The organism is Halomonas kalidii (assembly GCF_030010475.1).
GTDB lineage: Bacteria > Pseudomonadota > Gammaproteobacteria > Pseudomonadales > Halomonadaceae > Halomonas > Halomonas heilongjiangensis.
In genome coordinates this window covers 57,672-98,485 of the sequence record NZ_JASCQN010000011.1, presented here as the reverse complement: position 1 = coordinate 98,485, position 40,814 = coordinate 57,672, and the positions used below count along the sequence as shown (strand labels likewise).

Here is a 40,814-nt window from a genome sequence, read left to right as displayed (position 1 = left end):
CCGCCATGGGCGTTCATGTGATCGCCCCGGGTCAGGATGACATGATCGCCGGGCTCGGCAATGCCTTTCTCCACCAGCAGCGCCAGCGCCCGCTCGTTGACCTCGGTGGCGCTCATCTCGCTGGTGTCGAAGGGCAGCGAGACCACGCCGCGATAGAGCGCCATGCGCCGCTGGGCGATGGGGCTGTGGCCGAGGCCGACGATCGGCAGCCCCGAGCGGATCCGCGAGGCGATCAGCGGCGTGTAGCCGGAGGCGGTCATGCAGGCGATGGCGGCCACCCCGGCGAGGTGGTTGGCGGCGTACATCGCCGACAGGGCGATGGTCTCGTCGATCTGGGTGAAGCCCTCGTGGATGCGGTGCCCCGACTCCTGGGCGATCCGCTCGCGCTCGGCGCCCAGGCACACCCGGTCCATGGCCTCGATGGTCTCCACCGGGAAGTCGCCGGCGGCGGTCTCGGCCGAGAGCATCACCGCGTCGGTGCCGTCGAGCACGGCGTTGGCCACGTCGAACACCTCGGCGCGGGTCGGCAGCGGCGACTCGATCATCGATTCCATCATCTGGGTGGCGGTGATCACCGCGCGGTTGAGCGCCCGGGCGCGCTTGATGATGCGCTTCTGGATGCCGATCAGCTGGGCGTCGCCGATCTCCACGCCGAGGTCGCCGCGGGCCACCATCACCGCCTCGCTGGCCTCGATGATGCCGTCGAGGGTCGCCTCGTCGGCGACGGCCTCGGCGCGCTCGAGCTTGGCGACCAGGCCGATCTCCTTGCCCGCCTCGCCCAGTAACGCCCGGGCCTCGCGCATGTCGGCGGCGCTGCGCGGGAAGGACACCGCCAGGTAGTCGACGCCGATGTCGATGGCGGTCTCCAGGTCGGCGCGGTCCTTGTCGGTGAGCGCCGGGGCCGAGAGCCCGCCGCCCTGCTTGTTGATGCCCTTGTTGTTGGAGAGCCGGCCGCCGACCACCACCGAGGTGTGGATCAGGTGGTCGGCGACGCGGTTGACGTCGAGCACCAGGCGGCCGTCGTCGAGCAGCAGGCGGTCGCCGGGGACCACGTCGTCGGCCAGGGTCTTGTAGTCGCAGCCGACCCGGGTGGCGTCGCCGGCGTTGGCGTCGAGGGCCATGTCGAGGACGAAGGGTTGGCCCTCCTCGAGGTCCACGGCGCCGTCGCGGAAGCGGGCGATGCGGATCTTGGGCCCCTGCAGGTCGCCGAGTGCGGCGACGCTGCGGCCCAGGCGCGCGGCGATCTCGCGCACCGCGGTGAGGCGGCGGCGGTGGTCGTCGGCACTGCCGTGGGAGAAGTTGAGGCGCACCACGTCGACGCCGGCGGCGATCATCGCCTCCAGCACGCCGTCGCGGTCGCTGGCCGGGCCCAGGGTGGCGACGATCTTGGTGCGGCGGATGGGATCGTGGATCGGTGTGCTCGACATGGCGGGCTCCTCCGGTGGGGGCGGTGTTGTTGTCGGATTACGATAGCGCTTTTCTGGTAAGTTTACTACATAAAGACCGATTATGATGTCGCGCTGCTCCCCGAGTGTCAGGCAGGTGAATCGATGCATCAGGCTGAACTATCTCCGCCTGGCGCGCCATTCCGGTGAGATGTGCACCTTGGCCGCGGCAGAACCATATGTTGTAAAGTTACTAAAAAGTACTTGAGTCTTTCTGTCGGCTGGTCCACATTGAGGGGCAGATGAGCCGCAGGCCGTTACGCAGGGACGAGATCGACGCCGGTCGCCCAAGCCTGGATGCCCTCCGCCAATCGGCTCAGCCACGACCCACCAGACGCCACTGGAGCGAGAGGAAGAACGTCATGACGCTCAAGATCGCCATCAACGGCTTCGGCCGCATCGGCCGCAACGTGCTTCGCGCCCTGTACGAGAACGGCTACCGCCATCGCGTGCAGGTGGTCGCCATCAACGACCTGGGCGACCCCGCCCTCAATGCCCACCTGCTGCGTCACGACACCGTGCATGGCCACTTCCCCTTCAAGGTGGAGCACGACGAGGAGAGCCTGAGCGTGGATGGCGACCGCATCGCCATCCTGTCGCAGCGTGATCCCGCCGAGCTGCCCTGGAAGGCCATGGGCGTCGACCTGGTGATGGAGTGCACCGGGCTCTTCACCAAGCGCGAGGCGGCGGCGAAACATCTCTCTGCCGGTGCCGAACGGGTACTGATCTCCGCACCGAGCCCCGATGCCGATGCCACCGTGGTCTACGGCGTCAACGAGCAGGTGCTCGGGCCCGAGCACAAGGTGGTCTCCAACGCCTCCTGCACCACCAACTGCCTGGCCCCGATCGCCCAGGCCCTCAACGCGGCGGTGGGCATCGAGAACGGCCTGATGACCACGGTGCACGCCTACACCAACGACCAGAACCTCTCCGACGTCTACCACAGCGACCCCTACCGGGCCCGCAGCGCCACCCACTCGATGATCCCGACCAAGACCGGGGCGGCGGCGGCGGTGGGGCTGGTGCTGCCCGAACTGGCCGGCAAGTTCGACGGCCTGGCGGTGCGCGTGCCGGTGATCAACGTCTCGCTGGTGGACCTGACCTTCACCGCCAGCCGCGAGACCACCAAGGAAGAGATCAACGCCATCGTCGCCAAGGCCGCCGAGGCCTCCCCGGTGCTGGCGGTCAACGCTCAGCCGCTGGTCTCCATCGACTTCAACCACGACGCCAACTCCTCGACCTTCGATGCCAACCACACCCGGGTGAACGGTCGCCTGGTCAAGGTGATGGCCTGGTACGACAACGAGTGGGGCTTCTCCAACCGCATGCTCGATACCGCCCTGGCCATGCAGGCCGCGAGCAACGCCAAGCGCGATGCCGCCTGACAGGGTGACTTGACCGCGCAGGTCGGTATGATCGAACGCCGGGGCGGGCAACCGCTCCGGCGTTTTCGTGTTCGTCATGCCCGACTCCCCGCAAGGATGCCCGATGCTGCCCGACTACTCCTGGCTCGCCTGGACGCTGATCGTGATCTCCACCTACCTCACCGGCGTCTCCAAGGGCGGCTTCGCCGGGGGCTTCGGCACCCTTTCCGTGCCGCTGATGGCCCTGGCCATCGGCCCCATCGAGGCCGCCGGCCTGCTGCTGCCGCTGCTGCTGGTGATGGATGCCTTCACGGTCAGGGCCTGGTGGGGGCGCCACGACGGGGCCGAGGTGCGCCGCCTGGTGCCGGGGCTGGCGGTCGGCGTGGTCATCGGCACCCTGTTGGCCGGCACCCTCGACGAGGACGGCGTGCGCCTGCTGCTCGGCGTGCTCTCGCTGCTGTTCGCCGCCTATATGCTGCTCAGGCCGGCGGCCGGCCGGCCCATTGCCACGTTCTGGGCGCTGCCGGCGGGTACCGGCTGCGGCTTCACCAGCTTCCTGGCCCATGCCGGGGCGCCGCCGCTCAACCTCTACCTCATCCCCCGGCGGCTGCCCAAGGAGACCTTCATCGCCACCAGCGCCATCGCCTTCGCGGCGGTCAACCTGATGAAGCTGCCGCCCTACCTGTGGCTCGGCGAGATCAATATCACCAGCGCCTGGGGGTCACTGGTACTGGTGCCGGTGGCCTGGTTCGGCGTGCGCAGCGGCCTGTGGCTGCAGCACCGGGTCAGCGAGGGGCTCTTCTACCGGCTGGTGATCCTCGCCATGGCCATCGTCGGCGTGCAGCTGGTGGCCAAGGCGCTGGGGTGAAAAAGAACGCTGCCACACCGGGGGTGTGGCAGCGGAAGGTAACGCGACGATCGGTATCAGGCCGTCTTGTTGCGCTTGCGCTGGCGGTACTGGTCGACGATTACCGCGGCGACGATGATGGCGCCCTTGACGATGTCCTGGTAGTAGGCGTCGACACCCAGGAAGGTGAAGCCACTGAGCATCACGCCGAGGATCAGGGCACCGATCACGGTACCGGCGATGCGCCCGACACCGCCGGCGAGGCTGGTGCCACCGATGACCGCGGCGGCGATGGCATCGAGCTCATACATCAGCCCCATGCCTGCCTGACCGGTGCCGGCACGGGCAGACGCCACGACACCGGCCAGGCCGGCTAGCAGGCCACCGATGGTGTAGACCAGTACCAGGTGGCGACGTACGTTGATGCCCGACACGCGGGCTGCCTGGGGGTTGGCACCGATCGCATAGGTGTACTTGCCGTAGCGGGTGTACTTCAGGGCGATATGGAAGATCACGGCCACCGCAAGGAAGATGATCACCGGGTTGGCGCCGGAGCCGATCCAGGTGAACTCGTCGGTCAGCATGCTGACGGGTTGGCCATCGGTGTAGGCGCGCGCCACGCCACGGGCGCTGACCATCATGCCCAGGGTGGCGATGAACGGCGGAATCATCGCGAAGGAGATCAAGGCACCGTTGATCAACCCACACAGGGCGCCAACCAGAACACCGGCAATCAGTGGGATGATCCATGGCATATCGGTCAGTGCGGGGTAGACGGCACGCACGTAGTCGGACTGCTGGGCCAAGCTGGCCGTGACCATGGCCGTCAGGGCCAGTACCGAGCCCGACGAGAGGTCGATGCCGCCGGTGATGATGATCTGCGTCACCCCGATGGCAATGATGCCGATGATCGACATCTGCAGGATCATGATCAGCAGGCGCTGGGGATTCATCAGGAAAGAATCGCCGCGCACGATCCAGCCGAGGATCTCGAAGAGGATCGCGATGCCGATGAGGACGAGAAAGATGCTCACCTCGGTAGGTAGTTTCTTGCGGCGCTTGCGGACCACCTCCAGGTGGTCGGTGGCTTCCATTGTCTTGGTCATTGTCTTCTACCTCATTGGTACCCGTGGCTCGGGGGAATGATCAGTCTTCGACGACCGGCGGCTCCACCGGCGAGGAGGCGAGTTGCATGATGTTCACCTGGTTGGCTTCGCTGCGGTCGAGGAAGCCGGTGACCCTGCCCTCGTGCATCACCATGATGCGGTCGCTCATGCCTAGCACCTCGGGCAGCTCGGAAGAGATCATGATCACGGCCACGCCTTGCCGGACGAGTTCGGTGATCAGCTTGTGGATCTCGGCCTTGGCGCCGACGTCGATGCCGCGGGTGGGTTCGTCGAGAATCAGGATGCGAGGCTTGGTCATCAGCCAGCGACCGATCAGCACCTTCTGCTGGTTGCCTCCCGAGAGATTGCCGATACGCTCATCCATGGAGGGTGTCTTGACGCTCAACCGTTCCTTCATCGAATCGCACTCCTGATCGAGTCGATCCTGTTCGACGAAGGTGGCCCGGGTGTAACCGTCCCGCAGCACGGCCATTTCCATGTTCTCGATGACCGAGAGCCCCAGGAACAGGCCGGTTTCCTTGCGGTCCTCGGTGAGCAGCGCCAGGCCGCGCAGCATCGCCTGATGCGGCGAGCTGATGTTTTCTTCCTTACCATCGATGGCGATCCTGCCCGAGGTGGGTGGCGTCACGCCGAACAGCGTCTCGGCGACATTGGTGCGACCCGACCCCACCAGGCCGGCGAGGCCGAGGATCTCGCCGGCGCGGACCTCGAAGCTGATGTCCTCGAAGACACCTTCCAGGCTGAGGCTGTCCACCGACAGCACCACATCCCCGATCGGGACCTCCTCCTTGGGGAACATCTGAGTGACTTCGCGACCGACCATCAGCTTGATGATCTCGTCGGAGGTCATGTCGCTGGCCGCGGCGGAGTGAATGAACTGGCCATCGCGAAACACCGAGATGTCGTCGGCGATCTCGAACACCTCGTCCATCTTGTGGGTGATGTAGATGATCCCCTTGCCCTGGGCCCGCAGGTCGCTGATGATCCTGAAGAGGTGTTCCACCTCGCGGTCGGCCAGTGACGAGGTGGGCTCGTCCATGATCAACACATCGGATTCGTAGGAGACGGCCTTGGCGATCTCGATCATCTGGCGGCCGGCCACAGTGAGATGGCGAACCTCCATGTCTGGCTCCATGTCGATGCCCAGACGCTCGAACAGCGCCTCGGTCATCTGGTTCATCCTGTCGTGGTTCACCATGCCGAAGGCGTTGAGCGGCTCACGCCGGATCCAGATGTTCTCGGCGATGCTCATGTAGGGCATCAGGTTGAGTTCCTGATGGATCATGGCAATGCCGGCTTCCAGGGCGTCCAACGGGCCGTGCAACTGCAGCGGCCTGCCATTCAGGCGCACCTCGCCCTGGTCGGGAATGTAGATACCGGCGATGATCTTCATCAGGGTCGACTTGCCGGCGCCATTTTCGCCCATCAGGGCATGCACGGTGCCCGGGCGAACCTTGAGCTGGACATTGTCCAATGCCACCACACCGGGAAAGGTCTTGCGGACATCGGCCACCTCGAGAATGAACTCGGCGGTGTCGGGGGTCAGGTCTTCAGCAGTCATTGTCGCCATGCTGGGTCCTCCTGAGGCTTCGGGGCCGGCCCGCTGCCGGGCGGGCCGAACGCCTCATTGATCGGCAAGGAAGTCTTCGAGGGTCTCGGGGGTGACCAGTTGGAAGGGGACCAGGTTGATGTCGTCGACCTCTTCGCCTTCAGCCAGGGCAATGGCGGCCTTGACGGCGCCGCCTCCCTGGCCCACCGGGTCCTGGAAGACGGTGACGGCCAGTTCGCCACGCTGCATGGACTCGAGGGCATCGCGTGTGGCATCGATGCCACCCACCAGGATGTCCTGCGGTGAAATGCCCAACTGGCGCATGGCGTTGAGTGCGCCAATGGCCATCTCATCGTTGTTGGCGGCAACGGCATCGATCTGCTCACCACCAACTACCCAGTTGGTCATCAGGTCGATGGCTTCGGTGCGCTGGTAGTCAGCGGGTTGTTCCGCGACTATCTCGATGCCGGGATATTCGGCGGCGACTTCCTTGACCCCGTCAGTGCGCTTATGGGTAGCGCCAGATGCCAGGTTGCCTAGCATGATGGCGACCTTGCCTTCCCCGCCGAGCATCTCGGCTAGCGCCTCCATCTGCAGGGTACCGGCCCGCTTCTGGTCAGAACCCACGAAAACCACATTGTCGTGGTCGAGATCGCTGCCTTCAGGCTGACGGTTGACATAGACTAGTGGGATGCCCTGTTCCACGGCGACTTTGGTAATACTGCCAGTTGCGGCTGTGTCCACGGGGTTGATGATGATGGCATCAACGCCCTGTGAGACAAGATTCTGTGTCTGGCTGAGCTGGCGACCGATATCTTCCTGGGCGTCGAGGAACTGGATCTCGTATCCCTGGGCCTGGGCCTCGGCCTCCATGGCGTTTCGCATCGAGGTGAGGAAGTTGTCATCGAAGCGTGCGACGGAGACACCGATGGACTGGGCCATGGCGGAGGTGCAGGTAGCGAGGATGGCGGTGCCAAGCAGCAGGCGTTTCATGAGAATTCTCCTGAGGATCTGTCGTTGTGGTTGTTGCCAGCGTGGCTGGTGGAACGCAGGGTCTGTTCAAGCCCGTGCATGGAATTTAGATTCCATAGAGGGAAAATGCAAAAAGGAATGTTCTATACTTTGGTATATATGGAACGTGTATTTCGATATCACGCTGACGCCACCCGGTAGACAAGTTGCTTGCTCGGAAAGAAAAAACCCCCGCCGTGGCGGGGGAAGAGAGACGTCAGGACGTCACGGAAACCAGCTCGTCATCGAGAACTCACTGCTTGACGATCCACTCGTGAGCCGGGTCATTCTGGAATTTCCACTGGCGCTTGGGTCCGGCCATTACGTTCAGGTAGTAGAGCTCGTAGCCGTGGGGCGCGCCCACCGGATGGTAGCCCCTCGGCACCATCACGCAGCAGCCGTTCTCCACTGCCATGGTCTCGTCCAGGCTTCGGTCATCGGTGTAGACCCGCTGGAAGGCGAAACCCTGTGACGGGTTGATCCGGTGATAGTAGGTCTCCTCGAGGATCGACTCCTCCGGGAGGTTATCCACATCATGCTTGTGGGGCGGATAGCTGGACCAGTTGCCAGCAGGCGTGTAGACCTCTACCACCAGCAGGCTGTCGGCGGGTTCGGTCTCCGGCAGGATGTCCTGAATATGGCGGGTATTGGTACCGCTGCCGCGGGTGGCCTGTTTGACCTGGCCGGGGTCGATCAGCCTCGGTTCGTGGTTGCCATGGCCGGGAGCGCTACAGACCGCCAGTTCAAGATCGGTGGTGGCTTCCACCCTGTAGCTGACGCCATCGGGAAGATAGACGGCGTAGGGAGGAATCTTCTCGAAGATGTCCATCCGCTCGCCGATGTCCTCCCAACGGTGCTCACCGCTGGTGACAGTGGCGCGCCCGGAGAGCAGGACCAGGCACTGCTCGCGATCCTCGGTGGAGGCTTCGATGCTCTGGCCCTTGGCCAACCGATGGACGCGAAAGCCGACATGCTCCCAGCCTGCGGACTCGGGGGTGACTTCAAGCACCCTGCCCTGGGCGTCGGGTTCGTGGGGGCGTACCAGTAGTGACGGCATGGGTCGCTCCTGTCGTGTCATGGGGTGGAATTCTAGGATGAGTGCCGGAATCAGGCACGTTCGGCGCCATCGTCCTCGGCCTTGCGGTCGCGAGCCTTGTCCTGACGGACGCCCAGGGCGATGGCCAGCGTCTGGGTCAGGCAGAGCGAGGCGGTCAGGCCGCGGAAGCTCTTCACCTCGGCCTCGTGCACCACCAGTGTGACGTCCGCCAGGCGTGCCAGCGGGCTCAGGTTGGAGTCGGTGATCACCACCAGCGGGATACCGCGCCGGCGGGCCTCATCGGCCACGTCCCGAGATTCCTGGGCGTAGGGCGAGAAGCTCACCACCAGCAGGGCATCCTCGGCGTCGATGGCACGAACCTGCTCGCCATACATGCCACCCAGGCCGTTGACCAGAAAGGTGCGCTTGTCGATGTGGTGCAACGCATAGGTCATATAGCTGGCCACCACGAAGCTGCGGCGCGCGCCCATCACGTGGATGGCACGCGCCCGCTCGAAGATATCCAGGGCACGCTCCAGGAGGCGCGGGTCGGTGCGTCCCGGAAGCTGGTCCAGCACCTCGCGGTTGGCCTCGGCGAACTCCCACAGCAGCTGGGTGCTGTCGGGCGTCTCACCGGTGGCGCTGCGCACGGCACGAATGCGCTCGTTGTAGTTGGGCAGCTCATCGACCAGGCGTGCACGGAACAGCTGCTGCATCTCCGAGAAACCGGAGAAACCGAAGTGATTGGCGAAGCGGATCAGCGTGGAAGGAGTGACACCGGCCCGCTCGGCCAGCTTTGCCACCGTCGCGAACGCGATCTCCTGGGGATGATCCAGGAGGAAACGGGCCGTCTGCTGCAGCCGTCGGCTCAGCGACGGATAGTCGGCCGTGATGCGTTCTTCCAGTGTTGAGAAATCCTGCGGTGTCTGGCTCATGGGGTCCGCCTCGTGGGTGGCTTCTCGCAATGCATTGAATCCTGTTTCCCAGAGCATAGCCTTTTGGGAATAAAAATTCCATTAACACGTTAGTCTAGAATGCCGACTCTGGCAATGATGGTGCGTCCGAGGCCAGCTCGATCACGTCGAGTAGCTGCTGCTTTGGTCGAAGGCCTGCCCCTCGGCCAACGCCGTTACCTTGCTTCAATTTACTGATTCACATGGGAATTCGTCGCATGCCTCGGAAGTAGAGCGCATAAGATGGAATATTCTGTTTGTTGATAGGTTGGAATATGTATTCTAGCCTTCCTGCAACCCTGGACAGCGTACCCCTCTGCCAGCTGGGCGATACGGCCCCGCGATGGGTTACGACGACAACACCAAGTCACCTGGAGGCCGCCATGACACAACACGCCCTTAAGTTCTCTCTGAATCATATGGTCTGTCCCCGCTGGACCCCGCAGCAGCTGATCGAGACCGCCGCCGAGATGGGCGTCGGTGCCGTGGAGCTGCGCAATGATGTGGGCGAGAACAGCATCCTCGACCTCGAGGCCGCGCATGGTGCCGGTCGGCGCGCGAAGGAGCTGGGTATCGAGGTACTCAGTATCAACGCCCTCTATCCCTTCAATATCTGGAACGAGGAGCGCGCGGCCAAGGCGCAAGAGCTGGCGGAGCTGGTCGATGCCGCCGGCGGGCGTGGCCTGGTGCTCTGCCCGCTGGTGGATGCCGACTATTCCGCCAGCGCCGAGGAGAAACGCACGGGGCTGGAAAAGGCACTCATCGAGCTGGATGCCATCCTGGGCCGCCATGGCCTGCAGGGCTTCGTCGAGCCCCTGGGCTTCCCCATTTCCTCGCTTCGCACCAAGGCCGAGGCGGTGGAGGCGATCCGCTCGCTGGGCCTTCAGTCGCGCTTCGGCCTGGTCCACGACACCTTCCACCATCAGGGGGCCGGAGAGACCGCCTTCTTCGCCGAAGATACCGGGCTGGTGCACATCTCGGGACTCGAAGACCCGGCCATCGGTTTCGAGGAGATGCTCGACGAACATCGTCTGCTGGTCGGCGAGCAGGATCGCCTCGACAACATCGGCCAGCTGCAGCGACTGCTGGCCGACGGCTATGACGGCCATGTGTCATTCGAGCCCTTCGCCGCAGCGGTTCATGACCTGGCGGATCCCGTGCAGGCCCTGCGCCAGAGCATGGACCATATCCGCTCACGGCTGGCGATCTGATTTCCCCACAGGACAATAAACAGGAGTGACGCCATGAAAATCGCCCTCGATCCCCATATGCATCGTCATCTCTCCCTGCCGGAGACCTGCCGACTTACCAAGGAGCTGGGCTACGACTATGTCGAGCTGTCACCGCGCCCGGATTTCATGGTCTGGTGGACCCGGCCGCGCACCTATCCGGAAGCCGTGCGGTCCTTCAAGAAGGCCATGCAGGAGCATGACGTCGGCCTAGCCACCATGCAGCCCATGTACCGCTGGTCCAGCCCCTACCGCGACGAGTGGGAAATGGCCATGGATAACTGGAAGCGGATCATCGAGGTGGCCGTGGAGCTGGGATGCGACACTCTGATCTCCGAGTTCGGCCGTGGCGGCTCCGTGGAGCGCTCCCAGGCTGATCGCCAGGGGCTCCACACCCCCGAGGCCTGCGAGAACGCCTTCTGGCGCTCCATGGACGTGCTGGTACCAATCCTCGAGCGTGAGGGCCTGACTCTGAGCGTCGAGCCCCATCCCGAGGACTGGATCGAGACCATGGCGCCGGCGGTGGAGATCATCAAGACCATCAATTCTCCGGCGGTGAAGTGCTCCTACATCGCGCCACACAGCTTCTATTACGGTGACGACCTGGCCGACACTATCCGCGCCACCAAGGGAGAGCTGGTGCATGCCCGGGTTGCCGATACCTTCAACCACAAGGCCTCGTCCGAGTTGCGCTATATCGTCAACCCACCGGGGTCCACCGCTCGTGTCCACCAGCATCTGGACATCGGTCAGGGCGAGATCGACTGGGACGTCTTCTTCAAGACGCTCCACGAGATCGGCTTCGACGGGGTTCTCTCCAGCTGCGTCTTCGGTTGGGAAGAACGGGCCGTGGACTCCTCGCGCTTCATGCGCAACGAGATCCAGCGTTACGTCGACAAGTACTGGAAATAAACCGGAGACAACAACATGACAGTCAGAATCGGAGTCATCGGCACCGGGATGATCGGCGAGGAGCACTCCCGCCGCATCTCCCAGCAACTCACCGGCGGCGAGATCGTCGCCGTCACCGACGTCAACCTGGACCAGGCGCGAGCCGTGGTCGACCGCCTGGGGCTCGAGGCTCGCGTCTTCGATGACGGCCAGTCGCTGATCCAGTCCAGCGACGTGAATGCCGTGCTGGTCACCTCCTGGGGGCCGACCCATGAGGAGTACGTACTAGCAGCCATCGCTGCCGGCAAACCGGTGTTCTGCGAGAAGCCCCTGGCGACCACCGCCGAGGGCTGCCGCAACATCATCGATGCCGAGATCAAGGCGGGCCGCCGCCTGGTGCAGGTCGGCTTCATGCGTCGTTACGACAGTGGCTACAACCTGATGAAGGAGGCCATCGACGACAATCGCCTGGGTGAGCCGCTGATCATCCATGCCGCCCACCGCAACCCGGAGGTGCCGGAGCGCTACGTCACGCCGATGGCGATCCACGACACCCTGATCCACGAGCTGGACACCTTCCGCTGGCTGCTGGACGACGACTACAAGAGCGCCCAGGTGCTCTTCCCGCGCAAGACCCGCCATGCCCACAGCAAGGTCGAGGACCCGCAGATCGTGCTGCTGGAGACGGTCAAGGGCGTGCGCATCGACGTCGAGGTGTTCGTCAACTGCCAGTACGGCTACGACATCCAGTGCGACGTGGTCGGCGAGGAGGGCATCGCCCGCCTGCCCGAGCCCCAGAGCCTGCAGTTCCGCCAGGCCGGTCAGCGCTCCAACGAGATCCTCCAGGACTGGAAGAAACGTTTCAGTGAGGCGTTCGATGTCGAGCTCCAGTCGTTCATCGACGGAGTGGCGGCCGGCGAGATAGGTGGACCCTCCTCCTGGGACGGCTATGCGGCGGCCATCGCCGGCGATGTCTGCGTCAAGGCCCAGGAGAGTGGCGGCATCGAGCCCATCGAGATGCCCGAACGGCCGGCCTTCTACGCCTGAGGCCTGCCTCTCGGCCGTCCTTGAGCGGCCCCGGTCCTGTCCAGGGGCCGGGGCCGCTTCTTTTGTCGATCGCCTCGCGTCATGCCGACCTTCGCTGCTCGTCGATCATCGTCACCCCAATGCGACCAAAGCACTACGAATCATCTTTTCCATTTATTGATTGGATGGAATCTTCGTTCTAAACTGATCTTCAATGAAACACACAAATTGAACGCGAACCCCGTTTCCAACAAACCGACCGGCCGAGCCGCGGAGCTGTGACATCCGCGCAGAGGGCTCGCGACTGGCCAAGCGTAGGATGTGATCCCATGAACGACACCAAGACACTGGACCTGATCTGCCTGGGGCGTGCCGCCGTCGACCTCTACGGTGAGCAGATCGGCAGCCGCCTGGAGGACATGAGCGGCTTCGCCAAGTACCTGGGCGGTTCGTCCGGCAACATCGCCTATGGCACCGCCCGCATGGGACTGAAGTCGGCGATGCTCACCCGGGTTGGCGACGAGCACATGGGCCGCTTCGTACGTGAGGAGCTGGCGCGGGCCGGCGTCGACACCAGCCACGTGGTGACCGACGCCGAGCGTCTCACCGGCCTGGTGATCCTGGGCATCAAGGACCGCGATACCTTCCCGCTGATCTTCTACCGCAACGACTGCGCCGACATGGCGGTCGACAGCGCTGACTTCGATCCGGCGTTCATCGCCTCCAGCCGCGCGCTGCTGATCACCGGCACCCACTTCTCCACCGAGCAGACCTACCAGACCAGCAAGACCGCCATCGAGTACGCCAAGGCGGCCGGCACCAAGGTGATCCTGGACATCGACTATCGGCCGGTGCTGTGGGGCCTGACCACCCTGGGCGATGGCGAGACCCGCTTCGTCTCCAACGAGGGTGTCAGCCGCCACCTGCAGACCATCCTGCCCGACCTGGACCTGGTAGTGGGGACCGAGGAGGAGGTGCATATCGCCGGCGGCAGCACCGATACCATCACCGCCCTGAAGACGATCCGGGAGCTGACCGATGCCACCATCGTGCTCAAGCTCGGCGCCCAGGGTTGCACGGTGCTCGATGGTCAGATTCCCGATAGCGAGGCCGACTTCGAGGTGCACACCGGGGTTCGCGTCGACGTGCTCAATGTGCTGGGGGCCGGCGACGCCTTCATGAGCGGCTTCCTGCGCGGCTGGTTGCGCGGCGAGTCCCATGCCCAGAGCTGCGCCTACGCCAATGCCTGTGGCGCACTGGTGGTCTCGCGCCATGGCTGCGCCCCGGCCATCCCCAGTGCCGAGGAGCTCGATGACTACCTGGCGCGTGCCGAGTCGATCCCGCGCCCCGACCTGGACACACGGCTCAACCACCTTCACCGGGTCACCACCCAGCGCCTGCCGACCCAGTGGAAGGACCTCTGCATCCTGGCCTTCGACCACCGCAAGCAGCTCTTCGACATGGCCCGCGAGGAAGGCGCCGACCCGGCCCGCATCAACACTCTCAAGCGATTGTTGGTCCAGGCCACCGAGCGCGGCAGCGAGCACCTGGGCGACAGCCAGGTCGGCGTGCTGATCGATGACACCTACGGTCTGGACGCCCTCAACGATGTCACCGGCCGCGGCTGGTGGATCGGCCGCCCCGTGGAGCTGCCCAGTTCACGCCCCATCGAGCTGGAGGGCGGTCGCAGCATCGGCTCGCGGCTCAAGACCTGGCCGCGCGAGCATATCGTCAAGTGCCTGGTGTTCTACCATCCCGAGGATCAGGGGGAACTGCGCCGCGCCCAGGAGCGCCAGGTGATCGAGCTCTATCGCGCCTGCTGCGAGTCCGGCAACGAGCTGCTGCTGGAGATCATTCCGCCACGCGACCTGGCCAAGGATGACGACACCTACCTCAATGCCATGCAGCGCTTCTACAACCTGGGCGTACAGCCCGACTGGTGGAAGCTGCCCCCCCAGACCCCGGACGCCTGGCGGCGCATCGGCGACCTGCTCGCCGAGCGGGCGCCCCACTGTCGCGGTGTGGTCATGCTGGGTCTGGACGCGCCGGCCGCAGAACTCAAGAAGGGCATCATGGACAGCGCGGGCACCGAGGTGTGCAAGGGCTTCGCGGTGGGGCGCACCATCTTCGGCGAACCGAGCCGGAAGTGGCTGCGCGGCGACTACGACGACGAGCAGCTGATCGAGGCCGTGAAGGCCAACTATCTCGAGCTGGTGGAAACCTGGCAGGCGCGCCAGCGCGCCTGATCCCGAAGATCCTGTTGAAGGGTTACTGATATGAAGACTATACGACTCACCATGGCCCAGGCCGTCGTCCGCTACATGATGGCCCAGAAGGTCGACGTCAACGGCGAGATCAAGCCGCTGTTTCCCGGGGTCTGGGCGATCTTCGGCCACGGCAACGTCGCCGGCCTCGGCGAGGCGCTCTACCAGGCCCGGGAGAGCCTGCCTACCTACCGGGCCCATAACGAGCAGGGCATGGCCCATGCCGCCATCGCCTATACCAAGACCCTCAATCGCCGCCAGGTGATGGCCTGTACCGCGTCGGCGGGGCCAGGCTCCACCAACATGGTCACCGCCGCCGCGGTGGCCCACGTCAATCGCCTGCCGGTACTTTTCCTGCCGGGTGACACCTTCGCCACCCGCATGCCCGACCCAGTGCTGCAGCAGGTGGAGAACTTCCACGACCACACCCTGACCACCAACGACTGCTTCAAGCCAGTGAGCCGCTTCTTCGACCGCATCACCCGCCCCGAGCAGCTGCTCACCTCGCTGCCCCAGGCGGTGCGGGTACTCACCGATCCGGTGGAGTGCGGTCCGGTCACCCTGGCGCTGCCCCAGGACATCCAGACCTTCGCCTTCGACTACCCCGAGCACTTCTTCGTCGAGAAGGTGCACCGCCTGCGTCGCCAGGCCGCCGACCGCCAGGAACTTGCCGACGCCATCGCCCTGATCCGCCAGGCGAAGAAGCCGCTGGTGATCGCCGGGGGCGGGGCCCACTACTCCGGCGCCCTGGCCGAGCTCGACGCCTTCGTCTCCCGCCACCACCTACCGGTGGGCGAGACCCAGGCCGGCAAGGGCGCCCTGCCCTGGGATCATGAGCAGAACCTGGGGACCATCGGTGTCACCGGCGGTGCGGCCGCCAACGCCCTGGCCGCCGAGGCCGATCTGATCATCGCCGTGGGCACCCGGCTGGGCGACTTCGCCTCCGGCTCCCGCGCCATGATCAACCCCGAAGCCAAGCTCCTGAGCGTGAATGTCGCCTCCTTCGATGCCGTCAAGCACAAGGGCCAGGCGCTGGTGGGCGATGCCAAGCTCACCCTGCCGGAGCTGACCGCGGGCCTGGAGGACTGGCAACCCGAGGGTGGCTGGATCGAGCAGGCCGCCACGCTGCGCGCTGACTGGAACCAGACCGTCGAGAAGGTCACCGCCGACCGCGGCACCGACCTGCCCTGCGACGCCGAGGTGGTGGGGGCGGTGAACCGTGCCGCCGGCGAGCGCGACATCGTGGTATGTGCCGCCGGCGGCCTGCCCGGCGAACTGCAGAAGCTGTGGCGCACCCGCTTCGACCGCGGCTACCACATGGAGTATGGCTACTCCTGCATGGGCTACGAGCTGGCCGGCGGCCTGGGGGCCAAGATGGCCCTGCCCGACTCCGAGGTCTTCGTCATGGTGGGCGATGGTTCCTACCTGATGCTCAACTCCGAGATCGCCACTTCGGTGATGCTCGGCCACAAGATCATCGCCGTGGTACTCGACAACCGTGGCTACGGCTGCATCCACCGCCTGCAGCAGTTCTGTGGCGGCCCCGGCTTCAACAACATGCTCGACGACTGCCTGAGCGTTGAGGGTGGCGCCCCCAAGACCGATTTCGCCGCTCACGCGACCTCGCTGGGTGCCAAGGCCGAGCAGGTGGGCAATATCGGCGAGCTCGAGCAGGCACTTGAGCGTGCCAAGGCTTCCGACACCAGCTACGTGATCGCCATCGATACCGATGCGCTGGCCGACACCCAGGATGGCGGCAGCTGGTGGGACGTGGCGGTGCCCGAGGTCTCCCCGCGCGCCGAGGTTCAGGAGGCCCGTGAGCGCTACGAAGCGTACAAGGCTCGCCAATTCAAGAATCTCTAATTCTCGATCACGACGACCGATCTCAGGAGTTTGCCATGAGTGTAAGACTGGGCATCAACCCGCTGACCTGGACCAACGACGATATGCCGTCTCTCGGTGGTGAAACGCCTCTCGAGGTGTGTCTCTCCGAGGGCAGACAGGCCGGTTTCTCCGGCTTCGAGCTGGGCCACAAGTTCCCCCGCGACCCCGAGGTGCTGGGGCCGATCCTCGACAAACACGGCCTCTCCCTGGTCTCCGGCTGGTACAGCAGCGAGCTCTTGACCCGCAGCGCCGAGGAGGAGATCGAGGCGCTCAAGCCGCACCTGCACCTGCTCAAGTCGCTGGGCGCCACGGCGATGGTGTTCTGCGAGGTGACACACTGTATCCATGGGCAGCGTGAGACGCCGCTGTCCCACTCGCCACGGATGAGTGAAGAGGGCTGGAAGACGCTGATTCCGCGACTGAACCAGGTGGCCGACTACTGCCTGGAGCAAGGCGTGCAGATCGCCTACCACCATCACCTGGGCACGGTGATCGAGACGCCCGCGGAGATCGAGCGGCTGATGGCCGAGACCAAGCCCTCCGTCGGCCTGCTGCTGGACTCCGGCCACCTGGTGGGCGCCGGGGGCGACCCTGTCGCCGCCCAGCAGCAGTATGCCGAGCGCATCGTTCACGTGCACTGCAAGGACATCCGCAAGGAGGTGCTCGCGGACGTGCGCAACCGTGACCTCAGCTTCCTGGATGGCGTGCTGAACGGCATGTTCACCGTACCGGGCGACGGTTACATCGACTATGTCCCCCTGTTCAAGGGGCTGCGCGAGAGCGGCTACGAGGGCTGGATGGTGGTCGAGGCCGAGCAGGACCCCGCCGTGGCGCATCCGCTGACCTATGCGCGCCTGGGGCATGACAACCTTCAGCGCTTCTGTGCCGAGGCCGGGCTCCCGGTCACCGAATAACCCGACTGACGATCAAGAGGACATTCCCGTATGAGCATTCTGGGCAACTTCATCAACGGCCAGGTCGTGGCCAGCCAGAGTGGCCGCACCGCGCCGGTCTACAACCCCGCCACCGGCCAGCAGAGCCTGCAGGTGGCGCTCTCCTCCGCCGACGAGACCCGCGAGGCGGTGCGCCTCGCCCACGAGGCCTTCACCAGTTGGTCGAAGGTCACGCCACTGAAGCGCTCGCGCATCCTGTTCAAGTTCAAGGCGCTGGTCGAGGAGCATGCCGACGAGCTGGCGCGACTGATCGCCAGCGAGCACGGCAAGGTGTTCTCCGACGCCAAGGGCGAGGTGACACGCGGCCTCGAAGTCGTCGAGTTCGCCTGCGGCATTCCGCACCTGCAGAAGGGCGAGCACTCCATGAACGTGGGCACCGGGGTGGACAGCTACTCCATGATGCAGCCCCTGGGCGTCTGTGCGGGCATCTCGCCGTTCAACTTCCCGGCCATGGTGCCGATGTGGATGTTCCCCATCGCACTCGCCTGCGGCAACACCTTCGTGATGAAGCCCTCCGAGAAGGATCCGTCCACCTCCATACGCCTCGCCGAGCTGCTCCAGGAGGCCGGCCTGCCCGACGGCGTCTTCAACGTGGTCAACGGTGACAAGGAGTCGGTGGACGTGCTGCTCACCGATGAGCGCGTCCAGGCGGTGAGCTTCGTCGGCTCTACCCCTATCGCCGAATACATCTATGCCACGGCCTCCGCCCACGGCAAGCGCGTCCAGGCCCTGGGCGGCGCCAAGAACCACATGGTGATCATGCCGGATGCTGACCTGGACCAGGCCGTCGGGGCGCTGATGGGGGCCGCCTACGGCTCCGCCGGCGAGCGCTGCATGGCCATTTCCGTGGCCGTGCCGGTGGGCGAGGAGACCGCGAGTCGCCTGCGCGAGAAGCTGGTGGCCGAGCTCGGCAAGCTGCGTGTCGGCCCGGGTATCGTCGATGGTCCCGACAACGACATGGGCCCGCTGATCACTCGCGAGCACCTGGAGAAGGTCAAGGGCTATATCCAGGCCGGTGTGGATGAGGGCGCCGAGCTGGTGGTGGACGGCCGCGAAGCAAGCATCGAGGGCGACGGCTTCTTCCTCGGCGGGTCGCTGTTCGATCACGTCAAGCCGGGCATGCGTATTCACAGCGAGGAGATCTTCGGTCCCGTGCTGGCCATCGCCCGGGCGGCAAGCTTCGATGACGCGGTCAAGATGATCAACGACCACGAGTTCGGCAACGGCACCGCCATCTTCACCCGCGACGGCGACGCCGCCCGCCAGTACTGCGAGCAGATCCAGGTGGGCATGGTCGGCGTCAACGTGCCGATCCCGGTACCCATGGCCTTCCACAGCTTCGGCGGCTGGAAGCGCTCGCTGTTCGGTCCGCTGCACATGCACGGCCCGGATGGCGTGCGCTTCAACACCCGCATGAAGACCATCACCCAGCGCTGGCCCAGCGGCATCCGCGAGGAGACCAACCACTTCACCATGCCGACGCACTGAGCCTCACCCGCCAAGCGGGATACCAGTGACTGCAAAACGCCGGGGCCCCAGGCTCCGGCGTTTTGGTTGGCAACGCTTTATCCGGTTTGACGGTGTAGTGCTTCTTCGCTGTGCCGAGCCCCTCCCACGACACAACAAGCACGGGATCTTAGCGGGGCTCGGTGCCTTACGCCTTCTCAATCCGTCTCTATCCCAGCCTGGCAATGTTCGGAATATAAATTCCATGGCACTCACCTCAGAGATGAGCGCGAGCCCTCTTCAAGTATAGCCATAAAATGGCTTTATTATCAGTATATTGGCTTAAAATATCACATAGAATCAGCGTTCTATTTATACTAAAGTATAGAATGTATGGTTTGATTAAATGGTTAATGGAATATATATTTCATGTAGTGAACGACAACCACGAATCCATGCCTCTGGATCCATGCCCCTTCCTGTCCATGGCTCCCACCACGGAACCAACGAGCAGAGCAAGGGCAGCGTCCAGACCGAAGAAAGACAACATTCAGGCAGTAGCATTAGGAGAGCTCGATATGGACAGCTCCAAGTACAATATAAGATACCTGCTGACGATCTGCGGCGTTGCGGCCCTTGGCGGCCTGTTGTTCGGCTACGACACTGCGGTGATTTCCGGTGCCATCGGCCCGATTCAGCGCCATTTCGACCTCAGCTCACTCGAGACCGGCTGGGCGGTCTCCAACGTCGCCATCGGCTGCATCATCGGCGCCTTCGCATCAGGCGCCGTCGCCGCCCGACTGGGGCGAAAGAAGACACTGATCATCGCCGCCCTGCTCTTCACGATCTCGGCCGTCGGCGCCGCCGTGGCCACGAGCTTCTCCTGGTTCATCATCTACCGCTTTATTGGCGGCATCGCCGTCGGCATTGCCTCGGCGGTTTCGCCCATGTACATGAGCGAAGTCTCGCCCAAGAACCTCCGTGGCCGCGCGCTCAGCATGCAGAACATCGCGATCGTGTTCGGCCAAGTGGTGATCTTCGTGGTCAACTACCTGATCGCCAGGGGCGCGACGGACGCCTGGCTCGCCGATGTGGGCTGGCGCGTGATGATCGGCTCCGAGGTCCTGCCCTGCATCCTGTTCTGCCTGGTCGTGTTCTTCATCCCGGAATCCCCGCGCTGGCTGGTAATGGTCGGGCGCGATCAGGATGCCCAGAGAACCCTGGGCCGTATCGGAGGTGCGGAGTACGGCGAGCGCGTACTGGCCGACATTCGCGAGTCGCTGGCCAGTGATCGGTTACGTCGTCAGCAGGCGGACCGCAAGGGCGAGCTGCTCCGGGATCAGCGATTCTGGTTCATCGCCTCCATCGCCTGCCTGATCGCCTTCTTCCAGCAGGCCAGTGGCGTCAATGTGATGATGTACTTCGCCCCGGTGGTGCTGGGGAATGTTACCGGCAACACCGAGGTGGCCATGTTCCTGACCATCTGGATCGGCGTCGTCCAGCTGCTCGGTAACCTGCTCGGCATGATGCTGATGGACAAGGTGGGCCGCGTACCGCTGTTCAAGGTTGGCACCGTCGGATGCGTGGTCGGTCTGCTGATGACCTCCTTCTTCCTGTATCGCTCAGGCGGCCTCAGCGGTGACGCCGCCGTCCTCCAAGGTTACCTGACGCTGGCCGGCATGCTGGTGTTCATGCTGTTCTTCGCCTTCTCCTGGGCGCTGGGTGCCTGGATCATCGTGTCGGAGATATTCCCGAACCGCATGCGGGCCTTCGGCATGTCGCTGTCGGTCACCACGCTGTGGATCAGCAACTTCCTGATCGGCCTGGGCTTCCCGATACTGAACCAGAACCCCTGGCTCACTGAACAGTTCAATGGCGCCTTCCCGATGTGGCTGTTCGCGGCGCTGATGGCGCTGGCCTTCCTGTTCATCCGCCATTTCCTGCCGGAAACCAACGGGGTCGCCCTGGAGGAGATGGAAGACAACGTCCTGGCCAAGTACCCGGGTGGCACTGCCAAGCGCCGGGGCGCCACCGGGGAACTCGTAGGGGCCACACGCTGATCCACCAGCAGTCGGGGGGCCAACACGCCCCCCGCTTCATCCGCGGAGTGACGGTAGCTCAGCGCCGGCGATGGGAGTCGCGGAGAATTAACTCTCCCGGCAACAGGTGGCGACGGGGGACTTCTTCCTCGAGGCCGATTCGCCGAACTGCCTCACCCACCAGCCGTTCCAGGGGTTGTCGATAGGTCGTCAAGGCGTAGCACGGTGACGCCGCCTGCTCGATATCGTCGAAACCGATGATCCCCATGCTACCGGCCTCCCCTCTCTCGTGAAGGGCATCGAGGGCTCCGATGGCAAGGATATCGTTCTCGCAGAACAGGGCCTCTACCCGGTCGTTGGCAGGCCTCGACGCCAGGTACTGGCTCAATGCGTTAAAGCCAGCACCTCGCTGGTAATGACCAGCCTCCACGACCTCCTCTACCGCCAAGCCGTGCTCGGCCAAGCCATCACGGAATCCTTCGAGACGCCTCAATTGCGTCGACTCGCTGAGCGGGCCGGCCATGTACCCGATCCGCTGGTAACCCTGTTCGACCAGTGCGTCAGCGATCTCGCGTCCCGCACGATGGCCGTCGGTCGACACGACCTGGATATGGGGAATATCACTGTTGCGATAGAGAACGATCAGCGGGATATGGTGGATCTGCTGGGCCAGGTGCACCAGCTCATCGGTCAGCACGGTGCCGAGGAAGATCAAGCCATCGACCTGGAATTGATCGGCGAGTGAGATGGCGGCTCCCTCCCTGTCCTCCTCGCTGATGTTGAGCAGCATGGAAAGATAGCCCCGCCGCTGCAGCTGCAGGCTGGTTTCCTTCATCAGGCCCAGCAGATTGGGGTTATCCATCTCGTCCACGACCAGACCCACGATGCGCGTCTGACGCTTGGTCAGGCCACGGGCCAGCAGATTGGGGCGATAGCCCAGTTCCGCCGCTGCCTGCAAGACCTTCTCGCGAGCCTTGGGAGAAATGGAGGCGCCCTCGGTAAAGGCCCGCGAGACGGTCCACTTGGAGACGCCGGCCCGTCGGGCCACATCGCTGGCGGTCACCTTGTGGGTGCCGCCCGCCGCCTCCATGCCTTTAGACTTTTTGCTCATTATTTCACCTTGACGGAATTTTTGTTCCATTCTAGTCTTTATGCAACCGGGTGCAAATCAGTTTCGATACTAGCAGATGGAGCCTCGCCTTACGCTGGTGGCATGAAGCCACCAAATTTTTTGCCGCAACTTGCACCCGGTTGCAAATTGTTGCGAGCAAGCGAGAAGGCGGTTGGAAGTAGCCAAGTCAAAACGATTCACAAGAGGAGCATTGCCATGCTGAACGGCGAGAAGACGATCGAACGCCCCCTGCGTTGGGGCATGGTGGGCGGCGGCCGCACCGGCCAGGTTGGCTACAAGCACCGCACCGGCGCCCTGCGCGACAATACGGCCTACCAGCTGGTGGCCGGCGCCTTCGACCTGGACGCCGAACGCGGACGCGACTTCGGCACCCAACTGGGTGTCGTCAAGGATCGCTGCTACGCGACCTATCAGGATCTCATCACCGGTGAAGCCGCGCGTGACGACGGCGTCGAGGTGGTGTCGATCGCCACCCCCAACTTCACCCACTACGAGATCACCAAGGCCTGCCTGGAAGCCGGCCTCCACGTGATCTGCGAGAAGCCGTTGTTCTTCACCGTCGCCGAATGCGACGAGGTGGCGAGACTGGCCGAGGACAAGGGGCTAATCGTGGGGGTCACCTACGGCTTCAGCGGTCACCCGCTGGTTCACCAGATGGCCGCCATGGTCAAGAAGGGCATGCTGGGCGATATCCGTATCGTCGACATGCAATACACCCATGGCTTCAACTCGGGCGACGATGCGGACGCGGGCGAGGCCGTGAAATGGCGCACCAACCCGGAGACCGCCGGCCCCACCTTCGTGCTGGGCGATATCGGCACGCACCTCTACTACCTCTCGGAGGTGGTGCTGCCGCATATGAAGATCGAGAAGCTGCTCTGCGACCGCAAGGCCTTCATTCCCACCCGCGAGCCGCTCGAAGACCATGCCACCGTGTTGACCCATTACGATAATGGCGCTCGCGGCCGCCTGTGGGTGTCATCGGTGAACGCCGGTCACATGGGTTCCCAGCGCTACCGTTTCGTGGGCTCCCGCGCCTCACTCGAGTGGTCCGATGCCCATCCCGACCAGCTGATCTACGAAGTGCAGGGTGAGCCGCCCCGCACTCTGCACCATGGCATGCCCTACCTCGAGGAGGAAAGTCTGGCCATCGATCGCATGGGGGCGCTGCACACCGAAGGGCTCGGTGACAGCTGGGCCAACATCTATCTGTGGATCGCCCAGGCCATCGACGCCAGGAAGCGTGGAGACGACGCCTTCCTGAAGACCCATCACTACCCGGGCATAGCGGCCGGCACCGAAGGGGTGCGCTGGCTCGAGAACTGTGTCCGTTCCGCCGACGCAGGCTCGGCCTGGGTCGATTTCAACTAACAGGAGACCACCACCATGAAGCTTTCCATCTGTACCGACGTGATGGGCGATCTCTCCTTCACCGAGATGCTCGACAAATGCGTGGCCCTGGGTGTCGAGGGCGTCGAGATGACCGGCGGTGGCTGGTCGCCGGCACCGCATTTCCGCGCCGACGAACTGCTGGCCGACAAGGGCCTGCTGAAGAAGAGACTGAATGAGATCGAGGCCCGCGGCCTCGAGATCGCTGCGCTCAACTGCTCGGGCAACCCACTCGATCCCGGCGCGCTGGGCGAGCGTCACCGCAAGGAGATCGAACAGACCTTCCGACTGGCTGGCGAGATCGGCGTCAAGAAGATCGTAACCATGTCCGGCCTGCCGGCCGCGGCGCCGGGCGACAGCGTGCCGAACTGGCTGGTCTACACCAAGAGCTGGCCGGAGGAGATGCCCGAACGCGACCGCTACCAATGGGAGGATTGCGCGTTCCCCTACTGGCATCGCCTGGTGAAGCTCAGCAAGGAAGTGGGCGTCGATAAAATCGCGCTGGAGAACTTCTCGGCGATGCTGGTCTGGAACCCCGAGACCCTGTTCCGCCTGCGCGACGAAGTGGGGCCGATGGTCGGCATGAACCTCGACCCGTCACACCTGTTCTGGAAGGGGGCCTGCCCGATCGCCGGGGCACGTGCCCTGGGCGATGCGATCCATCACGTGCACGGCAAGGACACTCGCATCGAGCGTGGCCTGGCCGACGTGAATGGTCTGCTCGAGCTCCGGAAGGTCACCGACGTTGCCAACCGCGCCTGGAACTACGTCGCCGTCGGCGCCGGCCACGACCTGCAGTGGTGGAAGGAGTTCTTCTCGGTCGTGCGCATGCTTGGCTACAACGACTGGGTCAGCCTCGAGATGGAGGACTTCACCATGTCCACCGAGGCGGGCATCCAGTCCTCCATAGACGCCCTGCAGCAGACCATCAACCGGTAAGAACCACTATCCACGAAGACAACAACAACGGAGTAATTCGATGAAAAAGCTCAGCTTGATTCCGCTCGCCGCCGCCCTGATGACCGGCCCCGCCCTGGCCGAGGAGCTCGAAATCGGCGTCAGCTTCTTCAACCTCGATGAGCGCTTCATCATCGGCCTGCGCGAGAGCCTCGAGCAGGCCGCTGAGGCACAGGGCATGGACGTCAACGTCGAGGATGCCCGCAACGACATCGGCCGCCAGCTCAGCCAGGTGCAGAACTTCATTGCCTCGGGAGTCGACGGCATCATCGTCAATCCGGTGCACTCGGACTCGACCAGCGCCATGAGCCGCGCCGCCGCCGAGGCGGGCATCCCGCTGGTCTACGTGAACCGCCAGCCCGTGGATATCGATTCGCTGCCCGACAACCAGGCCTTCGTCGGCTCCGACGAGAGGGAGTCTGGCACCCTTCAGACCCAGGAGGTCTGCCGGCAGCTCGATGGTGAGGGCAAGCTGCTTGTGATGATGGGCACCCTGGGTGACAACGCTGCCCAGGTACGTACCCAGGACATCCATGACGTCATCGCCACCCCCGAGTGCAGTGGGCTCGAGATCGTCGAGCAGCAGGATGCCGACTTCCAGCGCATCGAGGGCAACAACCTGATGACCAACTGGCTGACCTCGGGCCTCGAGTTCGATGCGGTGATCGCCAACAATGACGAGATGGCCATCGGCGCCATTCAGGCGCTGAAGAATGTCGGCTACGACATGGACGAGGTGATTGTCGCCGGTATCGATGCCACCAGCGATGCCCTGGCCGCGATGCAGGCCGGTGAACTGGACATCACCGTGTTCCAGAACGGCCCTGCCCAGGGCGAGGGTGCCGTCGACACCCTGCATCGGCTGATCGAGGGTGAGGACGTCGATAATGTCGTGTGGGTACCCTTCGAACTGGTGACCCCTGACAACCTGGACGAGTACGTTGGGCGCAACTGAGTCGCTCGGACCAGCCGATGACGCCAGGCGCCGGATTCTCGGATCCGGCGCCTGGCGTTGTAGAAGGCATATAGGCTGGACCTGCTTGCTCCCGAACAGCTTGTCATCCAGTCACCCGCATATGTCCAGGTCCTCTCCCCTATTGGCAGTCTGGCTCGACTGGGGACGCAACCCCCGAGGAGTCTGTTTCGTGTGCCGGGTTACAAGTGCTACGTCATCAAGAGTTTGAACATGCTGTTATCTCGCTTGCGGGAAAGTTCGTCGGCAACGGTGCCGGACGTTCGAAAGTTGTGGTCAGCTCGATGAACCGGTGTTCCCGAGCGGAGGTCAAGAGGCCTTCCATGAGCTCCATCGAGTGAAGAGCCATCGAACCGCTGGCACGTTCGGCACGCCCCTGGCGAATGGCATAGGCCATATCGACCAGGCCAATACCGCGACTGTTCTCCGCATGGCTGGTCGAGTTGAAGGGGTGATCACTGGGTACTTCATACCAGTCGCTGAAGGGCTTCTGACGCGGCATCCCTTTCCAGCGATAATTCTCACATGTTCGTAGCCGTACCCTGCCGCCGAAGAGATTGGGGCCATCGAGTGGGTCAATATCATCGATACAAAGCGTGCCTCGAGTGCCGTAGATTTCCAGGCGGGGTAGTTCGGAGTCCCAGACATCGAAGCTGGTAATGAAGGTCCCGATAGCACCACCGACAAACGCCAGAGTGCCGGTGATATGAGTGTCCACCTCAACATTGATCGTCTCACCTCGTCGAGGCTCACTTTCGATCACGCGTGTATCGAAGGCACGATTTGCCATGGCACTGCAGCGAGAAACCGGCCCTAGCAGGGACAGCAGTGCGGTTATGTAGTACGGGCCTATGTCCAGCAAGGGGCCGGCCCCCTCCTGGTACAGGAAGTCTGGGTTAGGGTGAAACCACTCCTGGCCGTGGCTGACGACGAACGCACTCGCACCGATTATCTCACCCAAGGTACCGTTGTCGATCAGCTTGCGGCAGGTCTGCAGCCGGCCACCCAGGAAGGTGTCAGGGGCGCTGCCGACATACAGGCCCTTGCGCTTTGCTAGTGCCATGATTTTCTGGCTTTCTGCAAAGCCGGCTGCGAGGGGCTTTTCGGTATAGAGGTGTTTGCCCGCCGCCAGCGCCGCTAGATTCAACTCCGCATGCACTGCCGGCACGGCCAGATTCAGGACAATATCGATGTCCGGGTCGCTGAGCAGCTCCGTGCTGTCGGTATACGCCCTTGGTATCCCATGCTGGGCAGCGACTCGCCGGGCCTTTTCGAGACTCCTCCCGGCACAGCCCACTACCTCTACGAGGTCATGGTAATGCTTGAGGTTATTAAAATAGACATTGCTGATGTTTCCGATGCCCAAGACGCCTACTCTGAATCGCTGCATTATCAACCCTCTACAATCATTGATACGTATCTACCGGTAATCGATATCGACAGGATTAAGAACATTTATACCCCATTACTAACAATTGGATCAAAGATTCTATTTTGTCAGTCGCGACATCCTGCCGTGGCTGAATGCGGGGTCACATCAGCCAACGGTGAACGTCAGGGAAACGCCATACACCGTGGGAGCGACTGGCGGTGTAAGGGAACCCTCGGACGAAGCGAAAGACAAGAAAGTGAAATTCTATGGGCAGAGCAGCTGCGATCTTCGACAGTCGGCGGGCTTTTCCTGCACATAAGGCCAGGAACTTCTTGAAGCACCCGCCAGAAATAGCAAGAAAGTGAAATCATGGTGTCCTGAGGGCTGCTGTAATGGGGGCGACTGGGTGGAAGCCCAATACCCATGACAACAGCCATCGGAGTCACCAAGATGAGTATGCGAATCGCCAGCGCACCCTGCTGCTGGGGCGTCGACAACGTCAACAATCCCCATCTGCCGCCCTGGCAGAAGGTCCTGGACGAGGCCGCCCAGGCAGGTTACAAGGGCCTGGAGCTCGGTCCCTACGGCTACCTCCCCCTGGATCGCGAACGCCTCGGGCAGGCCCTGGATGAACGCGGTCTTAAGGTCGTCGCCGGCACCATCTTCGACGACCTGGTCGATCCGGCCAATCGGGACAGTCTGATCCGCCAGACTCATGAGATCTGCGCCTTCCTGAAGCAGCTTCCGGAACTTCCCCGCGAGCCGGGCCAGCACTACCCGGCACCCTACCTGGTGGTGATCGACCACGTGCACGCCGAGCGCAGCCGCTACGCGGGCCATCCCGACCAGGCGCCGCGCCTCGACGATACGCAGTGGGGCACCCTGATGGAACACATCCGCGCCATCGCCGAGCTGGCCAGCCGCGAGTACGGCATCCGTGCCGTCATCCACCCCCATGCCGGGGGGTATATCGAGTTCGAGGACGAGATCCTGCGGCTGATGGAGGCTATCCCCTACGAAACCGCGGGGCTGTGCCTGGATACTGGCCACCTCTACTACTCCGGCATGGATCCCGTGACCTGGATCCGCGAACACGCCGGGCGCATGGACTACCTGCACTTCAAGGATATCGAGCCGAAGATCTTCGACGACGTCATGGCTAGGCAGGTGGACTTCTTCGATGCCTGTGCCCAGGGGGTGATGTGTCCCATCGGCGAAGGCATCGTGGATTACGATGCCATCTACCGGCTGCTTCAGGAGATCGATTACCAGGGCTATATCACCATCGAACAGGAACGTGATCCCCGCGATGCGGATGGCAGCCTCGCCGACGTCACGGCGAGTCTCGAGTACTTGAAACGCCAGGGCTTCCAGGCGGACGTCTGATACAGGAGGAATGACCATGATCCAGGGAGACCTGAAAGTCGCAGCCCCGATTCGCTGGGCGATGGTGGGCGGCGGCCGCGGCAGCCAGATCGGCTATATCCACCGTTGCGGGGCGTCGCGCGACAACAGCTTCCAACTGGTGGCCGGCGCCTTCGACATCGACCCGGCCCGCGGGCGCGAATTCGGCAAGTCGCTGCGTGTGGCGCCCGAGCGCTGTTATCCGGACTACCCGACGCTCTTCGCCGAGGAGGCCAAGCGCGATGACGGTATCCAGGCGGTCTCCATCGCCACGCCCAATAGCACCCACTTCGCCATCTGCAAGGCGGCGCTGGAGGCCGGGTTGCACGTGGTCTGCGAGAAGCCGCTGTGCTTCAGCGTAGATGAGGCTGAGGAACTCCGTGCCCTGGCCAGGGAGCGGGGGCGCATCGTCGGTGTGACCTATGGCTACGCCGGGCATCAGCTGATCCGCCAGGCGCGAGAGATGATCGCCAACGGCGATCTCGGCGAGATCCGCATGGTCCACATGCAGTTCGCCCATGGCTTCCACAGCGAGGCCGTCGAACAGTCCAACCCCGGCACCCGATGGCGGGTCGATCCGCGCTACGCCGGGCCCAGCTACGTGCTCGGCGACCTGGCGACCCACCCTTACTACATCGCCGAAATGATGCTGCCGGAGCTGCGCATCAAGCGACTGCTGTGTTCGCGCCAGAGCTTCGTGGCCAGCCGCGCGCCGCTGGAGGACAACGCCTACGTGCTGATGGAGTACGAAGGTGGCGTCATGGGCCACCTCTGGACCTCGGCAGTCAATGCCGGCTCCATGCACGGCCAGAAGGTGCGGGTCATCGGCTCCCGGGCCAGCGTCGAGTGGTGGGACGAGCACCCCAACCAGCTACGCTACGAAATCCAGGGCGAACCGGTGCGGATTCTGGAGCGCGGCATGGACTACCTCTATCCCCAGGCGCGACAGGATGATCGCATCGGCGGCGGCCACCCCGAAGGGCTGTTCGAGGCATGGGCCAACCTCTACTACCGCTTCGCGTTGGCCATGGAAGCACAGGATCGCGGCGACACCGAGGCCATAGAGGCGCTAGGGATACCCGATATCGATGCCGGGGTCGAGGGCGTGCGCTGGGTGGAGAACTGCGTGCGATCCGCCGATGCCGGGGCGGTATGGATCGACTATCGCTAACGGCGAGGGCGCCATGGGCTGGCGCCCGTGGGTAGCCTTGAGGGAAGATGATGGACATCAGCCGTCGTTCCGGAGGGCCGTCGATGATCCAGCGGTTCCTGAAGCCGGGTGCCGGTAGTCGGCTGACCATCGAGCACCCGGCCGAACTGCTCTACATGTGCAAGGCCGAAGGCAGCCAGAGCGAGATGCCCCGGGCCATGCACCGCCACGACGACTGCGCCGAGATCGTCTTCATCCGCGAGGGGCAGGGCACCCATATCATCGGCGGGCGCGAGTACCGCACTCGTCGCGGCGACGTGCTCGTCTACAACAGCGGCACCCTGCACGACGAGTCGGCTCGGCCCGAGGTGGGCATCGGCGCCTACTGCTGCGGTTTCCGGAGCCTCAAACTCAGGGGGCTGCCGGTCAATCACCTGGTGCCCGAGCTGGGGTGTCCGGTGCTGGCCAGCGGGGAACACCGGGCGGCGTTCGAGAGCCTCTTCGAACTGTTGTACGACCAGGTCGGCGTGGGGCAGCGCGGTGCCGGCGAGATCTGCCATCACCTGCTGCAGGCGCTGATCCTGCTGGTGGGGCGGCTGATGGAGCGGCCGGAGCCTCGGCTCGAGTCTCCCGGCTACGACCTCGGCCGGGAGGTAAGGCGCTATATCGACGAGCGCTACGCCGAGGAGCTCGACCTTCAGGTCATGGCCGAGCGCTTCAAGGTCAGCCCTTACCATCTTGCTCATCGCTTCAAGGCGGCGGTGGGCTGTTCGCCCATCCATTACCTGATCCGGCGCCGGGTCGGCGAGGCCCAGTCCCTGCTGATCAATACCGAGCTGAGCGTCGCCGAGGTCGCCGAGCGGGTGGGCTATCGCCATGCCAGCTACTTCAATACCGCCTTCAGGAAAGTCGTCGGGGTGACTCCCGGCGGTTACCGCAAGCGCTATCTGACGGACTGACCCGCGCCTTTCCCCTCCTGGTCGGGAAGATGCCACGTCTCGGGGCATTCACTGCTGCGGAACAGCCGCTGCGCCGTGTCACGGTTGCACCGTTCGGCGAGAATCTCGCGATCCCCGCTGAGCGCCTCCAGCAGGGGCTCGGTGGGGTGGCGCACGGTGAGCAGGGTCAGGTCGTCGTGGCGCTCGAGGGCATAGTCGGCGGCCAGTGACTCGACCAGCGGCTCGAGGCGCGCCGGGTGCGCGTCGAGGCAGAGCGACAGGCGCGTGGCGCCGCTGTCGACCAGGTTGGCGTGCTCGCCGGCCTCGACGAGGCGGCCGAGGATGTCGTGCTGCCTGGCCTCGTCCATGAACGAGAAGTCCCGGGGACGGAGCTCCAGCAGCACCTGCTCCTCGGCGAGGATGAAAGCCGGCGTGACGGCGCTCGCCCCCTCGGCCGAGATGACGCTGGGCGGGGCATCGAGCTCCTCGAAGGAGCGAACCTTCAGCGGGATGCCCTTCTCCCGCAGCGGGGCCAGGGTCTTGGGGTGGATCACCTTGGCGCCGTGCCAGGCCAGTTCGATGGCCTCGTCGTAGGAGAGCCGCTGCAGCTGCACGGCGTTGTCGAAGCGGCGCGGGTCGGCGTTGAACAGCCCCGGTACGTCCTTCCAGATCACCAGCTCCCCGGCCTCGAGGCAGTGGGCGAAAATCGCCGCGCTGAAGTCCGAGCCTTCCCGGCCGAGGGTGGTCGAGACCCCGTCGGGGGTGCCGCCGATGAAGCCCTGGGTCAGCAAGAGCCTGTCGCCGTCGAGGGCGCGGATCCGTTCGCGGGTGGCGGGCCAGTCGACATTGGCGGCCTGGTGGCGGGCGTCGGTGACGATCAGCTCCCGGGCGTCGTGCCAGTCGGTAGCGGTGCCGATCTCGTTGAGCCAGGCGGCCACGAGGGTGGTGGACAGCAGTTCGCCGAAGCAGATCGTCTGATCGTAGTGGAAGGGGCGCGGCTCCTGCCGGTGCGTTCGATGGCGACGGTCGAGCTCCTCGAACAGTGCTTCGACCCGTTCGGCGACGGCGGCTTTCCGGTCGCCGAACAGGGCGTCGACGGTGGCGAGGTGAGCGCTGCGCAGCTCGTCGAGTCGGCTGCGGTAGTCCCGGTCATCGTAGCTGCGCGCGGCGGTGAGCAGCGCCTCCAGGGCGTTGGTGGTCTTGCCCATGGCCGAGACCACGACCACCAGCGGGCGCTCCCGGGTAGTCGCCAGCACTTCGCCCAGATGGCGGATGGCCGCGGCGTCCTGGATCGAGGCGCCGCCGAACTTGTAGACCGTGGTCATCCCTGGCTCTCCCTGTCTGTCGAGGTTGCTATGGGCACCATGCGGCAAATCCGGGCCAGGGAGAAGGGGGGAGGGTGGGAGAGGGAAAATGAGTGGCACAGGAACGAAAGAAGCACCCGCGGGTGCTTCCTTCGTCATGGCCCCTCGCGCTCAGGAGGCATCGTGGATCTCGCCCAGTGGCCCGAGCGCGCTTCTGGCCTCGCCGGAGAGGTCCTGCGCTCGCCAGAAGGGGGCGTCATAGTTAGTTTCAGTTGCGGCCGGCCATGACGCCACCGTCCACGTCCCAGGTCGCGCCGGTGACCCAGCCGGCCTTGTCCGAGAGCAGGAAGGTGACCACCTCGGCGACGTCCTGGGGGGTGCCGATCCGACCGATCGGGTGGAAGTCGTTGAAGCCCTGCAGGGCGCCGTGTACCTCGTCCTTGGGGATAAAGCCCTCGTAGATCGGGGTCTCTACCACCGCCGGCGATACCGCGTTGACGCGGATCTGCTTCGGCGCCAGCTCCATGGCCAGGTGCTGGGTCAGCGAATGCAGGCCGGCCTTGGCCATGGAGTAGGCCGACGACGGGGTCGCCGCGATGGCCTGTTTGGCCCACATGGAACCGATGTTGACGAACGCGCCCGGACGATTCTTGGCGACCAGGTTGGCGGCAACTTTCTGCGTGATAAAGAAGAACGCCTTGTTCAGCGACTGGTACTGGTCGTAGTCCGCCTTCTCATGCTCCAGGAACGGCTTGGGGAGAAACAGGCCGGCCGCATTGACCAGCAGGTCAATGTCCGAGTGCTGCTCGTCGAGGGTCTCGAGCAGCGCCGCGAGCCCCTCGTCGCTGGCCAGGTCCGCCGTCAGCGCCTCGACCCGGCCCAGGGCGGCGAGCTCTTTGCGCGCCGCTTCGGCCTTGTCCGGGCGATGGCCCAGGATGACCGCGCTGCCGCCCTCGGCGAGGACTTCCCGGGCCGTCTCCAGCCCCATCCCGCTGGTGCCACCGACGACCAGCAGTTTCTTGCCTTGGAATTGATTGCTCATGATGAAACCTCTCGTTACTGGAAGAAAATCTATTTATCCCGGCCGGCCAGGGTAGCCCCGTCGCCCGCAGTGGATCGGGAGGCGCCGATTTCCGGCTTGGTTGGCATTCTTCGCCGATTTCCTTCCACCAACAAACGAGATAATGTGTCCATGACTGAAAGAAAAACTTTATCGATATGAAGACACCGGTGCACCTCAACGCCCTGCGCGCCTTCGAGGCCAGCGCCCGGCACCAGAGCTTTTCCGCCGCGGCGACCGAGCTCAATGTCACCCCCGCCGCGGTCGGGCAGCTCGTGCGTACCCTGGAGGAGTGGCTGGGCATGCCGCTGTTCCACCGTGCCAGCAGTGGGCGGGTTCGGTTGGTGCCCACCGAGGCGGCCGAACGCGCGCTGCCCGATATCCGGGCGGGTTTCGACCGGCTGACGCTGGGACTGGAGCGGCTCAAGGAGGAATCGGCGAGTGGGGTGCTCACCGTGGCTGTCAGTCCGGCGTTCGCCGCCAAGTGGTTGCTGCCGCGTATCGACGGCTTCCAGGCGGTTTGTCCCGACACGGACGTTCGCCTGGACACCAGCCTCAAGCCGGTGGATTTCGTGGCTCAGCGGATCGATATCGGCGTGCGTTACGGCATGGGTGCCTGGCCAGGGCTGACGGCGGAGAAGCTGATGGACGAGGAGGTCTATCCGGTCTGCTCGCCGAACCTGCTGCATAATGGGCGCCTGAAGGCGCCGGCGGACCTGGCCCGGGAGACCCTGATCCACGACCTGTCGATGGACGACCAGTCAGGCTTTCCTTCTTGGAGCGTCTGGCTCAAGGACGCCGGCGTAGCGGAGGTGGGCACCACTCGCGGCCTGCGCATCAACAACTCCGCGTCCGTCTTGCAGGCGGCCATCGACGCGCATGGCGTCGCCCTGGCGCGCAGCGTCATGGCGCGTGATGATCTGGCCGCGGGGCGGCTGGTCAGGTTGTTTCCGGAACTAAGGTTCGCCTCCCCCCTGGCCTATTACGTGGTCTATCGCCCCGAGTGCGCTGGCCTACCGAGACTGAAGACGTTCCGTGACTGGCTATTCGAAGCAGCGGCGAACTGATGCAGAAGCCGGAAGGTGATGGAGGACGCCTCCCCTGATGCCAAGAGTTGTTGGCAGCTGATCGACAAGTCAGGAGGAGCACAAGGCGCCGTGAGCCTTGAGTTCTTGGAAGAGGGCGCCACGCCCCGGAAATTTCAGGTTCGGGGCGTGGCGTATCGCTTTACGAGGGTGGGGCTTCAGCTCAGCCGCTGCATATAGTCCACATAGCCGAAGGTCCTGACCGTGCGCACCTCGCGGCTCGTCTCGCCGATGCGGCAGATCGACGGCAGGCGGATGCCGTTGAAGGTGGTGGTCTTGACCATGGTGTAGTGGGCCATGTCGGTGAACACCAGGCGGTCGCCGATGGCCAGCGGCGCATCGAAGGAGTACTCGCCCACCACGTCGCCGGCGAGGCAGGTCAGGCCGCCCAGCCGATAGCTGTGGGCCTTCTCGCCCGGTTCGCCGGCGCCGATGATCTCCGGCCGGTAGGGCATCTCCAGCACGTCCGGCATGTGCGCCGTGGCCGAGGTGTCGAGGATGGCGATGGGGCCGCCGTTCTCGACGATGTCCAGCACCGTGCACACCAGATAGCCGGTGTTCAGCGCGATCGCCTCGCCGGGCTCCAGGTAGACCGTGAGGTGCGGATGGCGCGCCTTGAAGTCGCGGACCACCCGCACCAGCCGCTCCACGTCGTAGTCGGACCGGGTGATGTGGTGGCCGCCGCCGAGGTTCATCCACTGCATGCCGGCGAGGTAGTGGCCGAACTTCGCCTCGAAGGCTTCCAGGGTGTGTTCGAGGGCATCGCTGTTCTGCTCGCACAGGGTATGGAAGTGCAGCCCCTCGAGCCCCGCCAGATCCTCCGGTGCGAGGTCCGCGGCCCGGGTGCCGAGCCGCGAGCCGGGGGCACAGGGATCATAGAGCGGCACCGCGCCGGTGGAGTGCTCCGGGTTGACCCGCAACCCGCAGGAGACCCGGCGCGGCGCCCCCGCGACGGTGTCGCGGAAGCGCCGCCACTGGCCCGGCGAGTTGAAGCTGAGGTGGTCCGCGTAGCGCAGCACCACCTCCATCTCCGGCTCGGTGAAGGCCGGCGAGTAGACGTGCACCTCGCCGCCGAAGGTCTCGGCGCCGAGGCGTGCCTCGTCCTGGCCGCTGGAGGTGGTCCCCACCAGGTACTCGCGGATCATGGGGAAGCAGTCCCACATGGCGAAGCCCTTGAGCGCCAGCAGGATCCTTGCCCCGCTGCGTTCCTGGACCTCGCCGAGGAGCTCCAGGTTATTGCGCAGCAGGGCGTCGTCCACCACATAGGCCGGCGACGGGCAGGCGTGGATATCGAAGGTGAGGGGGGTCATCCCAGCAGGTCCACCTCGGGGTCGAGCTCGACCAACTGCCACGGCAGGCCCATGTCGCCGATGCGTGCCATGAAGGGGTCGGGGTCGAGCTGTTCGACGTTGAACACGCCCTCGCCCTTCCAGAGCCCTTCCAGCATCAGCATGGCGCCGGTCACCGCCGGCACGCCGGTAGTATAGGAGATCGCCTGGGACTGCACCTCCCGGTAGCACGCCTCGTGGTCGCAGATGTTGTAGATGTACACCTTGCGCCGCTTGCCGTCCTTGATGCCGTCGAGGATCACGCCGATGTTGGTCTTGCCCTTGGTGCGCGGGCCGAGCGACGCCGGGTCGGGCAGCACCGCCTTGAGGAACTGCAGCGGCGTGACCTGGCGACCCTCGAACTCGATCGGCTCGATGCTGGTCATGCCGACGTTCTCGAGCACCTTGAGGTGGGTGATGTACTTCTCGGAGAAGGTCATCCAGAAGCGGATGCGCTCCAGTCCCTTGATGTTCCGCGACAGCGACTCGAGCTCCTCGTGGTAGAGCAGGTAGAGGTCCTTCTCGCCGATGCCGTCGAAGTCGAAGGTGCGCTTCTCGGCGAGCGGCGCGGTCTCCTTCCACTCGCCCTTCTCCCAGTAGCGGCCATTCGCGGTGATCTCGCGGATGTTGATCTCGGGATTGAAGTTGGTGGCGAAGGGGTAGCCGTGGTCGCCGCCGTTGGCGTCCAGGATGTCGATGCGATGGATCTCGTCGAACAGGTTCTTCTGGCCATAGGCGCAGTAGATGTTGGTCATGCCCGGGTCGAAACCGCAGCCCAGGGTGGCCATGTTGCCGGCGCGGGCGTAGTGCTCCTGGAAGGCCCACTGCTCCTTGTACTCGAACTTGGCCTCGTCGGGGTGCTCGTAGTTGGCGGTATCGAGATAGGGCACGCCGGTGCGCAGGCACGCCTCCATGATGGTCAGGTCCTGATAGGGCAGGGCCACGTGGATCAGCACGTCGGGCTGGAACGACTCGATCAGCGCGACCAGCGCCTCGACGTCATCGGCGTCCACCTGGGCGGTCTGGATGGAACGGTCCAGCTGGGCCGCGATGGCCTTGCACTTCGCTTCGTTGCGGCTGGCCAGCATGATCTCGCTGAAGACCTCGGGATGCTGGGCGCACTTGTGGGTGACGACGCCACCGACGCCGCCGGCGCCGACAATCAGGACTTTGCTCATGGGTTCGAATCCAGATCGGGAAAAATGGGAGTGTCTTGACCTCGCCCAGGGCCCGTCGTCTCGGTGGACCGGCGAGAGGGCGCAGATAATGGCCCCCCCTGAGGCTGGTATCAAGTGCTTTTCGCGTCAAGGCCAAGGCGAAAGTGCGGGGGGAGGGGCGCCGGTTGCCGGGCCGTCCCGACGGCGAGGCGCCCATCGCCCTCGGGTGGGTGCCCGGTGAGGCCGCCAGGAACGAAAAAAGCACCCGTAGGTGCTTGATTCGTCGACTTGATTGGTGGAGGCGGCGGGAATTGAACCCGCGTCCGCCAGTACTCGCCCATTGGCTCTACATGCTTAGTTCCGTCTTTTGATTTAACGCTACTGGCTCCGACGGGCAGGATCCAGCGACGCGATTCCTCGTCAAGTTTAGCGATTGGCGAGAGGACACCACCAACCGCGATCCCATCAGTCTTGGCTCATATCCCGTCGGCGATGAATGGGCACATCGCGTTCGGGCCGGACTAGAAGCTAACAGCGTTTAAGCTGCCAGCGCGCCCTGAGCGTAGTTGTCGTCGTTTGCGACTATTTAGTCATGATGTTGGATTTACGAGATACATCACGCTCTCGGCATGCACCGCAGGGGTTGTCACCGGCGTCGAAACCATGTCGCCCCCATAGCGCCTATCCTATCAGGATGGACGGTCTTGTGACACCTCAGGCCTTGTTTTGTTCGCGCATGATGCGCCCCTTCTGCCGCTGCCAGTCGCGGTCCTTCTCGGTGGCCCGCTTGTCGTGCAGCTTCTTGCCCGTCACCAGCGCCAGCTCGCACTTCACCCGGTTACCCTTCCAGTAGAGCTTGAGCGGCACGCAGGTGTGCCCCTTCTCCTGGGTGCGCGAGAAGACCCGGGCGATTTCCTTGCGATGCATCAGCAACTTGCGGGTGCGGGTCGGGTCGGCCACCTCGTGGGTGCTCGCGGTGTTGAGCGGCATGATATGGCTGCCCAGCAGCCAGGCCTCGCCGTCCTTGATCAGGATGTAGGTGTCCGTCAGCTGCGCCTTGCCGGCACGCAGGCTCTTCACTTCCCAGCCGGCCAGCACCAGGCCGGCCTCGAAGGTCTCGTCGATGTGGTACTCGAAGCGTGCCTTCTTGTTCAAGGCGATGACGTTGCTGCCGGGCCCCTTGCCCTTGGCGTTCTTGTTGGCCATGAAACCTCGTGTCGTGTTCTGCCGATGGCGGCTCCCCCTCCGACATGGGGGGAAGCGTGATACCATTCAAGGCCCGAAATAACGGCTCATGATACGCCCTGGGCACGGTGAAGTCAGCGGAGAGCTCAATGCCAACGGTCAATCGGTCCGCCATGGTGCGGCACACCCCTCAGGAGATGTTCGACCTGGTCAACGACTTCGAGCGTTATCCGGAGTTCCTGCCCGGGTGCCGTCGCGCACGGTTGATCGAGCGCGACGATTCCCACCTGATCGGCGAGATGACCCTGGGGCGGGCCGGTATCGAGCAGAGCATCGCCACCCGCAACGACCTGATCGAGCCCGATCGCATCGAGATGTCGTTGGTCAGCGGCCCCTTCAAGCGGCTGCGCGGTCGCTGGCTGTTCATCCCCATGGGGGAGAATGCCTGCAAGGTGAGCCTGGAGATGGAGTTCGAGTTCGCCAGCCGGCTGCTGGGCATGGCCTTCGGCAAGCTCTTCCAGCAGGTGGCCGGCCAGCTGGTGGACTCCTTCACCCGCCGTGCCGATGACATCTATGGCCGCTACTGAGATCGCGGTCGAGGTGGCCTTCGCCCTGCCGGATCGGCAGCGCCTGGTCACCCTCGCCGTGCCGGAAGGCACCACGGCCCGCCAGGCCGTGCGGCTCGCCGGGCTGGAGCGCTATTTCCCCGAACTGCCCGCCGAGACCTTCCTCGACGCCGACCTCGGCATCTTCGGCAAGTCGCTGCGCGATCCCGAGCGCCACGTGCTGTGCACCGGCGATCGCGTCGAGGTCTACCGCCCGCTGGTGCTCGACCCCAAGGCGGCCCGCGCCGAGCGCGCCCGCACCAGACGCTGACGCCCCGGGCCGAGGGAGATCGGCGCCGGGGCGTCATTGAGGGCGGTGCGGTTCAGAAATCGGACGGTTCGCTGGCCGGCTCGCCGCCCTGGGGAACGCGGGCGCCGCCCTCCGGCTCGGGTTGCGGCTCCTGTGCCGGCATGGCATCCAGCCCATCGGCGCCCTCGGTGCGCGGGCCGATGCCCTTGATGGGACGCAGCTCGATGTCGCCACTGAGGTCGCCCTCGCGCTCGACGTTGGCCAGGCGGTCGCCGGCAAAGGTCAGGGTGACCCGGCGGCGGTCGACGCCGCCATAGGCCTCGTCGAGGCGGAACACGTAGTCCCACTGGTTGGCATCGAAGGGGGCCTCCAGCAGCGGGCGACCCATCACTCGGACCACCTGATCTCGGCTCATGCCAGGCTGCAGCTGTTCCACCATGTCGGCGGTCACCAGGTTGCCCTGAGGGATGTCGCGCTTGTAGACACCGAAGTAGCTGCAGCCGCTGCTCAGTAGCAGGATGGCCGAGAGGGTGACGATTCCAGTCAACTTTTGCATTTGCGCCTGTTCTTCACTATCGTGGATTCGGTCGATCATACCCGACCCTACCCGATACTGCGAAGAGCGACCATGGCCGACCAGAACCATGAATTACGCAAGGCCGGTCTCAAGGTGACCCTGCCGCGCGTGAAGATCCTGCAGATCCTGGAGAATGCCCCGGGACAGCACCACCTGAGTGCCGAGGACGTCTACAAGGCGTTGCTGGAGGCCGGTGAGGACGTGGGCCTGGCCACCGTCTATCGCGTGCTTACCCAGTTCGAATCGGCCGGCCTGGTGGTTCGCCACAACTTCGACGGCGGCCACGCCCTGTTCGAGCTCTCCCAGGATGAGCACCACGACCACATGGTCTGCCTCGAGAGCGGCGAGATCATCGAGTTCTTCGACGAGACCATCGAGCGTCGCCAGCAGGAGATCGCCGAGGAGCACGGCTTCGAGCTCGTCGACCATGCCCTGGTGCTCTATGTGCGCCCCAAGGGCTCCAAGGCGACCCGCCAGGAAGGCATCCACCCGAAGAAGTGATCGCGCCGCGTGGCGTGCCCTGGCCTGAACATGCACACGGCCCCGATCGTCGATCGGGGCCGTGTGCGTTGCGGCCCAGGGGGCAGTCAGTGATGGGCGCGCTGGCTGGCGTCGAGCATCTCCCGGGCGTGGGCCGCCAGGTGGGGAGTCGGTCGGAGGGGTGGCCCTAGTGGTGAGCGCCCTGCTGGCTGGCATCCAGCATTTCCCGGGCGTGGGCCAGGGTTCGGTCGGAGAGGCTGACGCCGCCCAGCATGCGGGCCAGTTCGCCGACCCGGCCGGCCTCGTCGAGCAGCGCCATGCGGGTCAGGGTGGTGTCGCGCTTCGCCCGCTTCTCGATATGCAGGTGGTGGTGGGCCTGGGCGGCCACCTGGGGCAGGTGGGTGACGGTCAGCACCTGGCCCTGCTCGCCCAGCCGCCGCAGCAGCTGGCCGACGATCTCGGCGGTGGCGCCCGAGACCCCCACGTCCACCTCGTCGAACACCAGGCAGGGGATGGTCGAGTGGCGCGCCGCCACCACCTGGATCGCCAGGCTGATGCGTGACAGCTCGCCGCCCGAGGCCACCTTGGCCAGCGGCCGCGGTGGCTGGCCGGGGTTGGCGCTGATCAGGAAGCGCACGCTCTCCAGGCCCTCTGCGGCCGGGGTGTCGCGAGTCTCCACCTCCACCGCGAAGCGCGCCTTGTCCATGGCCAGGAAGGCGAGCTGCTCCTGCACCGCCTCGCCGAAGCGCACGGCCGCCCGGCGTCGCGCCTCGCCCACGCCGCGGGCCTGCTCGCGCCAGGTGTCGCGCAGGGCGTCGACCTCGGCGGTGAGCGTCTCCAGGTCCTGTTCGCCGCCCTCGAGCTCCTCGAGCTCCCCCAGCAGGCGGCGGTGCAGAGCGGTGACCTCCTCGGGCAGCACATGGTGCTTGCGGGCGATGCGGTGCACCTCGCCGAGGCGCTCCTCGACCCACGCCAGGCGTTCCGGGTCGAGCTCGGTGGTGCCGGCGAAGTGGTTGAGCTCGCGGGCCGCCTCCTCGACCTGGATGCGGGCCTCGCCGAGCATCGTCAGGGCGTCGGCGAGGGCGCCGCGGTCGCTGCCCGGCAGCGCCGAGAGCCGGTTGATCGCCTGGGTCAGCAGGGTCGCGGCACCGCCCTCGTCGTTGTCGCAGCACTCGGCGGCGAACTGCGCCTCGCGCAGGCGCTCCTCGGCATGGGCGAGCTCCTCCTGCTCCGCTTCCAGGCCCTTGAGCTCGTCCTCCGCCAGGGCCAGCTGGTCGAGCTCCTCGACCTGGTAACGCAGTAGCTGGCGGCGAGCCTGGAGCTCGTCGCCGTCCTCGGCCAGCCGCTTGAGGCGACGCCGGGCCGCCTGCCAGCGGCGGAAGGTCTCGCCCAGGGCCGCCACGG

General features: G+C 64.6%; 35 protein-coding genes and 1 other RNA gene (1 of these 36 only partly in view). 20 read left to right on the top strand and 16 right to left on the bottom strand.

Going from position 1 to position 40,814, the window contains the following annotated elements:
- A partial coding sequence (pyk, locus tag QLQ85_RS02330) for a pyruvate kinase (protein ID WP_282737510.1) occupies positions 1–1,427 on the bottom strand: 1,427 nt, incomplete at its 3' end.
- Positions 1,428–1,807: 380 nt separating this feature from the next.
- Here pyk and gap point away from each other — a divergent pair.
- Both gap and QLQ85_RS02320 read left to right on the top strand, forming a co-directional pair.
- Complete coding sequence (gene gap / locus QLQ85_RS02325) at positions 1,808–2,830, top strand: type I glyceraldehyde-3-phosphate dehydrogenase (protein WP_282737509.1); 1,023 nt, start codon at positions 1,808–1,810, stop codon at positions 2,828–2,830.
- Positions 2,831–2,933: 103 nt separating this feature from the next.
- Positions 2,934–3,677 carry a sulfite exporter TauE/SafE family protein gene (locus QLQ85_RS02320; RefSeq protein WP_282737508.1) on the top strand — a complete coding sequence of 248 codons (744 nt, stop codon included), beginning with the start codon at positions 2,934–2,936 and terminating at the stop codon, positions 3,675–3,677.
- A gap of 56 nt (positions 3,678–3,733) precedes the next feature.
- Here the strand turns inward: QLQ85_RS02320 and QLQ85_RS02315 are convergent, their stop codons facing one another.
- The 5 genes from QLQ85_RS02315 to QLQ85_RS02295 form a co-directional block, all read right to left on the bottom strand.
- Positions 3,734–4,762 (bottom strand): ABC transporter permease, encoded by a 1,029-nt coding sequence (locus QLQ85_RS02315; RefSeq protein ID WP_326521365.1) that lies wholly within the window; start codon positions 4,760–4,762, stop codon positions 3,734–3,736.
- A gap of 40 nt (positions 4,763–4,802) precedes the next feature.
- The gene (locus tag QLQ85_RS02310; protein ID WP_282737507.1) at positions 4,803–6,353 is read right to left on the bottom strand and encodes a sugar ABC transporter ATP-binding protein; all 1,551 of its coding nucleotides are present in this window, start codon (positions 6,351–6,353) and stop codon (positions 4,803–4,805) included.
- 54 nt (positions 6,354–6,407) lie between these two features.
- A complete protein-coding gene (locus QLQ85_RS02305; protein ID WP_282737506.1) occupies positions 6,408–7,325 on the bottom strand; it encodes a sugar ABC transporter substrate-binding protein in 918 nt (305 codons plus the stop codon).
- Between the two features lie 271 nt (positions 7,326–7,596).
- Positions 7,597–8,400 (bottom strand): 5-deoxy-glucuronate isomerase, encoded by an 804-nt coding sequence (gene iolB / locus QLQ85_RS02300; protein ID WP_282737505.1) that lies wholly within the window; start codon positions 8,398–8,400, stop codon positions 7,597–7,599.
- 50 nt (positions 8,401–8,450) lie between these two features.
- Complete coding sequence (locus QLQ85_RS02295; RefSeq protein ID WP_282737504.1) at positions 8,451–9,314, bottom strand: MurR/RpiR family transcriptional regulator; 864 nt, start codon at positions 9,312–9,314, stop codon at positions 8,451–8,453.
- A 401-nt stretch (positions 9,315–9,715) separates the two neighbouring features.
- On the opposite strand from QLQ85_RS02295, the gene QLQ85_RS02290 reads away from it, so the two are divergent.
- The 8 genes from QLQ85_RS02290 to QLQ85_RS02255 all read left to right on the top strand — a co-directional run bounded on the left by QLQ85_RS02290 (position 9,716) and on the right by QLQ85_RS02255 (position 21,085).
- Entirely contained in the window at positions 9,716–10,543 is an 828-nt protein-coding gene (locus tag QLQ85_RS02290) for a TIM barrel protein (RefSeq protein ID WP_282737503.1), read from the top strand.
- 33 nt (positions 10,544–10,576) lie between these two features.
- Positions 10,577–11,473 carry a sugar phosphate isomerase/epimerase family protein gene (locus QLQ85_RS02285; RefSeq protein ID WP_282737502.1) on the top strand — a complete coding sequence of 299 codons (897 nt, stop codon included), beginning with the start codon at positions 10,577–10,579 and terminating at the stop codon, positions 11,471–11,473.
- A 15-nt stretch (positions 11,474–11,488) separates the two neighbouring features.
- Positions 11,489–12,499, top strand: a complete 1,011-nt coding sequence (locus QLQ85_RS02280) for a Gfo/Idh/MocA family protein (RefSeq protein WP_282737501.1) — start codon at positions 11,489–11,491, stop codon at positions 12,497–12,499.
- A gap of 308 nt (positions 12,500–12,807) precedes the next feature.
- Positions 12,808–14,724 carry a bifunctional 5-dehydro-2-deoxygluconokinase/5-dehydro-2-deoxyphosphogluconate aldolase gene (locus QLQ85_RS02275; RefSeq protein WP_282737500.1) on the top strand — a complete coding sequence of 639 codons (1,917 nt, stop codon included), beginning with the start codon at positions 12,808–12,810 and terminating at the stop codon, positions 14,722–14,724.
- A gap of 30 nt (positions 14,725–14,754) precedes the next feature.
- Positions 14,755–16,605 (top strand): 3D-(3,5/4)-trihydroxycyclohexane-1,2-dione acylhydrolase (decyclizing), encoded by a 1,851-nt coding sequence (gene iolD, locus QLQ85_RS02270; RefSeq protein WP_282737499.1) that lies wholly within the window; start codon positions 14,755–14,757, stop codon positions 16,603–16,605.
- 35 nt (positions 16,606–16,640) lie between these two features.
- Entirely contained in the window at positions 16,641–17,540 is a 900-nt protein-coding gene (gene iolE, locus QLQ85_RS02265; RefSeq protein WP_282737498.1) for a myo-inosose-2 dehydratase, read from the top strand.
- A 30-nt stretch (positions 17,541–17,570) separates the two neighbouring features.
- Positions 17,571–19,067: a CoA-acylating methylmalonate-semialdehyde dehydrogenase gene (locus tag QLQ85_RS02260; RefSeq protein ID WP_282737497.1), complete on the top strand. Its 1,497-nt coding sequence runs from the start codon at positions 17,571–17,573 to the stop codon at positions 19,065–19,067.
- Positions 19,068–19,414: 347 nt separating this feature from the next.
- The gene (locus tag QLQ85_RS02255) at positions 19,415–21,085 is read left to right on the top strand and encodes a sugar porter family MFS transporter (protein ID WP_282737496.1); all 1,671 of its coding nucleotides are present in this window, start codon (positions 19,415–19,417) and stop codon (positions 21,083–21,085) included.
- A gap of 58 nt (positions 21,086–21,143) precedes the next feature.
- Here QLQ85_RS02255 and QLQ85_RS02250 read toward each other — a convergent pair whose 3' ends face one another.
- A complete protein-coding gene (locus QLQ85_RS02250; protein ID WP_282737495.1) occupies positions 21,144–22,205 on the bottom strand; it encodes a LacI family DNA-binding transcriptional regulator in 1,062 nt (353 codons plus the stop codon).
- Positions 22,206–22,391: 186 nt separating this feature from the next.
- Here QLQ85_RS02250 and QLQ85_RS02245 point away from each other — a divergent pair, with 186 nt between their 5' ends.
- Genes QLQ85_RS02245 through QLQ85_RS02235 form a run of 3 tightly spaced genes read left to right on the top strand, consistent with a single transcriptional unit; the run spans position 22,392 to position 25,497 of the window.
- On the top strand, positions 22,392–23,567 hold the full coding sequence (locus QLQ85_RS02245) for a Gfo/Idh/MocA family protein (protein ID WP_282737494.1): 1,176 nt from the start codon (positions 22,392–22,394) through the stop codon (positions 23,565–23,567).
- A gap of 15 nt (positions 23,568–23,582) precedes the next feature.
- Positions 23,583–24,524, top strand: coding sequence for a sugar phosphate isomerase/epimerase family protein (locus QLQ85_RS02240; protein WP_282737493.1), 942 nt, complete (start codon positions 23,583–23,585; stop codon positions 24,522–24,524).
- A gap of 40 nt (positions 24,525–24,564) precedes the next feature.
- On the top strand, positions 24,565–25,497 hold the full coding sequence (locus tag QLQ85_RS02235) for a sugar ABC transporter substrate-binding protein (protein WP_282737492.1): 933 nt from the start codon (positions 24,565–24,567) through the stop codon (positions 25,495–25,497).
- Between the two features lie 217 nt (positions 25,498–25,714).
- Here the strand turns inward: QLQ85_RS02235 and QLQ85_RS02230 are convergent, their stop codons facing one another.
- Positions 25,715–26,905: a Gfo/Idh/MocA family protein gene (locus QLQ85_RS02230; RefSeq protein ID WP_282737491.1), complete on the bottom strand. Its 1,191-nt coding sequence runs from the start codon at positions 26,903–26,905 to the stop codon at positions 25,715–25,717.
- Positions 26,906–27,337: 432 nt separating this feature from the next.
- Here QLQ85_RS02230 and QLQ85_RS02225 point away from each other — a divergent pair, with 432 nt between their 5' ends.
- The 3 genes from QLQ85_RS02225 to QLQ85_RS02215 all read left to right on the top strand — a co-directional run bounded on the left by QLQ85_RS02225 (position 27,338) and on the right by QLQ85_RS02215 (position 30,400).
- Complete coding sequence (locus tag QLQ85_RS02225; protein ID WP_282737490.1) at positions 27,338–28,273, top strand: TIM barrel protein; 936 nt, start codon at positions 27,338–27,340, stop codon at positions 28,271–28,273.
- Between the two features lie 16 nt (positions 28,274–28,289).
- Entirely contained in the window at positions 28,290–29,462 is a 1,173-nt protein-coding gene (locus tag QLQ85_RS02220; RefSeq protein ID WP_282737489.1) for a Gfo/Idh/MocA family protein, read from the top strand.
- A gap of 83 nt (positions 29,463–29,545) precedes the next feature.
- Complete coding sequence (locus QLQ85_RS02215) at positions 29,546–30,400, top strand: AraC family transcriptional regulator (RefSeq protein WP_282737488.1); 855 nt, start codon at positions 29,546–29,548, stop codon at positions 30,398–30,400.
- Here the strand turns inward: QLQ85_RS02215 and QLQ85_RS02210 are convergent.
- Entirely contained in the window at positions 30,385–31,704 is a 1,320-nt protein-coding gene (locus tag QLQ85_RS02210) for an aspartate kinase (protein ID WP_282737487.1), read from the bottom strand. The two genes, QLQ85_RS02215 and QLQ85_RS02210, sit on opposite strands and share 16 nt — an antisense overlap.
- Positions 31,705–31,951: 247 nt before the next feature.
- A complete protein-coding gene (locus tag QLQ85_RS02205) occupies positions 31,952–32,725 on the bottom strand; it encodes an SDR family NAD(P)-dependent oxidoreductase (protein ID WP_282737486.1) in 774 nt (257 codons plus the stop codon).
- A gap of 176 nt (positions 32,726–32,901) precedes the next feature.
- Between QLQ85_RS02205 and gcvA the strand changes: the two genes are divergently transcribed.
- Positions 32,902–33,810 carry a transcriptional regulator GcvA gene (gene gcvA / locus QLQ85_RS02200; RefSeq protein ID WP_282737485.1) on the top strand — a complete coding sequence of 303 codons (909 nt, stop codon included), beginning with the start codon at positions 32,902–32,904 and terminating at the stop codon, positions 33,808–33,810.
- A 176-nt stretch (positions 33,811–33,986) separates the two neighbouring features.
- On the opposite strand, the gene nspC is transcribed toward gcvA, so the two are convergent.
- The 4 genes from nspC to smpB form a co-directional block, all read right to left on the bottom strand.
- Positions 33,987–35,138, bottom strand: coding sequence for a carboxynorspermidine decarboxylase (gene nspC, locus QLQ85_RS02195; RefSeq protein WP_282737484.1), 1,152 nt, complete (start codon positions 35,136–35,138; stop codon positions 33,987–33,989).
- A complete protein-coding gene (locus QLQ85_RS02190; RefSeq protein WP_282737483.1) occupies positions 35,135–36,334 on the bottom strand; it encodes a saccharopine dehydrogenase family protein in 1,200 nt (399 codons plus the stop codon). Before QLQ85_RS02190 ends, nspC begins: the two co-directional genes overlap by 4 nt.
- Positions 36,335–36,606: 272 nt before the next feature.
- Positions 36,607–36,987: a transfer-messenger RNA gene (gene ssrA / locus QLQ85_RS02185) on the bottom strand.
- Positions 36,988–37,027: 40 nt separating this feature from the next.
- Positions 37,028–37,519, bottom strand: coding sequence for an SsrA-binding protein SmpB (smpB, locus tag QLQ85_RS02180; protein ID WP_102628574.1), 492 nt, complete (start codon positions 37,517–37,519; stop codon positions 37,028–37,030).
- Between the two features lie 128 nt (positions 37,520–37,647).
- On the opposite strand from smpB, the gene QLQ85_RS02175 reads away from it, so the two are divergent.
- Together QLQ85_RS02175 and QLQ85_RS02170 are read left to right on the top strand one after the other, a co-directional pair.
- On the top strand, positions 37,648–38,085 hold the full coding sequence (locus tag QLQ85_RS02175) for a type II toxin-antitoxin system RatA family toxin (protein WP_282737482.1): 438 nt from the start codon (positions 37,648–37,650) through the stop codon (positions 38,083–38,085).
- Positions 38,072–38,374, top strand: a complete 303-nt coding sequence (locus tag QLQ85_RS02170; protein WP_282737481.1) for an RnfH family protein — start codon at positions 38,072–38,074, stop codon at positions 38,372–38,374. Before QLQ85_RS02175 ends, QLQ85_RS02170 begins: the two co-directional genes overlap by 14 nt.
- 52 nt (positions 38,375–38,426) lie before the next feature.
- On the opposite strand, the gene QLQ85_RS02165 is transcribed toward QLQ85_RS02170, so the two are convergent.
- Positions 38,427–38,909 carry an outer membrane protein assembly factor BamE gene (locus QLQ85_RS02165; RefSeq protein ID WP_282737480.1) on the bottom strand — a complete coding sequence of 161 codons (483 nt, stop codon included), beginning with the start codon at positions 38,907–38,909 and terminating at the stop codon, positions 38,427–38,429.
- A gap of 72 nt (positions 38,910–38,981) precedes the next feature.
- Between QLQ85_RS02165 and fur the strand changes: the two genes are divergently transcribed.
- A complete protein-coding gene (gene fur / locus QLQ85_RS02160; RefSeq protein WP_102628578.1) occupies positions 38,982–39,431 on the top strand; it encodes a ferric iron uptake transcriptional regulator in 450 nt (149 codons plus the stop codon).
- Between the two features lie 166 nt (positions 39,432–39,597).
- On the opposite strand, the gene recN is transcribed toward fur, so the two are convergent.
- On the bottom strand, positions 39,598–40,814 hold the 3' portion of the coding sequence (gene recN / locus QLQ85_RS02155; RefSeq protein ID WP_282737479.1) for a DNA repair protein RecN. Its footprint extends 460 nt past the window's final position; 1,217 of the gene's 1,677 nt are visible here — the last part of the coding sequence; its start codon lies off the right edge, out of view; its stop codon occupies positions 39,598–39,600.

Excerpts from the sequence above, each read along its gene's own strand:
- gap (WP_282737509.1), top strand. The coding sequence starts at position 1,808 with ATGACGCTCAAGATCGCCATCAACGGCTTCGGCCGCATCGGCCGCAAC.
- QLQ85_RS02320 (WP_282737508.1), top strand. The coding sequence starts at position 2,934 with ATGCTGCCCGACTACTCCTGGCTCGCCTGGACGCTGATCGTGATCTCC.
- QLQ85_RS02315 (WP_326521365.1), bottom strand. The coding sequence starts at position 4,762 with ATGACCAAGACAATGGAAGCCACCGACCACCTGGAGGTGGTCCGCAAG.
- QLQ85_RS02310 (WP_282737507.1), bottom strand. The coding sequence starts at position 6,353 with ATGGCGACAATGACTGCTGAAGACCTGACCCCCGACACCGCCGAGTTC.
- QLQ85_RS02305 (WP_282737506.1), bottom strand. The coding sequence starts at position 7,325 with ATGAAACGCCTGCTGCTTGGCACCGCCATCCTCGCTACCTGCACCTCC.
- iolB (WP_282737505.1), bottom strand. The coding sequence starts at position 8,400 with ATGCCGTCACTACTGGTACGCCCCCACGAACCCGACGCCCAGGGCAGG.
- QLQ85_RS02295 (WP_282737504.1), bottom strand. The coding sequence starts at position 9,314 with ATGAGCCAGACACCGCAGGATTTCTCAACACTGGAAGAACGCATCACG.
- QLQ85_RS02290 (WP_282737503.1), top strand. The coding sequence starts at position 9,716 with ATGACACAACACGCCCTTAAGTTCTCTCTGAATCATATGGTCTGTCCC.
- QLQ85_RS02285 (WP_282737502.1), top strand. The coding sequence starts at position 10,577 with ATGAAAATCGCCCTCGATCCCCATATGCATCGTCATCTCTCCCTGCCG.
- QLQ85_RS02280 (WP_282737501.1), top strand. The coding sequence starts at position 11,489 with ATGACAGTCAGAATCGGAGTCATCGGCACCGGGATGATCGGCGAGGAG.
- QLQ85_RS02275 (WP_282737500.1), top strand. The coding sequence starts at position 12,808 with ATGAACGACACCAAGACACTGGACCTGATCTGCCTGGGGCGTGCCGCC.
- iolD (WP_282737499.1), top strand. The coding sequence starts at position 14,755 with ATGAAGACTATACGACTCACCATGGCCCAGGCCGTCGTCCGCTACATG.
- iolE (WP_282737498.1), top strand. The coding sequence starts at position 16,641 with ATGAGTGTAAGACTGGGCATCAACCCGCTGACCTGGACCAACGACGAT.
- QLQ85_RS02260 (WP_282737497.1), top strand. The coding sequence starts at position 17,571 with ATGAGCATTCTGGGCAACTTCATCAACGGCCAGGTCGTGGCCAGCCAG.
- QLQ85_RS02255 (WP_282737496.1), top strand. The coding sequence starts at position 19,415 with ATGTATGGTTTGATTAAATGGTTAATGGAATATATATTTCATGTAGTG.
- QLQ85_RS02250 (WP_282737495.1), bottom strand. The coding sequence starts at position 22,205 with ATGGAACAAAAATTCCGTCAAGGTGAAATAATGAGCAAAAAGTCTAAA.
- QLQ85_RS02245 (WP_282737494.1), top strand. The coding sequence starts at position 22,392 with ATGCTGAACGGCGAGAAGACGATCGAACGCCCCCTGCGTTGGGGCATG.
- QLQ85_RS02240 (WP_282737493.1), top strand. The coding sequence starts at position 23,583 with ATGAAGCTTTCCATCTGTACCGACGTGATGGGCGATCTCTCCTTCACC.
- QLQ85_RS02235 (WP_282737492.1), top strand. The coding sequence starts at position 24,565 with ATGAAAAAGCTCAGCTTGATTCCGCTCGCCGCCGCCCTGATGACCGGC.
- QLQ85_RS02230 (WP_282737491.1), bottom strand. The coding sequence starts at position 26,905 with ATGCAGCGATTCAGAGTAGGCGTCTTGGGCATCGGAAACATCAGCAAT.
- QLQ85_RS02225 (WP_282737490.1), top strand. The coding sequence starts at position 27,338 with ATGAGTATGCGAATCGCCAGCGCACCCTGCTGCTGGGGCGTCGACAAC.
- QLQ85_RS02220 (WP_282737489.1), top strand. The coding sequence starts at position 28,290 with ATGATCCAGGGAGACCTGAAAGTCGCAGCCCCGATTCGCTGGGCGATG.
- QLQ85_RS02215 (WP_282737488.1), top strand. The coding sequence starts at position 29,546 with ATGATCCAGCGGTTCCTGAAGCCGGGTGCCGGTAGTCGGCTGACCATC.
- QLQ85_RS02210 (WP_282737487.1), bottom strand. The coding sequence starts at position 31,704 with ATGACCACGGTCTACAAGTTCGGCGGCGCCTCGATCCAGGACGCCGCG.
- QLQ85_RS02205 (WP_282737486.1), bottom strand. The coding sequence starts at position 32,725 with ATGAGCAATCAATTCCAAGGCAAGAAACTGCTGGTCGTCGGTGGCACC.
- gcvA (WP_282737485.1), top strand. The coding sequence starts at position 32,902 with ATGAAGACACCGGTGCACCTCAACGCCCTGCGCGCCTTCGAGGCCAGC.
- nspC (WP_282737484.1), bottom strand. The coding sequence starts at position 35,138 with ATGACCCCCCTCACCTTCGATATCCACGCCTGCCCGTCGCCGGCCTAT.
- QLQ85_RS02190 (WP_282737483.1), bottom strand. The coding sequence starts at position 36,334 with ATGAGCAAAGTCCTGATTGTCGGCGCCGGCGGCGTCGGTGGCGTCGTC.
- smpB (WP_102628574.1), bottom strand. The coding sequence starts at position 37,519 with ATGGCCAACAAGAACGCCAAGGGCAAGGGGCCCGGCAGCAACGTCATC.
- QLQ85_RS02175 (WP_282737482.1), top strand. The coding sequence starts at position 37,648 with ATGCCAACGGTCAATCGGTCCGCCATGGTGCGGCACACCCCTCAGGAG.
- QLQ85_RS02170 (WP_282737481.1), top strand. The coding sequence starts at position 38,072 with ATGGCCGCTACTGAGATCGCGGTCGAGGTGGCCTTCGCCCTGCCGGAT.
- QLQ85_RS02165 (WP_282737480.1), bottom strand. The coding sequence starts at position 38,909 with ATGCAAAAGTTGACTGGAATCGTCACCCTCTCGGCCATCCTGCTACTG.
- fur (WP_102628578.1), top strand. The coding sequence starts at position 38,982 with ATGGCCGACCAGAACCATGAATTACGCAAGGCCGGTCTCAAGGTGACC.